The 57047-nt window shown below is 71.9% G+C and carries 48 protein-coding genes (1 of these 48 running past the window's edge); 23 read left to right on the forward strand and 25 right to left on the reverse strand.

The features are described 5' to 3' along the window. The first annotated feature begins 189 nt into the window (after positions 1-189). Entirely contained in the window at positions 190-951 is a 762-nt protein-coding gene (locus ACR9ZG_RS00670) for a hypothetical protein (RefSeq protein WP_481282892.1), read from the forward strand. Positions 952-1104: 153 nt separating this feature from the next. On the opposite strand, the gene ACR9ZG_RS00675 is transcribed toward ACR9ZG_RS00670, so the two are convergent. Both ACR9ZG_RS00675 and ACR9ZG_RS00680 read right to left on the reverse strand, forming a co-directional pair. Then, positions 1105-2871 carry an acetyl/propionyl/methylcrotonyl-CoA carboxylase subunit alpha gene (locus ACR9ZG_RS00675; RefSeq protein ID WP_481282893.1) on the reverse strand — a complete coding sequence of 589 codons (1767 nt, stop codon included), beginning with the start codon at positions 2869-2871 and terminating at the stop codon, positions 1105-1107. Between the two features lie 127 nt (positions 2872-2998). Next, positions 2999-3637 carry a Maf family protein gene (locus ACR9ZG_RS00680; RefSeq protein ID WP_481282954.1) on the reverse strand — a complete coding sequence of 213 codons (639 nt, stop codon included), beginning with the start codon at positions 3635-3637 and terminating at the stop codon, positions 2999-3001. Positions 3638-3661: 24 nt separating this feature from the next. Between ACR9ZG_RS00680 and ACR9ZG_RS00685 the strand changes: the two genes are divergently transcribed. Genes ACR9ZG_RS00685 through ACR9ZG_RS00700 form a run of 4 tightly spaced genes read left to right on the forward strand, consistent with a single transcriptional unit; the run spans position 3662 to position 7956 of the window. Beyond that, a complete protein-coding gene (locus ACR9ZG_RS00685) occupies positions 3662-4990 on the forward strand; it encodes a class I SAM-dependent RNA methyltransferase (protein WP_481282894.1) in 1329 nt (442 codons plus the stop codon). 23 nt (positions 4991-5013) lie between these two features. After that, on the forward strand, positions 5014-5673 hold the full coding sequence (locus tag ACR9ZG_RS00690; RefSeq protein ID WP_481282895.1) for a response regulator transcription factor: 660 nt from the start codon (positions 5014-5016) through the stop codon (positions 5671-5673). After that, a complete protein-coding gene (locus ACR9ZG_RS00695; RefSeq protein ID WP_481282896.1) occupies positions 5660-6937 on the forward strand; it encodes a sensor histidine kinase in 1278 nt (425 codons plus the stop codon). The genes ACR9ZG_RS00690 and ACR9ZG_RS00695 overlap by 14 nt, the downstream gene beginning before the upstream one ends. Beyond that, entirely contained in the window at positions 6934-7956 is a 1023-nt protein-coding gene (locus tag ACR9ZG_RS00700; protein WP_481282897.1) for a hypothetical protein, read from the forward strand. The genes ACR9ZG_RS00695 and ACR9ZG_RS00700 overlap by 4 nt, the downstream gene beginning before the upstream one ends. Before the next feature lie 432 nt (positions 7957-8388). Here ACR9ZG_RS00700 and ACR9ZG_RS00705 read toward each other — a convergent pair whose 3' ends face one another. Both ACR9ZG_RS00705 and ACR9ZG_RS00710 read right to left on the reverse strand, forming a co-directional pair. After that, entirely contained in the window at positions 8389-8619 is a 231-nt protein-coding gene (locus ACR9ZG_RS00705; RefSeq protein WP_481282898.1) for an acyl-CoA carboxylase subunit epsilon, read from the reverse strand. Then, positions 8616-10244: an acyl-CoA carboxylase subunit beta gene (locus ACR9ZG_RS00710; RefSeq protein WP_481282899.1), complete on the reverse strand. Its 1629-nt coding sequence runs from the start codon at positions 10242-10244 to the stop codon at positions 8616-8618. Before ACR9ZG_RS00710 ends, ACR9ZG_RS00705 begins: the two co-directional genes overlap by 4 nt. 62 nt (positions 10245-10306) lie before the next feature. Between ACR9ZG_RS00710 and ACR9ZG_RS00715 the strand changes: the two genes are divergently transcribed. Then, positions 10307-11113 carry a biotin--[acetyl-CoA-carboxylase] ligase gene (locus ACR9ZG_RS00715; protein WP_481282900.1) on the forward strand — a complete coding sequence of 269 codons (807 nt, stop codon included), beginning with the start codon at positions 10307-10309 and terminating at the stop codon, positions 11111-11113. Between the two features lie 6 nt (positions 11114-11119). After that, complete coding sequence (locus tag ACR9ZG_RS00720) at positions 11120-11668, forward strand: PH domain-containing protein (RefSeq protein ID WP_481282901.1); 549 nt, start codon at positions 11120-11122, stop codon at positions 11666-11668. On the opposite strand, the gene ACR9ZG_RS00725 is transcribed toward ACR9ZG_RS00720, so the two are convergent. Then, positions 11630-12172, reverse strand: coding sequence for a GtrA family protein (locus tag ACR9ZG_RS00725; RefSeq protein WP_481282902.1), 543 nt, complete (start codon positions 12170-12172; stop codon positions 11630-11632). The genes ACR9ZG_RS00720 and ACR9ZG_RS00725 overlap by 39 nt on opposite strands. Positions 12173-12293: 121 nt before the next feature. Between ACR9ZG_RS00725 and ACR9ZG_RS00730 the strand changes: the two genes are divergently transcribed. From ACR9ZG_RS00730 to ACR9ZG_RS00750, 5 genes are all read left to right on the forward strand, one after another. Then, positions 12294-13433: a 5-(carboxyamino)imidazole ribonucleotide synthase gene (locus ACR9ZG_RS00730; RefSeq protein WP_481282903.1), complete on the forward strand. Its 1140-nt coding sequence runs from the start codon at positions 12294-12296 to the stop codon at positions 13431-13433. Positions 13434-13550: 117 nt separating this feature from the next. After that, positions 13551-14084, forward strand: a complete 534-nt coding sequence (gene purE / locus ACR9ZG_RS00735) for a 5-(carboxyamino)imidazole ribonucleotide mutase (RefSeq protein ID WP_481282904.1) — start codon at positions 13551-13553, stop codon at positions 14082-14084. Then, positions 14081-15442 (forward strand): LCP family protein, encoded by a 1362-nt coding sequence (locus ACR9ZG_RS00740; protein ID WP_481282905.1) that lies wholly within the window; start codon positions 14081-14083, stop codon positions 15440-15442. The genes purE and ACR9ZG_RS00740 overlap by 4 nt, the downstream gene beginning before the upstream one ends. A gap of 104 nt (positions 15443-15546) precedes the next feature. After that, positions 15547-16791, forward strand: a complete 1245-nt coding sequence (locus ACR9ZG_RS00745) for an acyltransferase family protein (RefSeq protein WP_481282906.1) — start codon at positions 15547-15549, stop codon at positions 16789-16791. Next, positions 16788-17321, forward strand: a complete 534-nt coding sequence (locus ACR9ZG_RS00750) for a DUF488 domain-containing protein (RefSeq protein WP_481282907.1) — start codon at positions 16788-16790, stop codon at positions 17319-17321. Before ACR9ZG_RS00745 ends, ACR9ZG_RS00750 begins: the two co-directional genes overlap by 4 nt. A gap of 38 nt (positions 17322-17359) precedes the next feature. Here ACR9ZG_RS00750 and ACR9ZG_RS00755 read toward each other — a convergent pair whose 3' ends face one another. From ACR9ZG_RS00755 to rfbB, 4 genes are read right to left on the reverse strand one after another with little or no spacing between them, the layout of a single operon-like run. Further along, the gene (locus ACR9ZG_RS00755) at positions 17360-18556 is read right to left on the reverse strand and encodes an acyltransferase family protein (RefSeq protein ID WP_481282908.1); all 1197 of its coding nucleotides are present in this window, start codon (positions 18554-18556) and stop codon (positions 17360-17362) included. Between the two features lie 28 nt (positions 18557-18584). Continuing rightward, on the reverse strand, positions 18585-19736 hold the full coding sequence (locus tag ACR9ZG_RS00760) for a glycosyltransferase family 4 protein (protein ID WP_481282909.1): 1152 nt from the start codon (positions 19734-19736) through the stop codon (positions 18585-18587). After that, positions 19708-20586 (reverse strand): dTDP-4-dehydrorhamnose reductase, encoded by an 879-nt coding sequence (rfbD, locus tag ACR9ZG_RS00765; RefSeq protein ID WP_481282910.1) that lies wholly within the window; start codon positions 20584-20586, stop codon positions 19708-19710. The genes ACR9ZG_RS00760 and rfbD overlap by 29 nt, the downstream gene beginning before the upstream one ends. A 13-nt stretch (positions 20587-20599) precedes the next feature. Next, entirely contained in the window at positions 20600-21589 is a 990-nt protein-coding gene (gene rfbB, locus ACR9ZG_RS00770) for a dTDP-glucose 4,6-dehydratase (RefSeq protein WP_481282911.1), read from the reverse strand. Positions 21590-21662: 73 nt separating this feature from the next. On the opposite strand from rfbB, the gene ACR9ZG_RS00775 reads away from it, so the two are divergent. The 3 genes from ACR9ZG_RS00775 to ACR9ZG_RS00785 are packed head-to-tail and all read left to right on the forward strand — an operon-like array spanning position 21663 to position 25270. Further along, on the forward strand, positions 21663-22268 hold the full coding sequence (locus tag ACR9ZG_RS00775; protein WP_481282912.1) for a dTDP-4-dehydrorhamnose 3,5-epimerase family protein: 606 nt from the start codon (positions 21663-21665) through the stop codon (positions 22266-22268). A gap of 15 nt (positions 22269-22283) precedes the next feature. Beyond that, on the forward strand, positions 22284-23150 hold the full coding sequence (gene rfbA / locus ACR9ZG_RS00780; protein ID WP_481282913.1) for a glucose-1-phosphate thymidylyltransferase RfbA: 867 nt from the start codon (positions 22284-22286) through the stop codon (positions 23148-23150). A 59-nt stretch (positions 23151-23209) separates the two neighbouring features. Further along, the gene (locus ACR9ZG_RS00785) at positions 23210-25270 is read left to right on the forward strand and encodes a cell wall-binding repeat-containing protein (protein ID WP_481282914.1); all 2061 of its coding nucleotides are present in this window, start codon (positions 23210-23212) and stop codon (positions 25268-25270) included. A 110-nt stretch (positions 25271-25380) separates the two neighbouring features. Here the strand turns inward: ACR9ZG_RS00785 and ACR9ZG_RS00790 are convergent, their stop codons facing one another. From ACR9ZG_RS00790 to ACR9ZG_RS00815, 6 genes are all read right to left on the reverse strand, one after another. Next, positions 25381-26211, reverse strand: a complete 831-nt coding sequence (locus tag ACR9ZG_RS00790) for a glycosyltransferase family 2 protein (RefSeq protein ID WP_481282915.1) — start codon at positions 26209-26211, stop codon at positions 25381-25383. Beyond that, complete coding sequence (locus ACR9ZG_RS00795; RefSeq protein ID WP_481282916.1) at positions 26208-27047, reverse strand: glycosyltransferase family 2 protein; 840 nt, start codon at positions 27045-27047, stop codon at positions 26208-26210. Before ACR9ZG_RS00795 ends, ACR9ZG_RS00790 begins: the two co-directional genes overlap by 4 nt. A gap of 17 nt (positions 27048-27064) precedes the next feature. Continuing rightward, positions 27065-28318, reverse strand: a complete 1254-nt coding sequence (locus tag ACR9ZG_RS00800; RefSeq protein ID WP_481282917.1) for an ABC transporter ATP-binding protein — start codon at positions 28316-28318, stop codon at positions 27065-27067. Between the two features lies 1 nt (position 28319). Then, entirely contained in the window at positions 28320-29219 is a 900-nt protein-coding gene (locus ACR9ZG_RS00805) for an ABC transporter permease (protein ID WP_481282918.1), read from the reverse strand. A 32-nt stretch (positions 29220-29251) separates the two neighbouring features. Then, positions 29252-30652: a glycosyltransferase family 4 protein gene (locus ACR9ZG_RS00810; protein WP_481282919.1), complete on the reverse strand. Its 1401-nt coding sequence runs from the start codon at positions 30650-30652 to the stop codon at positions 29252-29254. A 201-nt stretch (positions 30653-30853) separates the two neighbouring features. Then, positions 30854-31942 (reverse strand): glycosyltransferase family 2 protein, encoded by a 1089-nt coding sequence (locus ACR9ZG_RS00815; RefSeq protein ID WP_481282920.1) that lies wholly within the window; start codon positions 31940-31942, stop codon positions 30854-30856. A gap of 65 nt (positions 31943-32007) precedes the next feature. Between ACR9ZG_RS00815 and ACR9ZG_RS00820 the strand changes: the two genes are divergently transcribed. After that, positions 32008-34965, forward strand: a complete 2958-nt coding sequence (locus tag ACR9ZG_RS00820) for a rhamnosyltransferase WsaF family glycosyltransferase (RefSeq protein ID WP_481282921.1) — start codon at positions 32008-32010, stop codon at positions 34963-34965. Here ACR9ZG_RS00820 and ACR9ZG_RS00825 read toward each other — a convergent pair. Both ACR9ZG_RS00825 and ACR9ZG_RS00830 read right to left on the reverse strand, forming a co-directional pair. After that, positions 34896-36485 (reverse strand): DUF2142 domain-containing protein, encoded by a 1590-nt coding sequence (locus ACR9ZG_RS00825; RefSeq protein WP_481282922.1) that lies wholly within the window; start codon positions 36483-36485, stop codon positions 34896-34898. The two genes, ACR9ZG_RS00820 and ACR9ZG_RS00825, sit on opposite strands and share 70 nt — an antisense overlap. Before the next feature lie 13 nt (positions 36486-36498). After that, positions 36499-37866 (reverse strand): hypothetical protein, encoded by a 1368-nt coding sequence (locus ACR9ZG_RS00830; protein WP_481282923.1) that lies wholly within the window; start codon positions 37864-37866, stop codon positions 36499-36501. A gap of 126 nt (positions 37867-37992) precedes the next feature. Here ACR9ZG_RS00830 and ACR9ZG_RS00835 point away from each other — a divergent pair, with 126 nt between their 5' ends. Both ACR9ZG_RS00835 and ACR9ZG_RS00840 read left to right on the forward strand, forming a co-directional pair. Further along, positions 37993-40470 carry a glycosyltransferase gene (locus tag ACR9ZG_RS00835; RefSeq protein WP_481282924.1) on the forward strand — a complete coding sequence of 826 codons (2478 nt, stop codon included), beginning with the start codon at positions 37993-37995 and terminating at the stop codon, positions 40468-40470. After that, complete coding sequence (locus ACR9ZG_RS00840; RefSeq protein ID WP_481282925.1) at positions 40467-41462, forward strand: glycosyltransferase family 2 protein; 996 nt, start codon at positions 40467-40469, stop codon at positions 41460-41462. The genes ACR9ZG_RS00835 and ACR9ZG_RS00840 overlap by 4 nt, the downstream gene beginning before the upstream one ends. Here ACR9ZG_RS00840 and ACR9ZG_RS00845 read toward each other — a convergent pair. The 5 genes from ACR9ZG_RS00845 to ACR9ZG_RS00865 all read right to left on the reverse strand — a co-directional run bounded on the left by ACR9ZG_RS00845 (position 41413) and on the right by ACR9ZG_RS00865 (position 46855). Further along, positions 41413-43068: a DUF2142 domain-containing protein gene (locus ACR9ZG_RS00845; RefSeq protein ID WP_481282926.1), complete on the reverse strand. Its 1656-nt coding sequence runs from the start codon at positions 43066-43068 to the stop codon at positions 41413-41415. The genes ACR9ZG_RS00840 and ACR9ZG_RS00845 overlap by 50 nt on opposite strands. A 119-nt stretch (positions 43069-43187) precedes the next feature. Then, positions 43188-44738 carry a DUF2142 domain-containing protein gene (locus tag ACR9ZG_RS00850; protein ID WP_481282927.1) on the reverse strand — a complete coding sequence of 517 codons (1551 nt, stop codon included), beginning with the start codon at positions 44736-44738 and terminating at the stop codon, positions 43188-43190. 5 nt (positions 44739-44743) lie between these two features. After that, positions 44744-45121, reverse strand: coding sequence for a DUF2304 family protein (locus ACR9ZG_RS00855; RefSeq protein WP_481282928.1), 378 nt, complete (start codon positions 45119-45121; stop codon positions 44744-44746). Continuing rightward, on the reverse strand, positions 45121-45855 hold the full coding sequence (locus ACR9ZG_RS00860; RefSeq protein ID WP_481282929.1) for a glycosyltransferase family 2 protein: 735 nt from the start codon (positions 45853-45855) through the stop codon (positions 45121-45123). The genes ACR9ZG_RS00855 and ACR9ZG_RS00860 overlap by 1 nt, the downstream gene beginning before the upstream one ends. A 112-nt stretch (positions 45856-45967) precedes the next feature. Continuing rightward, entirely contained in the window at positions 45968-46855 is an 888-nt protein-coding gene (locus ACR9ZG_RS00865) for a glycosyltransferase family 2 protein (RefSeq protein WP_481282930.1), read from the reverse strand. 35 nt (positions 46856-46890) lie between these two features. On the opposite strand from ACR9ZG_RS00865, the gene ACR9ZG_RS00870 reads away from it, so the two are divergent. After that, positions 46891-48291 carry a lipopolysaccharide biosynthesis protein gene (locus tag ACR9ZG_RS00870; protein ID WP_481282931.1) on the forward strand — a complete coding sequence of 467 codons (1401 nt, stop codon included), beginning with the start codon at positions 46891-46893 and terminating at the stop codon, positions 48289-48291. On the opposite strand, the gene ACR9ZG_RS00875 is transcribed toward ACR9ZG_RS00870, so the two are convergent. The 3 genes from ACR9ZG_RS00875 to manA are packed head-to-tail and all read right to left on the reverse strand — an operon-like array spanning position 48233 to position 52075. Then, complete coding sequence (locus ACR9ZG_RS00875; protein ID WP_481282932.1) at positions 48233-49522, reverse strand: O-antigen ligase family protein; 1290 nt, start codon at positions 49520-49522, stop codon at positions 48233-48235. The two genes, ACR9ZG_RS00870 and ACR9ZG_RS00875, sit on opposite strands and share 59 nt — an antisense overlap. Before the next feature lie 10 nt (positions 49523-49532). Further along, positions 49533-50864 (reverse strand): O-antigen ligase family protein, encoded by a 1332-nt coding sequence (locus ACR9ZG_RS00880; protein ID WP_481282933.1) that lies wholly within the window; start codon positions 50862-50864, stop codon positions 49533-49535. Beyond that, positions 50861-52075 carry a mannose-6-phosphate isomerase, class I gene (gene manA / locus ACR9ZG_RS00885; protein WP_481282934.1) on the reverse strand — a complete coding sequence of 405 codons (1215 nt, stop codon included), beginning with the start codon at positions 52073-52075 and terminating at the stop codon, positions 50861-50863. The genes ACR9ZG_RS00880 and manA overlap by 4 nt, the downstream gene beginning before the upstream one ends. Before the next feature lie 115 nt (positions 52076-52190). On the opposite strand from manA, the gene ACR9ZG_RS00890 reads away from it, so the two are divergent. The 4 genes from ACR9ZG_RS00890 to ACR9ZG_RS00905 form a co-directional block, all read left to right on the forward strand. Then, the gene (locus tag ACR9ZG_RS00890) at positions 52191-53369 is read left to right on the forward strand and encodes an acyl-CoA dehydrogenase family protein (protein ID WP_481282935.1); all 1179 of its coding nucleotides are present in this window, start codon (positions 52191-52193) and stop codon (positions 53367-53369) included. 60 nt (positions 53370-53429) lie between these two features. Then, positions 53430-54392, forward strand: coding sequence for a UDP-glucose 4-epimerase GalE (gene galE, locus ACR9ZG_RS00895; RefSeq protein ID WP_481282936.1), 963 nt, complete (start codon positions 53430-53432; stop codon positions 54390-54392). A 184-nt stretch (positions 54393-54576) separates the two neighbouring features. After that, positions 54577-54897 (forward strand): WhiB family transcriptional regulator, encoded by a 321-nt coding sequence (locus ACR9ZG_RS00900; RefSeq protein ID WP_481282937.1) that lies wholly within the window; start codon positions 54577-54579, stop codon positions 54895-54897. A gap of 70 nt (positions 54898-54967) precedes the next feature. Next, positions 54968-57047, forward strand: partial view of a glycosyltransferase family 2 protein gene (locus ACR9ZG_RS00905; protein WP_481282938.1) — the 5' portion only. Its footprint extends 1493 nt past the window's final position; only the first 2080 of its 3573 coding nucleotides appear in the window; its start codon is at positions 54968-54970; the stop codon falls past the right edge of the window.

The following is a 57047-nucleotide window of genomic DNA, read 5'->3' on the forward strand; positions in this document are numbered from 1 at the left end:
CAGCCCGCGGTCCCGGCCGCGCCCCTTACACCGGCCTCCGCCGCACCCGCGTCCGTCGCGGGATTACTCCTCCGTTCCCTGCCCGCCAACGGCGTGTCGGCAGTTCCGTCCTCCTTCTTCGCCAGGCCACTTATCCACAGATCTGCCGAAGTCCCTCCTCGTGGGAGGCCCGCCGCCCACGATGGGTCCATGTGGCAGACGGAACTTCGAAGACTCGGCGGCGCGGCGACCCGCCGACAGCTGCTCGCGACGGGGGCGACCGACCGCGCTCTGAGCGCGGCGGTCTCGTCCGGTGCGCTGCTGCGACCCCGCAACGGTCGCTATGCCGCGCCCGGATCGTCCGAGGCGACACTGTCGGCGCTGCGCAGCGGGGCGCGGTTGTCGTGCGTCTCCGCCGCTCGCACCTACGGCCTCTGGGGAGGACAGGACGCGCGGACCCACCTGATCGTCCCTCCCCACGCGGGGCGGTCTCATCCGCCCGAGGGCCACGTCGTCCACTGGCGAAGGTGCGACCCGCATCCGGAGGTCTGGCGCACCTCGCTCGCCGACTGCCTCCGCAGCGTGGTTCGTTGCGCTGATCAGGAGACGGCGGTCGCCGTGCTCGACACGGCTCTGTCGGCGGGACTGGTGACCATGACCTCCCTTCGCCGGATCTGCGCATGGCAGCCCGCGCGTGCGCAACAGGTGGCGGCGCTGGCGCGACCGGGGTCGGACTCAGGGGTGGAGTCGCTGCTGCGTCAGCGCCTGCAGGCCCGCGGGCACGTGGTCGAGCAGCAGCTCGCCGTCGCGGGTGTGGGCAGGGTGGACATGCGGATCGACGGAGTCCTCTATGTGGAGGTGGATGGCTTCCGGTTCCACGCCGACCGCGCCGCGTTCGAGAAGGACCGCGTGCGCGACGCCGCGTTCGCGCTCCGAGGGACCCCTGGTTGCGGGTGGCGGCACGCCACGTGATCGACGACCCCGAGTCGGTGGTGGCGACCGTCGAGGCCGTGTCGAGGACGGAGGTGCGTGGTCGTGCGATCGGGGGGTGACGCACAGAACGGAGGCGAACCGGCCTCGATGAAAGGCCGGATGCCTCCGTTCTGTGACGCGCCGGGCGCGGTGTCAGACGATCGTCAGCAGCAGGTGGCCCGACGAGACCGTCTCGCCCACCGCGGCGTTGACGCCGGAGATGGTGCCGTCCTTGTGGGCGGTGAGCGGCTGCTCCATCTTCATGGCCTCGAGCACGAGCACGAGGTCGCCCTTGACGACCTCGTCGCCGTCGGCGACCGCGACCTTGACGACGGTCGCCTGCATCGGCGCCGTGATCGAGTCCCCCGTGGCGGTGTCGACGTTGTGCGCAGCGCCACGGCGGCGCGGGGCCGGGGCGGCGGAAGTGTCGGCCGCCGAACCGCCCGCGAGGAGCTTCGCGGGCAGCGAGACCTCGATGCGCTTGCCCTCGACCTCGACCACGACGCTGCTGCGGCGCTCGGCCGCCGGCTGGTCGCCCAGTTCGCCGGACCACGGCTGGATCTCGTTGTTCCACTCGGTCTCGATCCAGCGGGTGTACACCGAGAACGGCTCGCCGTCCTGCGGCGCGAACGCCGGGTCGCGCACGATCGCGCGGTGGAACGGCAGCACGGTCGGAAGGCCGGCCACCTCGAACTCGTCCAGCGCGCGGCGGGAGCGCTCCAGCGCCTCCTCGCGGCTGGCGCCGGTCACGATGAGCTTCGCGAGCATGGAGTCGAATGCGCCGCTGACGACGTCGCCGGCCTGGATGCCGGTGTCGACCCGCACGCCGGGGCCGCCGGCGGGCTTGAACACGTGGACGGGGCCGGGGGAGGGGATGAAGTTGCGCCCCGCGTCCTCGCCGTTGATCCGGAACTCGAACGAGTGCGCGCGGGGCGCCGGGTCGTCGTAGTCGAGCTCGCCGCCCTCGGCGAGGCGGAACTGCTCGCGCACGAGGTCGATGCCGGTGACCTCCTCCGAGACCGGGTGCTCGACCTGGAGGCGGGTGTTCACCTCCAGGAACGACACGGTGCCGTCCTTGCCGATGAGGAACTCGCAGGTGCCGGCGCCCTGGTAGCCGACCTCCTTGAGGATGGCCTTCGACGCCGAGTAGAGCTGCTCGGTCTGCTCCGCCGTGAGGAAGGGCGCGGGCGCCTCCTCGACGAGCTTCTGGTGGCGGCGCTGCAGCGAGCAGTCACGGGTCGAGATGACGACCACGTTGCCGTAGGCGTCGGCCAGGCACTGGGTCTCGACGTGACGCGGCTGGTCGAGGTACTTCTCGACGAAGCACTCGCCGCGGCCGAACGCCGCGATGGCCTCGCGGGTCGCCGACTCGAACAGCTCAGCGACCTCCTCGCGCTCTCGGGCGACCTTGAGGCCGCGGCCGCCGCCGCCGAACGCGGCCTTGATGGCGACCGGGAGGCCGTACTGGTCGACGAACTCCAGGACCTCGGAGGCGTCGGCGACGGGATTCAGCGTGCCGGGGGCGAGCGGGGCGCCCACCTTCTCGGCGACGTGCCGCGCGGAGACCTTGTCGCCCAGGCGCTCGATCGCCTCGGGCGATGGGCCGATCCAGGTGAGGCCGGCGCCGATGACGGCGCGGGCGAAGTCCGCGTTCTCGGCCAGGAAGCCGTAGCCGGGGTGCACGGCGTCGGCGCCGGACCGGCGGGCGATGGAGAGGAGCTTGTCGATGACGAGGTACGTCTCGGCGCTCGTGGTGCCCTCGAGGGCGTACGCCTCGTCGGCGAGCCTCACGTGCAGGGCGTCACGGTCCTGGTCGGCATAGACGGCGACGGACCCGATACCGCTGTCCTTGGCTGCTCGGATGACCCGGACGGCGATCTCGCCCCGGTTGGCGATGAGAACCTTGGTGATACGTGGCACAGTCCCCTAGCCTATTGCGCTCCGGGGAGGCCGTTTTGGACGGCCTCCACAAAAATGCATGCACCGACTGTGGGAGGAGGCACAAACCGGCTCGAGCGGCGACCGCCCCCGGGTCGGCGGCCGGGGCTCAGGCGGCGCGATTCCAGAGCGAGGTCCACTCCACCCCGAGCTCGCGGACCAGCTCGCGCAGCGTCGAGAGGGAGAGACCCACCACGGTGCTCGGGTCGCCCTCCACGCGGGTGATGAAGGGGCCGCCGAGGCTGTCGATCGTGAAGGCGCCTGCGACCTCCAGGGGCTCGCCGCTCGCGACGTACGCGTCGATCTCGGCGTCGGTGACGTCGGCGAAGGTGACGGCGGCGACGGCGGTCGCTCCGGCGGCGGCGTTCTCGCGGCCGTCGCGGTGGTCGATCAGCCAGTGGCCGGAGTGGAGGCGGCCGGTGCGTCCGCGCTGGACGCGCCACCGCTCCCGGGCGACCTCGGGCAGGTGCGGCTTGCCGTGGATGGCGTCGTCGATCGCGAAGGCCGAGTCGCCGCCGAGGATGAGGCCGTCGATCGGCTCGCCGTCGAGGGTGCCGCGCACCGCCTCGGCCTTGAGCCGCGCCAGCAGCTGCACCATTGCCCCGGCGTCGAGCGGACCGTGCTCCGCCTCGGCGGCGGCGACGGCCGCAGGCTCGTCCACGTGGGACGGCACGACGATCGGCTCGATGCCGGCGGCGCGCAGCAGCGCGAGGCGCGCGGGGGAGGTGGAGGCGAGGTAGAGGCGCATGGTCACCTGTGGGATGCTCGACGGATGCCCCAGAAGGATGAGGTCGACCTCGACATTACCAACGTCGCCCACGGCGGCGTGTTCGTCGCCCGTCACGAGGGGAGGGTCGTCTTCGTCCCGGACACGATGCCGGGGGAGCGGGTGCGGGTGCGCGTCGCCGACACCAGCCACGAGCGGTTCTGGCGGGCGGAGGCGCTGAAGGTGCTGGAGCCTGCGCCCGAGCGGCAGGAGCACGTGTGGGAGGCGGCGTCCATCCACAACGCACCGGGCCGGCGAGCGGGCGGGGCCGACTTCGGGCACATCCGGCTCGACCACCAGCGCGAGCTCAAGCGGCGGGTGATCGTCGACGCGCTGCAGCGCACCGGCAAGCTCGACGAGGCGACGATCGCGGCGCTGAACCCGGCCGGCGGCCCGGTGACGGTCGAGGCGGTCCCCGGCGAGACCGCGGACGGCACCGGCTGGCGCACGCGGGTGCGGCTGCAGGTCGGCGCCGACGGCGCGATCGGCCCGTACGCGGCGAGGACCCACACCGTGGTGCCCGTGCGCGACCTCCCGCTCGCCACCGGGCTCGTGCAGGCGAACGTGCCGTTCGGCCAGCGGTTCCCCGGGGCCGAGTCGATCGACGTGGTCGCCGTGGGAGGGGCGGACGGCGGCGCAGCGGGTGAGACGGCCGGCGACGGCGTCGCGCACGTGCTCGTCAACGACGCCCCGATCCGGCGCGGGAAGAAGCTGGTGCGTCCGCGCCGGCGGCCCGTCCCCATCCGCGAGCGGGTGGGCCGGCGGGAGTTCCGGCTCGACGCACGCGGCTTCTGGCAGGTGCACCGGCAGGCGGCGGCGACGCTGACCGCGGCCGTGCAGGACGCGGTGGACGAGGCCCTCTTCGACCCGCGCGCGGCCAACCTCGACCTGTACGGCGGCGTTGGCCTGCTCGCCGCGGCGCTCGGCGACCGATTCGGCCCCACCCTCCGCATCACCTCGGTGGAGAGCGACGAGAACGCGACCGACGACGCCGCGGAGAACCTGGCCGACTGGGTCGGCGCATCGGCGGTCACCGACCGGGTGGAGCGGTTCGCCGCGCGCCTCGCGGCCGACGCGACCGCGGCGGAGCGTGCTCGCCTCCGGGCGGCCACCGTGATCCTCGACCCGCCGCGCTCCGGGGCGGGCCGCGCCGTGGTCGACGCCATCGCCTCCGTCCGTCCCGCGCAGATCGTCTACGTCGCCTGCGACCCGGTCGCCCTCGCCCGCGACCTCGCGTTCTTCGCCCAGCACGGCTACCCCGTGCGATCGCTGCGCGCTTTCGACCTCTTCCCCAACACGCACCACGTGGAGGCCGTGGCGACGCTCGCGCCGTGAGCGGCACCACTACGATGGTCAGCATGGTGCGGGTGGCAATCGTCGACGATCACGAGTCCGTGCGGCTGGGCATCAAGGCCGCCTGCCAGGACGCGGGCTACGAGGTGGTCGTCACCGCGCCCACGGTCGACGAGTTCGTCGCCGAGCTCGGCTCGCGCGAGTGCGACGTCGTGGTCCTCGACCTCTCGCTCGGCGACGGGTCCAAGGTGACCGACAACGTCAAGCGGGCGCAGGCCACCGGCGCGGCCGTGCTGGTCCACAGCATCGCGGACCGGGTCGCGAGCGTCCGCGAGGCGCTCGCCGCGGGCGCAGCAGGCGTGATCCCGAAGTCCTCGCCGACGACGACGGTCATGAACGCCATCGCGACGGTCGCCAGGGGCGACGTGCTCAACAACCTCGAGTGGGCGACCGCGATCGACGCCGACAGCGACTTCGCGAAGGCGCAGCTGGGCCGGCGCGAGCGCGACGTGCTCCATCTGTACGCGTCCGGCCTGCCGCTGAAGGCGGTCGCGGCGCAGCTCGGGATCGCCAACTCGACGGCGCGCGAGTACCTGGACCGGATCCGGGTCAAGTACGTGGAGGTCGGCCGGCCGGCGCCGACGAAGGTCGACCTGCTGCGGCGCGCGGTGGAGGACGGCATCCTGCCCGGGCTCGACCCCGACACGGGCAATGAGCGCGTCTAGCGACCTCCGGCCGGCGCCCGAGGCGCCCCGCGAGAGCGCGAAGCCGCGCAACCCGCTCAGCCGCGCGCGCATCGAGCGGATCGCCGACCGGACGGTGTCGGCGTTCGGCCTGGTGTTCGGGCTGCAGACCCTCCCGACGGCGCTGAGCCAGCTGAACGTGCTGCGGGAGCCTGCGGGCATCGTCGTCGCCACCCTGATCTTCGGCGGCATCCTGCTCACGGTGCTGCTGGCCATCATCCAGCGCGGTGTGAAGATCGCGATGGGCGTGCTGGCCGTCGCCTACCTCCTGGCGATCGTGACCTGGCCGCTCCTGGTCGACGACCCGTCGCCGTTCACCGCCGACAAGCCCTGGGTCTGGTTCCTCTGCTCGGTCTTCACGGCCTTCGCCGCGGTCGCGTACCCGCTCTGGCTCGCGCTGGCGTACACCGTGGTGACCCCGATCGCGTACGGCATCGTCCGGGCGCTGCCCGCCGGCGGCGGGGTCGGACCCGAGCTCGCCGGTCTCGACGCGGTGTACGCGATCATCCTCGGCGGTGTCATCCTCGCCATCATCGCGATGATGCGGCAGGCCTCGTCGGCCGTCGACACCGCGCAGAGTCAGGCGCTCGCCCGGTACGCCACCGCGGTGCGGCAGCACGCCACCGAGGTTGAGCGCGTGCAGGTCGACGCGATCGTGCACGACAGCGTGCTCACCACCCTCCTCTCGGCCGCGAGCGCACGAACTCCGGAGGCGAAGGAGCTGGCGGCCACGATGGCGGCCGACGCCATCGGGCACCTCCACGCGGCCGAGGCTTCCGGCCCCGAGGACCAGTCGCTCGTCGGCCTGGAGCAGCTGAGCAGCCGCCTGGCGACCGCCGCCAACGCCTTCGCGTCGCCCTTCGAGGTGGAGGTGCGCGACGTGGAGGTGCACAGCCTCCCCGTGAACGTGGCCGAGGCCGTGTACTCGGCGAGCGTGCAGGCGATGGTCAACAGCACGCAGCACGCCGGCGGCCCGGAGGTGCGGCGCACCATCTCGATCCGCGGCGGCAGCCCGGCGGCGACGGTCCACATCGTCGTGTCGGACGACGGCCGCGGGTTCGACATGGAGGAGGTGCCGGCCGAGCGGCTCGGCCTGCGGGTCAGCATCCGCGAGCGCTTGGCGAAGGTCGGCGGCCGCGCCCAGATCCGCACGGCGCCCGGCGAGGGGACGGTCGTGACCATCCTCTGGCCGTCGTCGGAGCGCGACCGCCCGCTGGTGGAGCGCGAGCAGGAGGGCGTCGCGTGATCACCCTCAACCGCGTCCTCTTCCTCAGCCTCGGTGCCCTGTTCTCGGCGTACCACCTCTTCCTCGGCCTGTCGTCGCTGTCGACGCCCGTGAACCCGTGGCCGCCGCTGGTCGCGATGGCGCTGTATGCGGTCGCGGCCGTGCTGAGCCTGTGGCCGACGAGCCCGACGAAGATGCCGCTCTGGCTCGCCGCCTTCGACCTGGCCGTGTGCGTGGTCGTGCCGATCCTCGTGACGAACCAGCTCGACCCCGCGCGGGACAACGGCTACGCCACCTGGTACGTGGCCGCCGTCGGCACGATCATGACGATCTGCGCCGTCCGCCGGCAGGCGATCATCGCGTGGGTCGGCGTCGGCTTCCTCGCCGTGCAGACGGTGTTCTGGGCCGGGCCCGGCGCCCTCGCCGGGCTGGGCGTGATCGGCTCCGTCGTCTGGGTCGGCGTCGCCGTCGTCATCTCCGGCTCGCTGGCGAAGGCGGGTCGCGACGCCCTGCAGTTCGCCAGGGCCGAGCGGGAGGCGACGGAGTGGCAGGCGGCGCAGGAGGCGCACGTCATGGAGCGCCAGCTGCGGCTGCGTCAGACGTACCGCGTTGCGGCGCCGATGCTGGCCGAGATCGTCCGCCGCAACGGCGACCTGACCGAGGCCGAACGACGCGAGTGCCGCTACCTGGAGGGCGCGATCCGCGACGAGATCCGCGGCCGGCGCCTGCTCAACGACGATGTGCGGCGGGAGGTCATGGACGCGCGCCGTCGCGGCGTCGTGGTCAGCCTCCTGGACGAGGGCGGCATCGACGACCTCGACTCGCGCGGACTGGAGACGGTGCTCGGCAGGCTCGCGGAGGCGATCCGCGGCACGACCACCGACAAGCTGATCGTCCGCACGGTCCCGCGCTCCTCGAAGACCGCGGTCACGGTGGTCGGCCTGCGGATGTCGGACGACGGCGCCGCGAACGCGCTCGGCGCGGATTCGGACGACGACGAGGTCGACCTCTGGCTGGAGATCCCGCGTCCGGTCGCCTGACCCTGGGCTGAGCCGCTTCAGGCGCGCGAGTCGTGAGCAGCTGCGGCTTGCGCCGCCGAGTGGTGACATCTGGTCACGAGCCGGTGCGGGGGTTAAGGCGTGGGGGTTAAAAGGAGAAAGGGGCCGACACCCGAATTGTCGGCCCCTTTTCAAACCCCGAGTCAGGGCGATAACCCGAATATCGCCCTGACTCGCCCCCAAAGCACTCGCCCGCTTACCCTAGTCGGCGAGTGATTGGCGGTGTGACTCACGAGGAGAGACACCTAGCAATAACCATATTGACGGTGCTCCCCAGAAATACATAGTCGTCATTTTGGAGGACACCAGGGGGACACCCTCGCGGCGCCCTCATACGCCGTCTCGCGGAATCCCGCCTGTCCCGCATCCGGGGGACGCCCTGATCGGGGTACAACCCGGTCCGTGGGGGACGGGTCAGGCCGAGAAGGAGCGCCAGGCGCCCGGCCCGGGCGTGAGCGGCTGGCGCAGCTGACGCTGGCTGCGCGCCCAGGCATCGGGGCCGCGCTGCGGGCGGGCGTCGCGAGCGGCAGCGGCGGCCTCGGCGGCCGCCGCCGTCAGCACGGCGGTGACCGCGGCGATCTCCTCCGGGGTCACGCCGCGCGTGAGGAACCGGAGCTGGGAGGGGTCGAGAGGCGCGTCGCTCACAGCGGGATGTTCCCGTGCTTCTTGGGCGGGAGGGAGGCGCGCTTGGTGCGCAGCGCCCGCAGCGCCTTGATGACCGACACGCGCGTCGCGGACGGCTCGATCACGCCGTCGAGCTCGCCGCGCTCGGCCGCGAGGAACGGGCTGGCGACGTTGTACGTGTACTCGTTGGCGAGCTTGGTGCGGACCGCGGCCACGTCCTCCCCGGCCTCCTCCGCGCGCTTGATCTCGCCGCGGTACAGGATGTTGACCGCGCCCTGGCCGCCCATGACCGCGATCTCGGCGGTCGGCCAGGCCAGGTTCATGTCGGCGCCCAGCTGCTTGGAGCCCATGACGATGTACGCGCCGCCGTACGCCTTGCGCGTGATGATGGTGACCAGGGGTACGGTCGCCTCCGCGTAGGCGTAGAGCAGCTTCGCGCCGCGGCGGATGACACCCGTCCACTCCTGGTCGGTGCCCGGCAGGTAGCCCGGCACGTCGACCAGGGTGAGGATCGGGATGCTGAACGCGTCGCAGAAGCGCACGAACCGCGACGCCTTCTCGCCCGCGTCGATGTTGAGGGTGCCGGCCATCGAGCTGGGCTGGTTGGCGACGATGCCGACCGAGCGGCCCTCCACCCGGGCGAAGCCGATGACGATGTTGGGCGCGAAGAGCGGCTGGACCTCGAGGAACTCGCCGTCGTCGACGATGCCCTCGATGATCGTCTTCACGTCGTAGGGCTGGTTGGGGGAGTCGGGGATCACCGTGTCGAGGCGGCGGTCGGCGTCCGTGATCTCGAGCTCGGGCTCCGACTCGTAGGCCGGCAGCTCGGCGAGGTTGTTCTGCGGCAGATAGCTGAGCAGTGCGCGGGCGTAGTCGAGCGCGTCCTCCTCGTCGCTGGCGAGGTAGTGCGAGACGCCGGAGACCTTGTTGTGGGTGAGGGCGCCGCCGAGCTCCTCGAAGCCGACGTCCTCGCCGGTCACCGTCTTGATCACGTCGGGGCCGGTGACGAACATGTGGCTCGACTTGTCGACCATGATGACGAAGTCGGTGAGCGCGGGGGAGTACACCGCGCCTCCCGCCGCCGGGCCCATGACGATCGAGATCTGCGGGATGACCCCGGAGGCGGCCGTGTTGCGGCGGAAGATCTCGCCGTACTTGCCGAGCGCGACCACGCCCTCCTGGATGCGCGCGCCGCCGGAGTCGAGAATGCCGATCATCGGGACGCCCGTCTTGAGCGCGTGGTCCATGACCTTGATGATCTTCTCGCCGGCGACCTCGCCGAGCGAGCCGCCGAAGATGGTGAAGTCCTGGCTGAAGACCGCGACGTTGCGGCCGTGGATCGTTCCGACGCCCGTGACGACCGCGTCCCCGTACGGGCGCTTGTTCTCCATCCCGAAGGCGTGGGTCCGGTGCCGGACGAACTCGTCGAACTCGACGAAGGAGCCCTGGTCGAGCAGCAGCTCGATGCGCTCGCGGGCGGTGAGCTTGCCCTTGGCGTGCTGCTTCTCGATGGCGGCCTGTCCGCTCGCGGTCACGGCCTCGTGGAACCGCTCCCGGAGGTCCGCCAGCTTGCCGGCGGTGGTGGAGAGATCGGGGGTCTGACGTGCTTCGGTGTCGGTCACGCCGTTCACTCTACCGGCCAGCATCAGGGCCGTGTCGTTGAGGAAACCCTACAAATCGGGGCGTCCGCGCTGGCAGACTGGGCCAGGTGAACGACACCACCGCGGCGGACTTCCCGCGCAGCAGAGCCATCGTCCCCGTCCTCGAGGTGCTGGCGGAGGCGGGGTCGACCAATGACGTCCTCTCCGCCCGCGCCGGCGACCTCCCGGACCTCTCCGTCGTGGTCACGCGCAACCAGACCGGAGGCCGCGGACGGCTCGGTCGTGTCTGGGTCTCGCCGCCCGGCAAGGCCATCGCCGTCTCGGTGCTGCTCAAGCCGCACGGGCTGCCCGCCGAGGCGCTCGGCTGGTTCCCGCTCCTCGCCGGGCTGGCGATGAGCCGGGCGCTCGGGTCGCTGGTGGAGGGGGAGGGCGACCGCCGGGTGGCGGTGAAGTGGCCCAACGACGTCCACATCGACGGGAGGAAGGTGTGCGGCATCCTCACCGAGCTCCTCCCGTCCGCAGCGTCTCCGGGAGTGGACGGGATCGTCGTCGGGGCAGGGGTCAACCTGACGCTCGACAGCGACGAGCTGCCGACCCCGACCTCCACCTCGCTCGCACTGGAGGGAGCGACGACCTCCGACCCGGACGCCGTGCTGAGCGCCTACCTGGTCGAGCTGACCACGCTGTACCGGGAGTTCGGCGCGGCCGGCGGCGACCCCGAGCGCAGCGCGCTGCGCGACCAGGTGGCGGAGGCGTGCGAGACGATCGGCCGCCCCGTCCGGGTCGAGCTGCCCGGCGGCGACGTCCTGCTCGGCACCGCGACGGGCCTCGACGGCGACGGCCGGCTCGAGGTGGAGTCGGATGCGGGGCGCACCGCCGTCGCAGCCGGCGACGTGACCCACCTGCGGTATTAATGGGTCATGAGCAACACGCCGGAGGGTGCGCCCGCCCAGCCCCCGGAGAAGGTCGTCGCGCGGCTGCGGGCCCACGCCCGCCGGCTGTTCTGGCCGAGCCTCGCGCTCATCGTGGCGAGCGGCGCCGTCGGCTACTTCGCCGGCCGGCTCGACGAGGTGTGGGAGATCGTGCTGCTCTGGTCGGCTGCGGCCGCCGTCCTGCTCCTGCTCTTCCTGCTCCCGCTCGCGGCCTGGCTCAGCCGCCGCTACACGATCACGACGCGGCGGATCATCATCCGGCACGGCTTCTTCGTACGTGTGCGGCAGGAGCTGCTGCACAGCCGCAGCTATGACGTGGCCGTGCGGCGCACCTGGCTGCAGAGCATCTTCCGGTCGGGGGATGTGCGCATCAACTCCGCGCTGGAGCATCCCGTGGTCCTGAAGGACGTGCCCAAGGCCGATCAGGTGCAGCGCGCGCTGAACGAGCTCATGGATCACGGCCAGAACGTGGTCGGCTTCCGGCGGCAGCAGTCGGAGTCAGTCTCCGACGAGACCACCGTCTGGGGCGCCCGCTAGCTGGGCCGTCCGTTCGGCAGGGGCCTGCCCGGCCCGTGCCGGGCGTGCGCGGTGCGCGCGGGCCGGCGAGAACACCCACCAGCGGTAGAACGCGAACCGGAACAGCGTCCCGAGCGCCAGCCCGACGACGTTGTTGGCGATGTTGTCGGCCAGCAGCGACGTGAAGCCGAGCAGGTAGTGCGACACCCAGACGCAGACCAGCGGGATCACCATCCCGGCCAGGCTGACCGCGAAGAACTCGACGCCTTCGCGCACGGTGTCGTCCTGCCGCTGGGCCGAGAACGCCCAGTACCGGTTGCCCACCCAGTTGGTGGCGATCGCGACGACCGTCGCGATCCCGGTCGCCCACAGGCTCTTGTGCGGAACGTGCGCGAGCACGGTGATCATCAGCGCGTTGAAGACCACGAGGTTGACGACGAACCCCAGAGCCCCCACCGCGCCGAACTTCATCAGCTGCGGGAGGAGCCGCGACGTGCGCGTGCGGGCGGGACTCTCTGTCGACATGCTCCAGCCAGTGGAATGAGGAAAGATGGGTGGTGCGCTCGCCACACTACGCGAGCGGGGTATCCGGTGGCTGGGAGTTGCCCACGCACACCATGAAGAGTATCGAGGAGACGATCGGCGGATGGCGCGGACGACTGTGGGAGTGATCGGCGGCGGACAGCTGGCCAGGATGATGATCCCCCCGGCCATCGAGCTCGGCATCGACATCAAGGTGCTCGAGGAGGCAGAGGGCATGAGCGCCGAGATCGCGGCCACCGGCGTCGGCGACTACCGCGACCTCGACACCGTGCTCGCGTTCGCCGACACCGTCGACGTCGTCACCTTCGACCACGAGCACGTGCCGCCGGCGATCCTGCGCGAGCTGGTCGCCCGGGGCGTGGCGGTCCACCCGGGGCCGGACGCGCTGCTCTACGCGCAGGACAAGCTGCAGATGCGGGCCAAGCTGAGCGAGCTCGGCCTCCCCGTCCCCGCCTGGGCGGCCGTGGAGGACGCCGACCAGCTGGCCGCCTTCCTCGCCGACCACGGCGGCCGCGCCGTCGTGAAGACCGCGCGCGGCGGCTACGACGGCAAGGGCGTCCGCGTGGTCTCCGAGGCCGCGGAGGCCGACGACTGGTTCCTGGCGCTCGCCGAGGACGGCCGCGGCGGCGCCCTCCTGGTGGAGGAGCTGGTGCCGTTCCGCCGCGAGCTCGCGCAGCTCGTGGCCCGCCGCCCGTCCGGCGAGATCGCGGCATGGCCGGTGGTCGAGACGATCCAGCGCGGCGGCGTCTGCGCCGAGGTCGTCGCCCCGGCGCCCGGCTCGGCCGGCGCGGTCGCCGAGACCGCCGCCGACATCGCCCGCCGCGTGGCGGAGGGCCTCGACGTCACCGGCGTGCTTGCGGTGGAGCTGTTCGAGACCGAGGACGGCCGCGTGCTCGTCAACGAGCTGGCGATGCGCCCCCACAACAGCGGCCACTGGTCGATCGAGGGAGCCGTCACCAGCCAGTTCGAGCAGCACCTGCGCGCGGTCCTCGACCTCCCGCTGGGTTCCACCGACCCGCGCGCCGACTGGTCCGTCATGGTCAACGTGCTCGGTGGCCCGGCCGAGGGGACGCTCCAGGACCGCTACCCGGCCGCACTCGCTGCGCATCCCGAGGCCAAGTTCCACGGCTACGGCAAGGCCCCGCGCCCCGGCCGCAAGGTCGGCCACGTCACCGTCGCGGGCGCCGACCTCGACGACGTCGTGTCCCGGGCCCGAGCGGCGGCGGCGTTCTTCGAGGGGTGAGGGAGCGGCCTTCCCTGCACCGGGCGCCGCAGGCGGCCTTAGTCCTGCCGTCGTCGGAGGCGGGTACCGGGCGTGCCTTCCCCGCCCGCGGCGTGCCGCGCCCCTAGCATGGTGCACATGCCCGCCAGCACCGCCTCCGACAGCACAGCCATCGACAGCGCAGCAGTCCTCGTCTCCGTCGTGATGGGGTCGGACTCCGACTGGTCCGTGATGCAGGAGGCGTCGCGCGTGCTGACCGAGTTCGGCGTCGCCCACGAGGTGGAGGTCGTCTCCGCGCACCGCACGCCCGAGAAGATGATCGCCTTCGGCAAGGAGGCCGCCGGTCGCGGCGTCCGCGTCATCATCGCGGGTGCGGGCGGCGCCGCCCACCTGCCCGGCATGCTCGCCGCCGTCACGACGCTCCCGGTCATCGGCGTGCCCGTGCCGCTCGCCCGGCTCGACGGGCTGGACTCGCTGCTGTCGATCGTGCAGATGCCGGCCGGGGTGCCTGTCGCGACCGTGTCGATCGGCGGGGCGCGCAACGCCGGCCTGCTCGCCACCAAGATCCTCGCCACCTCCGACCCCGCCCTCTCCGCCGCCCTCGAGCGCTTCGCGGCCGACCTGGCCGCCAGCGTCGAGGAGAAGAACCGGGCCCTGCACGACAAGCTATGACCACCGCCGCCACACCGCTCCGCCACCCCGACGCGTCCTCCGCCCCGCTGATGACCCGGCGCGGGTGGTGGCTCGTCGCGCTCAACATCCTGCTGCCGGGGTCGGCGCAGATCGTGGCCGGCAACCGCACGCTCGGCCGCGTCGGACTGATCGCGACCCTTCTGCTGTGGGTGCTCGCGATCGTGGCGCTGTTCACCTACCTGGTGGCGCCGTCCGCGATCTACACGTTCTTCACCCAGTCCGGCAGCCTCACCGCGATGCAGGTGCTGCTGACGCTGTACGTGCTGCTCTGGATCGTGCTCACCCTCGACACGCTGCGGCTCGTCCGCCTGGTGAAGGCCCGCCCCAACGCGCGCGGCTGGATCGCCGCGTTCGCGGTGCTCGTGCTCGTCGGGCTGACCGGCACCGCCGGCTACGCCTCGGTGGTCGCCGGCTCGGCGCGCGGCGCGCTCGGCGACATCTTCTCGGCGGGGCCGTCGGAGCCTCCCGTCGACGGCCACTACAACATCATGCTGCTCGGCGGCGACGCCGGCCCCGACCGCGAGGGCCTGCGCCCGGACAGCATGTCGGTCGTGAGCATCGACGCCACCACCGGCAAGGCGGTCACGATCGGCCTCCCGCGCGACCTCGACCCGGTGCCGTTCAGCGCGAAGTCGCCGATGCACGAGCTGTACCCAGACGGCTACGGCTACGAGGACCGCTGCGACGTCGACGTCTGCCAGCTCAACTCCATCTACACGGAGGTGCAGCTCTACAAGGCCGACCTCTACCCGAACGCCGCGAAGCAGGGCAGCGAGCCGGGCATCGAGGCGATGCGGGATGCGCTGGAGGGCGCGACCGGCCTGACGATCCAGTACTACGTGCTCATCGACATGCAGGGCTTCGCCGACCTGATCGACGCGCTCGGCGGTGTCGACGTGACGGTCTCCGACCGCATCCCGATCGGCGGGGACGAGAACCTCAACGGCGTCGTGGAGTGGATCGAGCCCGGCCAGCGCCACCTCGACGGCTACCACGCCCAGTGGTACGCCAGGGCCAGGCACGGCTCCAGCGACTACGACCGGATGGCGCGCCAGCGGCAGCTGCAGGACGCGATCCTCAAGCAGGTCAACCCGGTCAACGTCGTGAGCAAGTTCCAGGACATCGCCAAGGCCGGCACGCAGGTCGTGAAGACCGACATCCCGCAGTCGATGCTCGGCTACTTCGTCGATCTCGGCATGAAGACGCGCAAGCTGCCCGTCGGACAGCTGGAGCTGGTGCCGCCGACCATCGATCCCACCGATCCCGACTACACGCAGATCCACCAGCTGGTGCAGCAGGCACTGGCGCCCGCGACGCCGACGCCGACCGGGAAATAGCGTTCCTGCACCTCCCGGCGCCCAGACGACCCCTCAATAGGTCACAGGAACCCCGGAGGTCAACCCCGTATCGTGCCGGACCTATGACGGGTACTGGTGGAAGCGTGGCAGAGAAGACGAGTACTCGACCCGGCACCCGCCTGGCGGCGCTCGACGGTCTCCGCGGGCTCGCCGCGGTGGTCGTCCTGTTCCACCACGCCCTGTACACGAACCCGGCGTTCCCCGGTGCGCCCGGCGGCGGAGACGCCCCGGTCGGCTCGGCGATGTGGTGGATCAGCTACACCCCGCTGAAGCTCGCGACCGCCGGTGTGGAGTCGGTGATCGTCTTCTTCGTGCTCTCGGGCCTCGTCGTGACCCTGCCGGTGATCCGGCACCGCGGCTTCGACTGGGTCGCCTACTTCCCGCGCCGGGTGGTGCGGCTGATGGTCCCGGTGATCGCGTCCGTGCTGCTCGCCGCGGTGTGGGTCGCCGCCATCCCGCAGCGGTCGCCGCAGCCCGACGGAACCTGGCTGAGCAGCTCCTCCACGCCGAACTTCGGCTGGGAGAAGATCGTCACGGCCATCGACCTGCTCGGCGGCGACGGCCAGATCAACAACCCGCTGTGGTCGCTGCGGTGGGAGCTTGTGTTCTCGCTCCTGCTCCCGGTCTTCGCGGTGGCCGCCCTGGCGGTCCGGAAGTGGTGGGTCGGCGGCATCCTGGCGGCCTGCGCGATCACGTGGCTGGGCGCTCGCACCGGTTCGGGCGAGCTGGAGTACCTGCCCGCGTTCTTCGTCGGCGCCGTGATCGCCGTCCGCCTGGAGGCGGTGCGCAATGTGGCCGAGCGGATCAACGCCCGCTGGTACCGCCATCTGGTCTGGGGCGTCGTCGCGCTCGGCAGCGCGATGCTCCTCATCGCCCCGTGGCTCGTGGGCCCCGGCATCGCGGACATGACCGAGCTGCACTTCGCGCTCAAGGGCCTGGTGCCGCTGGCCGCGGGCGGACTCGTGCTGTCGGCGCTCGGATGGCGGCCGCTGAGCTGGGTCCTCGAGACCCGGCCCGTGCAGTTCACCGGCACGATCTCGTTCAGCCTGTACCTCGTGCACGTGCCGATCCTGATCTTCAGCACCTACCTGTTCGCGGACCAGCCGTGGATCGTGGGCGTCCTGTTCGGGATGGCGCTGGCGGTCGTGGTCGCGGTCGGCTTCACCTGGCTGATCGAGAAGCGCAGCCACGGCTGGTCGAAGTCGGTCGGCGCCTGGGCCTCGAAGCGCTACGCCACCTGGTTCGGCCCCAAGGAGGAGGCGGCTGCGCGCGACGACGCCGAGCGTCCCGCTCCGCGCCGTGAGGAGCAGCCGGCCGCGCAGCGGTGACGACCCTCCACACGATCGGGCACTCGACCCGCAGCGTGGCCGAGGTCGCCGGCCTGCTGCGCGAGAACGGGGTCGGGCTGCTCGTGGACGTGCGGCGCTTCCCCGGCTCGCGGCGACTTCCGGAGTGGGGGAGGGAGGCGGTGGAGGCCGCCCTCCCGGCCGACATCGAGTACCGCTGGCTGCCGGAGCTGGGCGGTCGCCGGCACACGCCGGCGGGCACGCCGACGGTCAACCACGGCTGGCGCGTGAAGGCGTTCCGCGACTACGCGGACTACATGGCGACGGACGCCTTCCGCGACGGGATGGACGAGCTCTGGCGGCTCGCCGCGGAGCGCCCGTCGGCGATCATGTGCAGCGAGGCGCTCCCGTGGCGGTGCCATCGCCGGCTGATCACCGACGCGCTGATCGTGCGCGGGGCCGATGTCGTCGACATCCTGGGTCCGCACTCCACCCGGCCCGCCGAGCTGACGCCGTTCGCGCGGCTGGAGGGGGACACCCTGACCTACCCGGCGGCCGCCGCTCAGCTCTGACGCAGCTCAGCCCTGAGGCCGGTCAGCCCTGATGCCGCTCAGCCCTGGCGGTCGAGCACGCCCTCGCCCGCGCCCGTGCGCGCGGCGAACGTCCGCGAGACGAGGTCGCCGACCCGCTTCGAGAGCGTGTGCGCCCGCTTCTCCACCAGCACGTAGAAGAGCGGCGCGACGAGCAGCGAGACGACGACGGCCACCACGGCGACGACCGGCAGCGGCATCCCGTGCAGCAGATAGCTCATGGTGAGGATGATCGGCACGTGGACGAGGTACAGGCTGAACGACACCTGCCCCGCCCACCGGAAGGGCTGCCGGGACAGCAGCGACGACAGCGGCCGCCACTGCAGGCACACGAGCACGATCCCGAGCGCGGCGACCGGCTGGCAGCCCGCCAGCACCACCCGGAACGGCTGGTACGCGTCGGGCAGCAGCCACGGCCCGATGAGGAGCAGGAGGGACGCCACCAGGGCGCCCAGCCAGACCAGCCAGCCGGCGCGCCAGCCGTTGATGCGTTCGCCGAGGCCGTCGATGCGCGCGAGCAGCACCGCGGCCAGCGCTCCGACGAAGAAGGCGGGGAGGTAGTGGAAGCCGCCCGCGACCTCGTTGATGCCGATCGCGACGGCCGCGACCGCCGCCGCGAGGCCGAGCGGCCACCAGCGCTTCAGCAGCAGGGCCAGGCCGATGAAGAGCGGCAGCGTCACCGAGAAGATCATCTCGTAGTAGAGCGACCACAGCGGGTTGTTCAGGCCGAAGTCGAAGACGGTCGGGTCGAGGACGGTCATGAATCGCTCGAGCGTCACCGGATGCACGCTGGTGGAGGCGACCCAGGCGCTCACCGCGAGCCGCGGAACCTGCGGCACCAGCAGGGCGAGCGCGGTGGCGAAGAGGATGGAGGCGACCACCGGCAGGCCGATGCGGACGAGCCGCCGCGGGAAGTACGCCATCCAGTCGAACGCGCGCGGCTTCAGCACGGGCAGCGTGAGCACCAGTCCGCTCAGCACGAAGAACACCATGACGGCCTCCGGGCCGGCGGTGAACAGCTTCAGCGGCGTGTAGCTGAGCCACCACGAGATCGAGCCGGAGTGCGGAGTCTCCCCGCTGCCCCAGATGTACGTGGCCGCGAACGGGCCGTAAAGCAGCGAGACGTGATGCGCGACCACGACGAGGGCGGCGACGCCGCGCAGGCCGTCGAGCGAGGTCAGCCGGCCGGCCGGGCGCGGAAGGGCGGGAGAGGTCATCAGGAGGAAGGGGTCGGGGGTCGGCGGATCAGAGGTCGGCGTGCAGCTGCCAGACGCGCTCGGCGGAGTCGCGCCACGAGAACGCGCGGGCGCGGTCGGCGGCCAGCACGCTGAGGCGGGAGCGCAGCTCGGCGTCGTCGAGCACGCGGCCGATCGCCGCGGCCAGGCGCTCGGTGTAGCCGGGGTCGTCGGCCGGCTCGTCGCCGGTGGGCCGCGGCACGACCAGCGAGGCGCCGGCGGCGACCTCCACCAGGGCGGGGTCGTCGGAGTGGATGACGGGGAGGCCGAACTTGAACGCCTCCACGATCGGCAGCCCGAAACCTTCGACCAGGCTCGGGAACACGAACAGGGTCGCGCGGTCGAGCACGACGGCGAGGTCCGGGTCGTCGAGCCGGTCGAGCGCCCGCACGCGGTCCTCGGGAAGGCCCGCAGCAGCCGCGACGCCGGTCGCGCTGGACTCGCCGTAGCGGTCGGGACCGGCGATGAGCAGGGGGAGGTCGTGCACCTCGGGGCGGGCCATGGCCCGGATCAGCGGGGTCAGTCCCTTCCTGGGCATGATGGACCCGAGCGTGAGCACGTACGTCTCGGGCAGCCCCAGCCGCTCGGCGCGTTCGTCGGCGTCGGCCGGCAGGCGCAGGGTGGTCGCCGGAGCCCCGCCGATGACGCGGATGCGGTCGCCGAAGTCGAGCAGCTCGGAGAGCCGGTCCGCGACGGCGTGGGTCGGGACGACCACCGCATCGGCGTGCTTGCGGGCCCGCTTGGCCATCGCCTTGGTCCAGAGCGCCGCCGGCGTGCCGAGGCTGTCCGGGTGGCTCCAGGCGATGGTGTCGTGGATGGTGACGGCGTACTGGTCGCCCTCGCTGCGATCGTGTCGGCGCAGCGGGGCGAGCAGCGTCGGGGAGTGGACCATGCCGCGGAGGCCGCCGAGCGCCAGGCCGGACTGCCAGGCGACCATGAGTTCGCGCCGGGCCACCGGGAGGCGATGCAGCGCGGCGAGTCCGGGCAGGCGGCCGTGCAGCTCCTCGAGCTGGTCGTCGGGGACGTTGGAGACGAAGCCCTGGACGTCGCAGCCCGGGGGAGCGGTCGCGATCAGCTGACGGGTGAGCTCCTCGGTGTAGCGACGATGGCCGCCGGGAGCGTCGCCGATCAGCTCATCGACCACCACTCTGAGCGTTGTCATCCGTCTCCAATACTCCGTGTCGCGCCGCGTCGGCCAGTGCGTCCTGCCACGCCCGCATGGGCTCGAGCCCGGCCGTCGCCCAGGCGTCGTGACCGAGCACCGAGTACGAGGGCCGCTTGGCGGGCCGGACGAACGTCGAGCTGTCGGTCGGCGTGACCCTATCAGGGTCTAATCCGGCCTGGCTGAAGACCGCCTTCGCGAACTCGAACCAGCTGGCCTGGCCGGAGTTGGTGCCGTGGTAGATGCCGGCGGGGGCATCGGCGTCGAGCAGCTTCACCAGCTGCGCGGCGAGGTCGCCGGTCCAGGTCGGCTGACCGAGCTGGTCGTCGACGACGCTGACGGTCTCGTGGCTGGCGGCGAGCTTCACCATCGTGCGGGGGAAGTTCGCTCCTCCTGCCCCGTACAGCCACGCCGTCCGCACGATGTACGTGCCGTCGGGATGGGCGGCCAGGGCGAGCTCCTCGCCCGCGGCCTTGGTACGGCCGTAGGCGTTCAGCGGATCGCGCGGGGTGTCCTCGGCGTACGGCTCGGTGGCCTCGCCGTCGAAGACGTAGTCGGTGGAGATCGTCACGAACCGGGCGCCGTGCTGCGCGGCGGCGACGGCGAGGTTCTCGGTGCCCAGCGCGTTGATCGCGTAGGCCTGGTCCTCGTGCGTCTCGGCGTCGTCCACCTTCGTATAGGCGGAGGCGTTGATCACCACGTCGTGCCCCGCGACCGCGGCGATCACGGCGTCGCGGTCGGTCACGTCCAGCTCGGTGCGCGAGAGGGCGGTCACGTCACGGCCGGCCAGGGCCTTCTGCAGGTCCTGGCCCAGCATGCCGGCCGCGCCGGCGATGAGGTAGCGCGTCATGGTCGCGGCCGGCTCAGTTGTCGAGCGCGGCGCGGGCCTTCAGCGGCTCCCACCAGTCGCGGTTGTCGCGGTACCACTGCACCACGTCGGCCAGGCCCTGCTGGAACGGCACCTGCGGCTCGTAGCCGAGCTCGCTCTGGATCTTGGAGATGTCGACCGAGTAGCGCAGGTCGTGGCCGAGCCGGTCGGCGACGCGGTCGACGTACGACCAGTCCTTGCCGGTGGCGTCGAGCAGCAGCTGGGTGAGCTCCTTGTTGGTCAGCTCGGTGCCGCCGCCGATGTTGTAGACCTCGCCGGCGCGGCCGTTCACGAGGACCATCGCGATGCCGCGGGTGTGGTCGTCGACGTGCAGCCAGTCGCGGATGTTGTTGCCCTCGCCATAGAGCGGCACGTGCTTGTCGTCGATGAGGTTCGTGACGAACAGCGGGATGACCTTCTCGGGGAAGTGGTACGGGCCGTAGTTGTTCGAGCAGCGCGTGATCGACAGGTCGAGGCCGTGGGTGCGGAAGTAGCTGCGGGCGAGGAGGTCGCTGCCGGCCTTCGACGCGGAGTACGGGGAGTTCGGCTCCAGCGGGCGGTCCTCGGCCCACGAGCCCTCGGCGATCGAGCCGTACACCTCGTCGGTCGAGACGTGCACGAAGCGCTTGATGTCGTTGCGCAGCGCCGCGTCGAGCAGCTGCTGCGTGCCGAGCACGTTGGTCTCGACGAAGATCGAGGCGTCGCGCACCGAGCGGTCGACGTGCGACTCGGCCGCGAAGTGGACCACCGCGTCGATGCTCGGGAACAGCTCGTCGAGCAGGCCGCCGTCGCGGATGTCGCCCTTCACGAACGTGTAGCGCGGGGAGTCGGCGACCGGCGCGAGGTTGGCGAGGTTGCCCGAGTAGGTCAGCGCGTCGAGCACGACGACCTCGGCGCCCTCGAGACCGGGGTACGCGTCCTGCAGGGTGCGGCGGACGAAGTTGGAGCCGATGAACCCGGCGCCGCCGGTGACGAGAATCTTCATGGAGATATGGGTGCTTTCTGTCGGTGGACCGGCGACGAGTCTACCGTGAAGGCCTCATTGGTAGACTCCCGGGGTGCAGATCCGAGAACTTTCGATCCCCGACGCCTACGAGGTCACGCCCAAGCAGCACGCGGACGACCGCGGCCTGTTCACCGAGTGGTACCGCTTCGACCGGCTCGAGGAGGCGGTCGGTCACCGGCTCGACCTCCGTCAGGGCAACCTCTCGGTGTCGCGGCGCGGCTCGGTGCGCGGCATCCACTTCGCCGACATCCCGCCGAGCCAGGCCAAGTACGTCATGGCGCCGCACGGCGCCGTGCTCGACTTCGTGATCGACATCCGCGTCGGCTCGCCGACCTTCGGCCAGTGGGACAGCGTGCTCCTCGACGACAAGGACCGCCGCGCGATCTACGTCGCCGAAGGCCTCGGCCACTGCTTCGTCGCGCTCACCGACGACGCGACGGTGAGCTACCTGGTGACGGACACCTACAACCCGACCCGCGAGCACGGCATCAACCCGCTCGACGCCGAGATCGCGCTGGAGTTCCCCGTGCCGGCCGACGAGCTGCTGCTCTCGCCGAAGGACACGGACGCCCCCGGCCTCTCGCAGGCGCGCGAGGAGGGCCTCCTGCCGACCTGGGAGGCGGCGCGCGCCTTCTACGCCTCGCTCGACGACAAGTAAGGAACGACTCTCCCCATGCGCGGAATCATCCTGGCCGGCGGATCCGGCACCCGGCTGTGGCCCATCACCAAGGGCATCTCGAAGCAGCTCATGCCGATCTACGACAAGCCGATGGTCTACTACCCGCTGTCGACGCTGATGATGGCCGGGATCAACGAGATCCTCATCATCACGACGCCGGAGTACAACGACCAGTTCCGCGCGCTGCTGGGCGACGGGTCGCACCTCGGCATCCGGCTGGAGTACGCCGTGCAGCCGTCGCCGGACGGGCTCGCCCAGGCGTTCATCATCGGCGAGGAGTTCATCGGCGACGAGTCGGTGGCGCTGGTCCTCGGCGACAACATCTTCCACGGCACCGGGCTGGGCTCGTCGCTGCGCACGCACACCGACGTGGACGGCGCCGTGATCTTCGCCTACCAGGTGAGCAACCCGACCGCCTACGGCGTCGTCGAGTTCGACGACGACTTCAAGGCCATCTCCATCGAGGAGAAGCCGGCGCAGCCCAAGAGCAAGTACGCCGTGCCCGGTCTCTACTTCTACGACAACGACGTGGTGGAGATCGCCAAGACCATCGAGCCGAGCGCCCGTGGCGAGCTGGAGATCTCGACGGTCAACGAGCGCTACCTGGAGGCGGGGACGCTGCAGGTGCAGGTGCTCGACCGCGGCACCGCCTGGCTCGACACCGGGACGTTCGAGTCGATGATGCAGGCGTCGGAGTACGTGCGCGTCATCGAGGACCGGCAGGGCTTCAAGGTCGGCTGCATCGAGGAGATCGCCTGGCGCGCCGGCTGGATCGACGACGCGCAGCTGGCCGAGCTCGCCGCTCCGCTGGTGAAGAGCGGCTACGGCACCTACCTCAACCAGCTGCTCGACCAGGAGTGATCGACCGGGCCGGGGCCAAATACCTGTAATGCATGTATCGGCTCAGTAGGCTCGATCGTGTGTTGACGCTCCGGACCCGTTCGCGCCTCGGCGCCGCACTCATGACGATCGTCGCCGTGGTGCTCGCCGGCGGTCTCGCCGTGAAGCCCGAACCCGCCGGGGCGGCGTCGGCGGCGGACTTCGAGCCCGGATACATCGTCAGCGACGCGAACTTCTACAACGGCTCGGCGCTGTCGGCCGCCTCCATCCAGTCGTTCCTCAACGCCAAGGTGCCGGTGTGCGAGGTCGGCTACACCTGCCTGAAGGACTACCGGCAGACGACGACCTCCCGCGCCGCCGACGCCATGTGCTCGGCGTACACCGGCGCCGCGAACGAGACGGCGGCCACCATCATCGCGAAGGTGGGCGCGGCCTGCGGGATCAGCCAGAAGGCGCTGCTCGTGCTGCTCGAGAAGGAGCAGAGCCTCGTCACCGACGACTGGCCGACCGCCGGGCAGTACCAGAAGGCCACGGGCTTCGCGTGCCCGGACACCGCAGCGTGCGACCCCTCCACCCTCGGGTTCTACAACCAGGTGTACAAGGCGGCCTGGCAGTTCAAGAGGTACGGCAACCCGCCCGGCACCTCCCAGAGCTTTACGTGGATCCCGGTCGGCAAGGTCAGCGCCATCCGGTACAACCCCAAGGCCGAATGCGGCGCCTCCAACGTGCTGGTGCAGAACAAGGCCACGGCCGCGCTGTACTACTACACGCCCTACCAGCCCAACGCCGCGGCCCTCGCCAACCTGTACGGGACCGGAGACGGCTGCTCCGCCTACGGAAACCGCAACTTCTGGCGCCTCTACTCCGACTGGTTCGGGTCGCCGACGAGCAACTCCGCCCCGTTCGGCAACTACGAGTCGGCCACGCTCAGCGCGTCCGCCTTCACCGTCTCCGGCTGGACCATCGACCCGAGCCTGGTCAGCGCCTCCATCTCCGTCCAGATCAGCTGGAACACCCCGTCGGGGACCTCGACCACGACGGTCGCGGCCAACCGGAGCCGCCCCGACGTGGGCAACGCGTACCCGAACGCCGGGGCCGCGCACGGGTTCAGCGCGAGCGTGCCGTTGAAGGGCGACGGGCAGTACTCGGCCTGCGTCACCGCGATCGCCCTCGCAGGCAACCCGTCGGGCAACACCGCGCTCGGCTGCAAGACGGTGCTGCACTCGTCGGCGCTGAACGGGTCGCCGACGAGCAGCCGGGTGCAGGGCGCCGACCGGTTCGACACGTCGGTGGCCGTCTCGAAGGCCGCCTACCCGACGGCCGGAGTGCCGGTGGTCTACATCGCCTCCGGCGTCGTGTTCGCCGACGCGATCGCCGCCGGCCCGGCGGCCGCCGTGCAGAAGGGGCCGCTGCTGCTCACGATGCCCACCGGCATCCCGGCGAGCGTGACGGCCGAGATCAAACGGCTCAAGCCGCAGAAGATCGTCATCGTCGGCGGGACCAGCGCCGTCGCCGCGAACGTGCAGAAGACGCTCGCCGGCATCCAGAAGAACGTCGTCCGCATCGCCGGGACCGACCGGTTCGACACGTCACGGAAGCTGGCCCGCTACGCGTTCCCGACGGCGGTCAGCGCCTCCTTCGCCTCGGGGCTGAGCTTCCCGGACGCTCTGTCGGCCGCGTCGGCATCCGGTGTGAAGGGGCGGCCCGTCGTCCTCGTGACAGGGTGGGGCGCCCCGGATGCGGCCACGGCGTCGTTCATCCGCACGGCGAAGCTGAGCGCGGCGCTGGTGGTCGGTGGCTCCTCCGCGATCGCGCTGTCGTTCGATGCGTCGCTCAAGGGATCCGGCATCGCGGTCACGCGTATCGGCGGCTCCGACCGGTTCGAGACCGGCCACCTCGTCAATTCGAACCAGTTCACGACGGCCTCGACCGCCTACGTGGCCTCGGGCATCGACTTCCCCGATGCGCTCTCCGGCTCGGTGCTGGCCGCGAAGAACAAGGCGCCGCTGTTCGTCGCGCCGTCGTGGTGCCTGCCGCGTTCGGTCGGCAACGACATCACCCGGATGAAGGTGTCGAAGGTCGTCCTCATCGGCGGCCCGGCGTCGCTCACGCCCGACGTGGCGGCCTTCCGGCCCTGCTGACGCCCGCGCGGCCCCTGGAGCGAGATTTGCGCCGAATGTCGGTCATGACGGGCTCATAACCACGATTTGCGCCAAATCTGCGGTGCGCGGTGCGCGGGCGCGGGCGCGGGTCAGGCGGCGTCGTCGAGCTGCAGGTAGCGGTAGAACTCCGCCTTGCGCTCGGCGAGGGTGTGGTGCTGGTTGGTCTCGTCGAGGACGAACTCGATCGGGGTGTCGACCTTGCGCAGCACCCAGCCGCGCTTGCGGGCGTAGCCGCACATCCAGATGTCCTCGAGGAAGGCGAAGTACCGCGGCAGCTCGGTGAAGAACGCGGGGTCGGCAACGATGTCGATGTCGCACGCGCAGCCTCCCGTGCCCACGTAGCTCACCCGGTCGCCCGGCTCGGCGGGGGTGCGCGCCCAGTAGTCGCCCTGCATCGTCCACGCCCAGTAGCCGGCGATCGTCCGCGGGCCGGAGGCGGCGAGCAGGTCGGTCAGCAGATGGTCGCTGACGTCCTGGTCGTCGTCGAGCATGACGAACGGGCCGCGGTAGCCGCTCAGCCACAGCCTCCTGGCCACGAAGAAGCGCCCGAGGCCGCCGACGTTGACGCCGCTGCTGACGAGCGACACCTCGGCCAGTGCGCCGTGCGCCCGGTAGGCGGCGATCCGCTCGCGGTAGTACGCGTCGTCGGAGGGACGGTTGTTCCACAGGAACAGCCGGACGCGCGGGCCGTCCTGCGCGTCGAGCTGGGTGAGCACGGCGTCGATGCGCTCGCGCCGGTTCCACAGGCACATGACGACCGCGAGCTCGCCCTGCTCGCCGTGCCGGAGCAGGGTGCGGGCCGAGAAGCGGCCGGCGCGGTAGCGGCGCATGGCCAGGCGCCAGCGCACGGCCGAGACGGCACGGCGGGCGAACGCGACCGGGCCGGTGGAGGTGGAGGTGGAGGTGCCGGGTGTGCTCATCGCGACACCCACCACAGCCGGCCCCACAGCCCGAGCTGGATGGCGAGCCGCAGCGGCGCGAAGTACCAGGCGGAGTACCGCCGCGAGAGGTAGCGGTAGGCGCTGTCGTGGTGCGCCTTCTCCATCGCGCGGCGGGCGCGGGAGGTGGAGTGCGCCCCGGTGTGGGTCACCACGGCCTCCGGCACGTAGACATTGCGCCAGCCGGCCTTGCCGAGCCGGTCGCCCAGGTCGACGTCCTCGAAGTACATGAAGTAGCCCGTGTCGAACCCGTCGACGTCGCGGTACGCGGTCGCGCGCAGCAGCAGGCACGCGCCGGAGAGCCAGCCGGCGTCGCGTCGCGTCTCGGTCTCCCGCTCGGCACGGTACTTCACGGTCCAGGGGTTGCCGGGCCAGATGCGACCGAACAGGGCGTGCGCGACGCCCGTCCGGAGCGAGGGGAGGCGACGGGCCGACGGGTAGATGCGGCCGTCGGCCTCCAGGATCTTCGGCCCGAGCGAGCCGGCCCGGGGCTCCTGCTCGCCCGCGGCGACGAGGGCGTCGAGGGCGCCCGGCGCGAACACCACGTCCGGGTTCGCGACGAGGATGTAGTCCGGAGTCGTCTCCGCGGCCTCGACCGCCGCGCGCACGCCGCCGCCGTACCCGGCGTTGTGGTCGAGCTCGACGAACCGGTGGCCGGCCGCGCGGACCAGCTCGCCGACCTCCTCCGCCTCGGCCGACGCGTTGTCGACGGCGATGACCTCGTCGGCGCTGCCCGCCTCCGCGAGGGATTCGAGGAACGGCCGGATGGTGTCCGCCGAGTTGTAGGTGACCGTGACGACGAGGACGGAGGGGCTCATGCGCGCGTCCACCCGGCTCAGGCCGACGCCTCGACGACCTCGGGGACCGCGTGCACCATCCCGACGGCGAGCGGGTAGTACGGCACGTCGAACGAGCACGCCTGCGGCATGTCGGAGAGGTGGCGTCCGGCCCGGTCCATCAGGGAGGCGTTGACGAAGTACTTGCCGGCGCCGAACCGGGCGTCGCGCAGCAGGAACGTGACCGTGCGGCGCTCGCGCAGCCGGCCGAGGTCGGAGCCGATGCGCGCGGTCGTCGTGCCGTAGACGGGCTGGCCGAGGGTGTTGTCGATCTGGATGGCGCACATCCAGTCGTCGATGCCCTCGTCGTGCTCGAGCGTGACCTCGACGCGCAGGTCGTCGCCCGGCTGCACCGGCTCGCCGGGCTCGCGGCCGTCTGCCCACGCGCGCGCCTCGATGACGCGGCCGTGCTCGATGACGGGGTCGCCGCCCTTCGCGGCGTGGACGGCGGCCTCGGCCTCCGCCTCGACGACCCGGCGGCCCTCGAGGATGTTGCGGAACTCGGTGACCGCGTCGCCCGGCTCGCCGTCGAAGACGACCTCGCCGCGGTTGAGCAGGATCGCCCGGTCGGCCAGCTCGGTGACCTGGCTGAGGTTGTGCGTCACGAGGATGATCGTGCGCCCCTCCTGCTGGAACGAGCGGATCTTGTCGAGGCACTTGCGCTGGAAGGCCTCGTCGCCGACCGCGAGGACCTCGTCGACGAGCAGGAGGTCGGGGTCCGTGTGCACGGCGACGGCGAACGCGAGCCGCACGTACATGCCGGAGGAGTAGAACTTCACCTGCGTGTCGATGAAGTCGCCGATGCCGGAGAAGCTGAGGATCTCGTCGAACCGCTCCTCGGTCTCCTCCCGGCTGAGGCCGAGGATGGAGGCGTTGAGGTAGACGTTCTCGCGGCCGGTGAGGTCGGGGTGGAAGCCGGCGCCGAGCTCCAGCAGCGCGGCGATGCGGCCGCGGCGCGCGACGCTGCCCTTCGTCGGCTCGATGATGCCGCCGATGACCTTCAGCAGCGTGCTCTTGCCCGAGCCGTTGTGGCCGATGAGGGCGACGGTGTGGCCGGCCTGGATGCTGAGGTCGACGTGGTCGAGTGCCCAGAACTCCTCGCGGTGCTGGCGGCCGCGGCCGAACGCCACCAGGCGCTCCTTGAGCGAGTTGTCCTTGCGGATGACGAAGCGCTTGGAGACGTCGCTGACCCGGACGATCTCGGGAGCCTCGTCGGCCGTGCGCGCGAGGGAGTCGGTCGTTGTCGAAGTCATGTCACACCACCTGAGCGAAGTTGCCCTGCAGGCGCGCGAACACCCGCTGGAAGCCGAGCAGCAGCACGATCCCGACGACGAAGGCGATCCCCATGCGCAGCAGGAGCTGGTCGGGGTACACGGCCGTGTCCTGGCCGCCGACCCACATCGCCTTCTGGAAGCCGAGCACCGCCAGGGTCACCGGGTTGTCGGTGTAGATGTCGAGCGCCAGGCCGTGACCGAGCGCGTCGCGGACCATCTTCCAGGAGTAGACGATCGGGGAGGCCCACAGCAGGAGCAGGAGCACGACCTCCACGAGGTACTGCACATCGCGGAGGTAGACGTTGACCGCCGAGAGCAGCAGCCCGAACGCGGTGCCGTACACCAGCAGCAGGAGCACAGACGGGATGAGGTACCAGGTCTCCTCGTGCAGCGGCGGCTTGCCGATCACGATCGTCGCGATGAGCAGGATGGCGAACTGGATGAGGAAGTTGAAGCCGGCCGAGCCGACGCTCGCGAGCGGGAAGATCTCGCGCGGCAGGTAGATCTTCTTGATCAGGCCGGCGTTGTTGAGGATCGATGCGGTCGTTCCGCTGATGATCTCGCTGAACAGTCCGTAGGCGGTGAGGCCGGTGAACACGTAGATCGCGAAGTCCGGGATGCCCTTCTCGGCGCCCAGCACCTTGCCGATCACGATCGCGTAGATCAGCAGCTGGGTGAGCGGGCGGACCAGCGTCCAGACGAAGCCCAGCACGCTGTCCTTGTAACGCGACTTGAGGTCGCGGCGGACCAGGAGCGAGAGCAGCTCGCGGTGCCCGAAGATGTCGCGCAGCGCTGCCCACGAGCCGTTGGACTTGTCGTCGCCGCCGACCGTCACCATGCGTTCTGCGGACAGCGCACGGTATCGATCCTGTGCAGTCATTCAGTCGTCAATCTTGTCGGGGGCTCGATGGATTATAGCTTGCGGCCTCGCGCGGCCACCCATTCGGAGACCGCGCGGAGCGGCCGGGTGAGGCGCCAGGAGGAGCTGGATTCGAGCCCGGTGACCCGCTTGAGCAGGTCGTTCGTGATGCGGGTGCGCTCGGACACGATGCCCGCGACCCGGTCGGGGGCGGGGGAGGGGTCCTTGCAGAAGTCGACCAGCTCGCGCAGCGTGTGCTCCCACGTGTGCTCGCGCGCGTAGGCGGCGACGTTCGCGGAGATGCGGTCGCGGGCCTCCTGGTCGTAGAGCAGCTCTTCGATCGCCGTGGCCAGCGCCTGCACGTCCTCCGGGGGGACGACGCGGCCGAGGTCGTTGGCGCGGATGATGTCGGCGAAGGTGTCGCCGTCGGTGCTGATGATCGGCAGCGACGCCCACAGGTAGTCGAGGATGCGCGTGCGGAAGCTGAACGCGGTCTCGAGGTGCTCGTAGTGCGTGCTCACGCCGAGGTCGGCGTCGAGCAGGAAGTCGGCGCGGTCGGCATACGGCACCCAGGACTCGTTGAAGAACACGGCCTCGCCGGTGAGGCCGAGCTCCTCGGCCCTGTTCCGCGCCTCCACCGCCATCGCCATCGCGGGGATGTCGGGGTTGGGGTGCGCGGCGCCCATGAAGAACAGCCGCAGGTCGGGGTGCGCGCGGCGCGCGACGGCGACCGCCTCGATGAGGGTCAGCGGGTCGAACCAGTTGTAGATGCCGCCGCCCCAGATGATCACCTTGTCGTCGGGGCCGATGCCGGGCACGACGCCCTTGATGCCGTGGCTCTTCTGCACCGGCGGCTCGTTCTGCACGCCGAACGGGGCGATGCCGAGCAGCGAGCGCAGGCTCGGGTCGCGGTCGTAGGTCGCCGGGTTGATGCGGGCGAGGCCGGCCAGCTGGCCGAGCCAGAAGTCGCGCTGCTTCTCGGAGGCGCACACCATGAAGTCGGCGCGCTCCAGCTGGTCGTTCAGCACCTCGACGGTGTCGACGGCCACGGCGACACGGGTCTCCGGGTCGAAGTCCTTGCCCTGCTCCAGCTGCTCGAGGTGCATGGGGTCGTAGATGTCGGCGACGATGATCGTGTCCGTCTGCTTGATCCACGGGTGGCTGCGGAGGGTGTGGCCCTGGAAGACGAGCACCTCGGCCCAGTCGACGTGCGTGCGGAGGCGCTGGTCGTCGGCGAACGCGACGTGGAAGCGCTCGCTGCTGACGCCCTCCGCCTTGTTCGTCGAGATCAGGCGGACGTCGGCGAACTCCGAGAGCGCGGTCGCGATCTCCCACGAGCGGATCGCGGGCCCGGCCATGCGGACCCCGAGCGTGTCCGGGGTCACGACCAGGATGCGGCGGCGCGCCCGGCCGGCGGTCGGGTCGGCTTCGGGGGTGGGGTCGGTGGACGGCACGGGGCTCCTCTGTCTGATCGTGCGACGGATCGAGGCTGATCGAAGCGGCGGCAGGGCGTTCTGCCATCACGGACGGTACTCTCGGCCGCGTCCGGAAAAGCGCAGAGCACGAAAGCCGCTCGGCAGGCTACCACCGCAACCGGCGAGGCGGCTGTACGCGCGCGGGCCTGCGTGAGCGCGGCCTCAGCGGGGGCCTCGGGGTCAGCGCCCGCGCCGCAGCAGACGGGCGGCGCCATCCGCGGCGCGGACGACGCGCCGCGACAGCACGCGGTCGAGCTGGGCGTGCACGGCGCGCAGCTCCTCGGTCGTGCGGCCGAGCTCGGCGCGGGTGGCGGCGGCCTCCGCCTCGGCGCGCGCGGCGCGGTCGTCGGCGAGGGAGAGCCGGCGGTCGAGGTCCGCGATGGCGAGGCCGACAGCGCGTTCGGCCGGCTCCGTCGCAAGGTCGATCGGTTCGTCGGCGACCGGTGAGGGCACGGCGTCGGCGATGCGGCGGTCGAGCACGTACTCGCCGGAGGCGATACCCGCGGCGAGCTCGTCCTCGCCGGGGTGCCGGCAGAGATAGAGGGGGAACAGCACGCCGTCCTTCAGCCGGCGGTAGTCGCGCATGCCGTGGTGGTTCGGGCTCGGCGTGAGGTCGGAGTTCTCGTAGGCGGAGCCGGCGTTGCGCACCTTGCGGCTGTACTGCGACCACGACCGCCACGGGAAGTGGAGTACCTCCACCTCGGACCCGGCGGGGACGGGGCCGCGGTTCTCCAGGCTCACGAAGTGGTTGCCCTGCACGACCTCGACCTCGGGGTCGCCGATGTGCACGGCGTCGTGCGTGGCGTGCGCCTTCAGGCCCACCCGCTGCAGCGCCTCCACGGTCCGGAGGTCGCGGTACAGCAGCCGCTGCAGGCCCGTGCCGGCGAGGGCGGCCGGGCCGATCATGTCGTGCACGGGGACGTCGAACGCCTGGATGCTCTTCGGGATGCCGGAGAACGCCTCCTTCAGCGTCATGCCGGCGGAGCGCGGGAGCCAGAACTCGTCGGCGTCCGCGTTGATCACCCAGTCGGCGCCGTGCTCGGTCGCCGCCTCGCGCGCCATCCGCGTCACGGTCGGCGCCTGCTGCTTGCGGTGCTCCGGGTCGTGGTGCAGGACCAGGAGGCCGCGGGCCGCGTAATCCTCGAGCAGCTCGCGCGTGCCGTCGACCGATCCGTTGTCCGTGACGATCAGCGTGTCGACGCCCTGGGCCAGATGATGGTCGATCATGGCGCCGACGATGTCGGCCTCGTCGCGCACCATCAGGGTCATCGCAAGTCTCACGTGCCGCCTCCCGCAGGACAGTCTAAGCAGACCGCCTGATTAGACTGGGCCGGATGAACGCCTGGATGAGCGGCCCCCGGCGTGCGCTCGGCCGCCTGCTCCCGACCGGATCGGCTCCGAGGAAGGCGCTGCACGCGGGCAAGGAAGCCGCGAAGACCTTCCGCGCCGAGCTGCAGCCGCCGGCCCCCGAGATCGTCCGCGAGGGCCCCGGCCTCACCGACTACGCCGAGTGGCGCGCACAGCAGCCGCCGCTGGAGCCGCTGCCAGAGGGCGCGCAGCGCACGAGCTTCCTGGTCATCGTCGAGCGGGCGCCGGAGCTCGACGACGAGACCCTGCTCGCCGTGGCGGCCACGGTGGAGAGCGTCAACGCGCAGTCCTCGATCGTGGCGCGGACGCTGGTCGCCCCCATCGGCACGCCGCTGCGCGACCTGCTGCCGGGCGCCGAGGAGGACTTCACCCTGTTCCTCCGCGCCGGCTCGCTGCTCGACCCGAATGCGCTGGAGCAGATCGCGAAGGAGCACCGGGTCGACCCCGTGCGCCGCGTCATCGCGTTCGACGCCGACCGGATCGGTGCAGAGGGCGAGCGGGTGTCGCCGCGGTTCCGGCCCTCCTGGTCGCCGGAGACCATGCTGGGCGCCAACTATCTCGGTCGCGCCTTCGCCATCCGGACCGCCGACGCGCAGCGCAGGAACGGGCTCGCGCTCGACGACCACGGCGTCTGGCGGCTGCTGCTCGGCGCCGAGCTGTCGGAGGCGACCGTCGGCCGCCTGCCCCGGGTGCTGCTGAGCGAGCCGGAGGGGCCGGGCGGGCAGGGCGAACCGCGCGCCGCCTCCCACCACGACGCCGCGATGGTCGCCGCCGCGCTGCGCGACCGGGGCGAGGAGGCGCAGGCCAGGGTCGTCGACGGCGTGGTGCGGGTGCAGTTCGTGCCGTCGGTGTGGCCGACGGTGTCGATCGTCGTCCCGACCAGGCACTCCCGCGACAACCTGGAGCGCCTGCTTCCGAGCCTGGCGACGACCGACTATCCCGCGTTCGACGTCACGGTTGTCGACAACGGCGGCGAGACGGAGGAGCGCGAGGCCTGGTACGCCGGGCTCGACCTCGGCTTCCCGCTGCACCATGTCTGGTGGACGGAGGAGCCGTTCAACTACTCGCGGGTCAACAACGTCACCGCGCGCGGGACCGACGGCGAGGTGCTCGTCTTCCTCAACGACGACACCGAGATCGTCGACGCAGGCTGGCTGCGCGAGCTCGTCGGGATGCTGTCCCGGGAGGGCGTCGGCACGGTCGGCTTCCAGCTGCGGACCGGCGACGGCCTCGTCCAGCACGGCGGCGTGACGCTCGGCCCCGGCGGGTTCGCGGCCAACCTCTTCGCCGGGATGGCGCCGGAGGACGACAGCCTGCTCGGCCCGGTGCGCTGGTACCGCGACTCGCTCGCCGTGACCGCCGCCTGCGTCGGCATCCGGCGCGACCTGTTCGAGGAGGTGGGCGGCTTCGACGAGCGCTTCCAGCTGACCGGGAGCGACGTCGTGCTCGGGCTCGACCAGGTGATCCGCGGGCGCCGCAACGTCGTCATCCCGTTCGACGCCGTGCGCCACTTCGAGTCGCTGACCCGCGGGGCGCACGCGCCGCGCGCCGACTCGTTCGCGAGCTACTGGCGGTACCAGCCGTGGCTCGCCGGGGGAGACCCGTACAGCTCGCCCAACCTGTGCCGGCTCACCGAGATCCCGCGGTTCGCCGCCGCCGACGACCCCAGCCCGCTGGAGCTCGCGATGGCGGGGCTCGGGCGCCCCTTCCGCTCCTCCGCGCAGCAGTCGACGATCTCCGAGGACGCGACCGCGCTGCTCCCGATCGCCAGCATCACCGCGGAGGAGGTGGATGCGGTGGTCGCGTCACACCGGGCCACAACCGGCCGCCGCGAGGTGCGCACCATCAACTGGCTGCTGCCCGGCTTCGACCTGCCGTTCTTCGGCGGCGTCAACACGACCCTGCGCCTGGCCGACAAGCTCGCGCGCGACCACGGCGTGCACAACCGCTTCCTCATCAACGGCGACCCGGCGAACGAGTTCTACGAGTCGGCCATCGTCGCCGCGTTCCCCGGCCTCGCCGGCTCGGAGGTCGGCAACTACTACGGCACCGACGAGGGGCTCGCCGAGGTGCCGCCCGCCGACGCCGCGATCGCGACCTTCTGGCTCACCGCCCGCGACGTGGCGAAGACGCCGGGGACGCCGCGCAAGTTCTACCTCATCCAGGACTACGAGCCGTCGTTCTACCCGGCGAGCACGATGTTCGCGATGACCGAGCAGACGTACCGGCTGGGGCTGTACGGCATCTGCAACACCCGCAGCATGCACGACATCTATGCGGGAGGGTACGGCGGCACGGCCACGTGGTTCTCACCCGCGGTCGACCGCGCGCTGTTCCATCCGGACGGACGCCGCGCGCCCGCCGAGGGCGAGCCGGTCACCATCTTCGCCTACGCGCGCGACCACTTCCGCAACTGCTGGGAGCTGGTCTTCGCGGCGCTCAGCGAGATCAAGCACCGCTACGGCGACGGCGTGCGGATCGTCGCGGCGGGCGCCAAGTACCTCCCGCCGAGCGCCGACTTCATCGACCTGGGGCTGCTCGACTACCGGGCGACCGGCCGGCTGTACCGGGAGACCGACATCGGCATCACCCTGCAGATCTCGCGCCACCCGTCGTACCTGCCGCTCGAGCTGATGGCGAGCGGCGTCGGGATGGTCGTGCCCGACTCGCCGTGGTTCCGCTGGCTGTTCCGGCCGGGCGAGAACGCGCGCACCACGATGATGACCTACGAGGAGGTCGTGGCCGGCCTCGACGAGCTGGTGCGGGACGCGGCGACGCGCGAGCGCATCCAGCGGGCGGGTCTGGCGACGATCGACGAGGCGCACTCCGACTGGGACGCCGCCCTCGACGGGATCTACGACTTCCTGTGCGACCCGGAGTCGAACGCGCTGCCGACCGAGGCGCCGCCCTGGGTGGCGCCCTGATCCGACGGCGCGCCGGACGGCCCGCCGGGCGGCCAGGACGGCCCGTCGAGCAGCGCCGGGAGTGACCGCCACACCGCGACGACGGCGCAGACGAGCACGAGCACCACGACGGCCGTGAGCCCGACGGTGCCCGCCGGGGGCTGCCACTGCGGGTGGAGCAGGAAGTCGACCCACGAGCTGTTCGTCACGGCGTAGCGCCGCAGCGTGTACACGAACGCCGCCAGGTGGCCGACCGCCACCAGCACCAGGAGGGTGCGCAGCACGGCGACCACGCCGGAGGAGGTCGCCGGCGCACCGGAGCGGGGGCGCGCGTCGAGCGCCAGCCCTCCCGCGATGGCGGTCAGCAGCAGCACGGCCAGCATGTAGCGGCCCTGCCAGACGTCGCCGACCGCGCGCCACAGCGCGACCTGGACGATCACGGGGACGACGACCCAGACCGCGGTGAATCCTGCGGCCACCCAGCGCTCGCGGCCGCGGCCCAGCACGAGCGGAAGGACGACGAGCGCGAGGAACAGGGCGGTCCACAACGTCTGCACTCCCTCCGGCGCCGGGACGTCCATCGTGCCGAACTGGCCGGTCAGCTGGCGCAGGTAGCCGAACGTGTTCTCGAGCATGTTCTGCGCGACGGTGAGCCGGCTCCCCGCTGTCGGGTGCGGCTGAGGCTGCACGCCGTTGCCCGGCCGGGTGAACCAGAACAGCTGTGCGCCGCACACCACGGCGAGCAGGCCCAGCACGACCCAGGTGGAGGTGCGGCGCACGAGCGCCCGCCAGTCGGCGCGGCGCAGCAGCACGATCACCCCCAGGGCGGCGACGACCACCCACAGCATCCCGAGGCTGCGCCCTCCGGTCACGAAGGCGGCGGCCGCCACGGCCGTCGTCGCGGCGAAGCCGAGCAGCCAGCCGGACGGGCGCGCCCGCGCGAGGGCGAGGAGGGCCGCGAACAGCGCGCCCGCCGACGCGGCCTCGACGGCGTTCGGGTTGATGGCGCCGCCCAGGAACACGAGTTCAGGGGTGACGGCCGCGATCGGCACGAGCAGACCCCAGCGCGCCCGGAGCCCGTGGAGGAGGACGGCGGCCGCGGCGAGGAGCACGGCGACGAGCGCGGCCGAGAACAGCCGCATCCCGACGATGGCCGCCTCGCCGCTCAGCACCAGCGACGGCAGGCCGGTCCAGAGGTAGTACACCGGACTGTTGGTGCCGGCGGTGCTGAAGGTCCTGCGCAGCTCGCCGTCGTAGGGCGACGCGCCCACGCACGACGGCGTCTGGTCGGGGCGGCCGGCGAAGCAGGCTCCGGCGCCGGGGATGTAGAGGTAGCCGGGCGCCTCGAAGAAGTAGCCGTCGCCGACGAGTTGTCCGCGGACCGCCGCGGTCGCGCGGACCGTGTGCGAGGCCTCGTCGGGTACGGCGTAGATCGGGGTGGCGACCGACCACGCCCCGATGAGCAGGAAGAGGGCGGCGAACACCCCGGCGAACAGCCGCCAGGGGAACCGGCGGCGCGTGGGCGCGATGTCGTCCGTCATCTGCGCCGCCGTCTCAGCCCTGCGGCATGAAGAGGGAGGCGATGAAGACGAACGCGCCGAGCCCGCCGATGATCCAGCGCGGCCATGGCCGCTTCGCCAGCAGCAGCGCGGCGCAGGCGAGGAAGAACGGCACCATCGAGATGCCGTAGCGCGCGGGCGGCGGGTCGACGTAGGTGCCGAGGGTCACGTAGGTGACCACGGAGAGCACCGGGGCCGACACGACGGCCGCCACGAAGGTCGCGACCGCGAGCGCGTTGCGGCGGGTGCCCCAGCGCGCGACCATGAGCAGCCCGATCGCACCGGCGACGGCGACGAACGAGACGGCGTAGTTGGAGATGAGCCCCGGCCCGCGCAGGAAGGTGGTGATGTCGCCGACGCCCTTCGTCGCGCCGTCGAGGAACAGACCGGACTGCAGGATGATCTGCGTCAGCCCGAGCGGCCGGACCTTCACGCCCATGTCGGGTGCCGGGCCGATCGCGATCGCGCTGGAGATGGCGAGCCAGACCAGCTGGCCGGCGAAGGCGGCCGCGAGCGCGACGATCGAGGTGATCACCCGGCGGTCGGCGAACGTCCGGCCGATCCAGCCCGACCGGGAGGACCGGGTGCGGTACGCGAGCACGGCCGCGCGCAGCACGAGGAAGAGGATGGCGGCGGCGACCGCGGCGAGGTTCTGCACCTTGAGCAGGGTGACGAACGCCGCCCCGAGGACGAACCACAGCCTCCCGCGCCCATCGTCCACCCGTGCGGCCAGGTAGAGCATGAGGGCGCCGGCGAACAACGCCGTCGCGTCGGTGGAGATGTACGTGTTGGACCAGTAGGCCGGCAGCGAGCCGACCATCAGCAGCCCGATGCCCGTCGCCGCGACCGGGTGCACCTTGAACCGGCGCAGCGCCAGGTAGAGCAGCAGGGCGGCGGCGGCCAGCCAGAGCGCGCCGACGGCCCGGCCGGCGTCGACCAGGCCGACCCCCGCCCAGATCAGCGGCTGCGCCAGCACGCGGGTGATGCCGAAGTAGAGCGGGGTGTAGATGTAGGCCGAGCTCGCGCCGTCGAAGGGGAACAGCGAGTCGTTCTCGGCGTTCGTCAGCTCGCAGCGTGCGTCGGGGGCGGGCTGGAGCAGCCGGAGGCCGCGGCAGCCGAGCTCCTGCCTGGCGGTGATGCCGGTCTCCTCGCCGCGGTGCACGACCAGCTGGCTCGAGACCTTGGCGAAGTAGTCGATGTAGACGTACTCGTCGACGGGGGAGACGCCCTTGTGGCCCGGCACGTGCACGATCCCCACCAGCAGGGAGGCGATGATCAGGATGACGGGACCGATCGAGGCCCGCGAGAACAGCCGGGCCGCGAGTCCTCGGCGCTCGGCCGGGGCGGCGGTCTCTGTCTCCATGCGGTACCTCGGTGCTCTGTTGGGGTGGGGGACTGCGCCAGCTTAGCAATCGCCTCCTGACGATCCGGGCCCTCCACAGCAGCCGGTTGGTAGGCTGACCTGCTGACACGCCCGCGAAAGGACCGCATGCCCACCACGCGCCCCGGAGTCGTCTCTGTCGTCCTCGTGAACTTCCGCGGGACCGACGACACGCTGACGGCCATCGACCACCTCGGCCGGCTCGACTGGCCCGCCGACCGGCTGGAGATCGTCGTCGTCGAGAACGCCTCCGGCGACGACAGTGCGGAGCGCCTGCGCCGGGAGGCGCCGCACGTCGTCCTGGTGGAGTCGAAGGAGAACCTCGGCTTCGCGGGCGGCTGCAACCTGGGCGTGCGCAACGCGTCCGGCGAGTACATCGCGTTCCTCAACAACGACGCCAAGCCCGACGCGGCCTGGGTCTCGGCCGCCGTCGCCCGGTTCGAGTCGAGCGACCGCGTCGGTGCGGTCGCCAGCCGGGTGCTCGACTGGGACGGCGAGAAGGTGGACTACATCGGGTCGGCGATGACCTGGTTCGGCCAGGGCTACAAGCCGCTGACGGCGCAGCCGGTGCCGACCACCCCCGACGTGCCGAAGGACGTGCTGTTCGGAACGGGCTCCGCCATGTTCGTCCGCCGCTCGGTGTACGAGCAGCTGGGCGGCTTCGACGAGCGCTACTTCATGTTCTTCGAGGACGTCGACCTCGGCTGGCGCCTCAACCTGCTCGGCCACCGCTACGTGTACGAGCCCGCGTCGCTTGCGTACCACAAGCACCACGCCTCCATGTCGTCGTTCGGCTCCTTCAAGGAGAGCTACCTCCTCGAGCGCAACGCCCTCTTCACCCAGTACAAGAACCTGGGGGAGGAGGCGCTCGCCGTCGCCCTGCCCGCCACCCTCGCCCTCACCGTGCGCCGCGGCGTCGCGAAGGGCGGTCTCGACTCCACCGAGTACGACCTGCGGAAGGGCGCCTCCAACGACCCCACCGCCGAGATCTCGAAGGAGACGGTCGCCGCGGTCTACGCGATCGACCAGTTCGTCGAGAACCTGCCCGGCCTCGTCGAGGAGCGCGAACGCATCCAGTCGACCCGCGTCGTGACCGACGCCCGCATCTGGTCCCTGTTCGGCGAGACGGACGCCCCCTCGTACACCGACGAGCACTACCTCGAGGGCTACGACAAGCTCGCCACCGCGTTCCCGGTCACGGAGAGCCCCGCCGTGACCCGCGTGCTCATCGTCACCGGCGACCCGATCGGCGCCAAGATGGCCGGGCCCGCGATCCGCGCCTGGAGCATGGCGGAGGCGCTCGCCGAGGACAACCTCGTCACCCTCGTCTCGCTCGCGGGCGTCGAGCCGGTCTCCGCCCCGTTCGACGTCGTGCACGTGCGTCCCGGCGACGACCGCGCCATGCGGCCGTACGAGCGCGAGGCCGACGTGATCGTGTTCCAGGGCCTCGCGATGGCGCTGTTCGACAGCCTCCGCACGACCTCCAAGATCATCGTCGCCGACGTCTACGACCCGATGCACCTGGAGCAGCTCGAGCAGGGCAGGGAGCTCGGCCGCGAGCAGTGGAACAAGCAGGTGGGCGACGCCACCGACGTGCTCAACGAGCAGCTGGAGCGGGGCGACTTCTTCCTGTGCGCCTCCGAGCGGCAGCGGCACTTCTACCTCGGCCAGCTGGCCGCGCTCGGCAGGATCAACCCGGCCAACTACGCCGACGACCCCGACCTCGACCGGCTGATCGACGTCGTGCCGTTCGGCCTGTCCGAGACCCCGCCCGCGCACGAGCGCGCGGTGCTCAAGGGCGTGCTGCCCGGGATCGCGGAGACCGACAAGCTGCTGCTGTGGAGCGGCGGCCTCTACAACTGGTTCGACCCGAAGTCGCTGATCGAGGCCGTCGCCCGGCTGTCGGAGACGCACGACGACGTCCGGCTGTTCTTCCAGGGCACGAAGCACCCGCACCCCGGCGTGCCCGAGATGGGGATCGTCGCGGAGTCGCGGCAGCTCGCGCGCGACCTGGGCGTGCTGGACCGCTCGGTGTTCTTCAACAGCTCGTGGGTCGACTACGCCGACCGGCAGAACTACCTCACCGAGGCCGACGCCGGCGTCTCCACGCACTTCTCGCATGTCGAGACCACGTTCTCGTTCCGCACCCGCATCCTCGACTACCTCTGGGCCGGGCTGCCGATGGTGGTCACCGAGGGCGACCACTTCGCCCAGCTGGTCGAGGAGGAGAAGCTCGGTGTCGTGGTCCCGTCCGGCGACGTTGCGGCGCTCACGGCGGCGCTCGAGAAGGTGCTCTACGACGAGAAGTTCATCGCGGCGGCCAAGCGCAACGTCGCCCGGGTGCGGCAGCGCTACTTCTGGAGCGTCGTGCTGCGCCCGCTGGTCGACTTCGTCGCCGACCCACGGCACGCGGCCGACCTCGTCGCCCGCGGCGTCGTCGGCACCGGCCAGCCCGTGAGGCGCGCGACGACCCGGCGCAAGAAGCACGGCCTCCGGCACGATGTCGGCCTGTTCTTCCACTACATGCGCAACGGCGGCCCGGCCGTCGTCGCCAAGAAGGTGCGGAGCAGGCTGGGGCGGCGGTGACCGCCCTCCCGGCGATCTCGGTCGCCCTCTGCACCTACAACGGCGCCCGGTTCGTGCGGCGCCAGCTCGCGAGCATCCTGGCCCAGACGCTGCCGGCGACGCAGCTCGTCGTCTCGGACGACGGCTCGACCGACGCCACCCTGTCGATCGTCGAGGAGGAGGTGCGGGCGCACCGCGCGAGCGGCGCCCCGACGCCCGAGCTGGTCGTGCTGCGCAACGCCGAGCCGCTCGGCGTGACCCGCAACTTCGAGCAGGCGCTGCTCGCGTGCACCGGCGACCTCATCGCGCTGAGCGACCAGGACGACGAGTGGGAGGCCGACAAGCTCGAGCGCTTCGCCGCCTTCTTCGCCTCCCGCCCGGGCCTGGCCCTGCTGCACACCGACGCCGTGCTCATCGACGACGCCGGGATGCCGGTGGGAGGGACGCTGTTCGGCGTCCTGGAGGTCAGCGACGCCGAGCGCGCCGCGGTGCACTCGGGCCGGGCGTTCGAGGCGTTCGTCCGCCGCAACCTGGTGACCGGCGCGACGGCGATGATCGATCGCGGGCTGCTGGAGATCGCCCTCCCGCTCCCGCCGGAGTGGGTGCACGACGAGTGGCTGGCGGTCCAGGCGGCGGCGCGCGAGCGCCTCGACCTCAGCGAGCGGCCGCTCACCCGCTACCGGCGGCACGACGAGAACCAGATCGGCGCCGGCGACCCGACGCTGCGGCACAAGGTGTCGCGCGTGCTCGGCCGCCGCGGCGACCGCAACCGGCAGCTGGCCGTGCGGTCGCGGCTGCTGGCGGAGCGGCTGGCGACGGCCGACGACGTGCCGACCGAGTACCGCGCCCTCGCCGAGCGCAAGGCGGCCTTCGAGGAGGCACGGGCCGCGCTGCCGCAGAACCGGCTGCGCCGCGCCGTCCCGGTGCTCCGGCTGGCGCTCGCGGGCGAGTACCCGCTGCTGGCTAGCCGGGGATGGCTCGACGTGCTGCGCGACCTGCTGCAGCCGGTGTGACCGGGGCGGTGATGACCACCGCATCCGCCTCCCGGCCCGTCGCGCGCAGTAACAGCACCGCGGCGATCGCGAGCGTCGCAGCGGTCAGGACCAGGACCGCCAGCACGCCGCCCACGGGCGCCCAGGCGGGGTCGCCGAACAGGAACGTCCGCAGCGAGCCGGCCGAGCCGACCGCGTAGCGGCGCAGCGCCGCGGCGAAGGCCCACAGCTGCCCGGCCGCGGCGCCGGCGAGCACGAGCACCCGCAGCCGCTGCCACGCGGTGCCGGCGGCGAACGGGTGCTCGGCCAGCAGCGCCGCCAGGCCGATGACCAGGCACAGGAAGAGCGGGAGGGCGTAGCGGCCCTGCCAGATCATCCCGCCGCCGTGGATGTACGCGGCCTGCACGAGCGGCGGCAGCAGCAGGAACGCGGCGATGAGCGCGATCGCGACGGCGAGGCGCCGGCCGCGGAGCACGAGCAGCGCGCCGACGGCGAGGGCGCCGACCGCGATGCCCCAGCCGTAGAGCACGATGCTGGGTGCGGGCGTGTCGAGCCAGCCGAACAGGCCGATCAGACCGTGCCCGTAGTCGACGGTGTCGACGAGCACGTTCGAGAAGCCCGTGAGCGGCGGGGAGCCGACACCCGGGAACGCCTGCGCCTCCTCCGGATGCGCGATGGCGTTGGCGAGCGAGTTGGTGGCGAGGGTCCAGGCGACCGCCGCGAGCGTCCCCGCGCCGACGATGGCGGCCGTGACGAGCACGGCCGGGCGCCGGAACAGTGCCAGCAGCGTGCGGCGGGACGCCAGCAGCAGCGGCACGGCGAGGGCAACCAGCACCCAGAGCGGGGACAGGCCGCGGGCGTTGACGGCGACCACCGCCGCCACGGCGACGATGGCCGCGCGACCGGCAAGCCGGGACGGGTCGGGGGAGAGGACGATCGCGAGCATCCCGCAGAACACCGCGAGGGTGGCGGTCGACTCGACGGCGTTCGGGTTCACGGCGCCGGAGAGGAAGAGCAGCATCGGGGTCACGGCGACCGCGAACGCGAGCAGCGGCAGCCGGCGCGAGCGCATGGTCCACACGACGGCGAACGCAAGCGCGGCGAACAGCGACGACAGCAGCGCGCTCACCAGGCGCATCCCGACGATCCCGGAGGCGTCGTGCGCGATCAGCGTGGGCCAGCCGACGAGCGCGTAGTACAGCGGGTTGTAGAGCCCGGCCGTCGTGGGCGCGAGCACCGTCTCGTCGGGGGTGCCGCCGGGCAGCGGGCAGCCGGCGGGGAGCTCGGGATGGAAGGCGGAACAGGTGAGGCGGTGCGCATCCGCGACATAGCGCGGGACGGCGACGATGTGGCCGTCCTTGGACGGCTCGCCGAACAGCTCGCCGCGGACCACGCTCGCGGCGCGGACGATGTGCGCGGGCTCGTCCGGAACGGCGGAGGGCGGCGTGGCCCACGCCCAGAGCGCGGAGAGCAGCGCGAGCACGGCCCACGCGGCGAGGAAGGCACGCAGCGGGCGGCGCGGGCGCGGCACGAGCGCGACGGCCCGGCGCGGCCCGGCGGCGGGCGCGGGGACGCCGGAGGAGACGGGGGCGGCCAGCGGGGTCGCCAGCTCGTCGGCGGCGGTCACCGGAGGGGCCGTGGGGAGGCGGGCGTCAGGGAGCTCGTCCCGCGCTCACAGCGGGCACAAACGTCGTGCATAGCCGCAACCCTAGTGGGCCGTGGAGAAAATGCTTGTGATTCGCGTGTTCAGGCGCCGATTGTGTCGGCGCTCACCGCCGGGCCATCGCCCAGTGCTGGCTCCTCGGCCGTCTCCGTCCGCAGCGCCCGGATCGCCAGCCACGCGCCCGCGGCGGCGGTCGCCGCGGCGAGCAGGAGCCACAGGAGGGTGCCGCCCGGCGGGCTCCACGGCGGCGAGCCGAGGAGGAACACCTTGAGCGAGCCGTCCTCGCCGACGGCGTACCGGCGCAGCGTGTTCTCGAACGCATAGAACTGCGATGCGGCGATGGCGACGACCACGACGACGGTCAGCCGCCGCCACCACGACGCCGTGACCTCGGGCCGGAGCGCTTCGCCGAGCACCACCGTGAGCCCGACGATCAGGCACAGGAACAGCGGCATGGCATAGCGGCCCTGCCAGATGATGCCGCCACCGGTGATGTACGCGGCCTGCAGCACGGGCGGGAGGACGACGAACAGCCCCAGCAGCACGCCGGCGAACACGAGGCGCCGGCCGCGCAGAACCGTGAACGCCACGAGCAGCAGAGCGCCGACCAGCGCGGCCCACACGAAGAACACCTCGGGCGGGGCGGGCGTGTCGAGCCAGCCGAACAGGCCGACGACGCCGTGCGCGTACTCGACGGTGCGCACCAGCGTCACCCAGAAGCCGCTCAACGGGTTCGTGCCGGTGCCGGGGTAGCTCTGCGGCGTCGACTCCGGGTTCTCGACGGAGTTGAGGAGGGAGTTGCTGCCCAGCGTCCAGCCCACGGCGGCGATCGTCGCGAGCACGACGACGCCGGCGGCGATCCAGGTGCTGCGGCGGCGGAACAGAGCGGCGAGCCGTTCGCGGCCGGCGAGGAGGAGCGGGAGCGCGATGGCGAGCAGCACCCACAGCGGCGACAGGCCGCGCGTGTTGACCGCGACGGCTCCGGCGACCGCGACCAGGGCCGCACGCGCGGGCAGGCGACGGGGGTCGGGATCGAGCACCGCGGCGAGCATCGCGGCGAAGACGGCGAGCGTGGCGGTCGCCTCCAGGCCGTTGGGGTTGACCGATCCGCCCAGGAACAGGAGGGCCGGCGTCGTCGCGACGGCGAAGCCGAGGACGGTCGCGGAACGCTGGGGCAGCCTCCACAGCACCGCGAAGGCCAGCGCCGCGAACAGCGAGGTCAGCAGCGCGCCGACCACGCGCATGGCGTAGATGCCGGCATCGTCGTGGAGGAGGAGCGACGGCCAGCCCACCGCGAGGTAGAACACGGGGTTGTAGAGCCCGGCGGTGGTCGCGGCCGTCGTCGTGTCGTCGTCGCGCGGCGCGCCCGCGGCGGCCGGGCAGTCGGCGGTCAGCTCGGGGTGGAAGGCGAAGCAGGTCGTCTGCTGCGTGCGGGCGACGTAGCCGGGCACGTCGACGAGATGACCGTCGGGGGAGGGCGTGCCCACCCACTCGCCGCGCGCCACGCTGGCCGCGCGCACCAGGTGGGCGGGCTCGTCGGGGGAGGCGCTGATCGGGGTCGCGAACGCCCAGCAGACGGAGAGCACCGCCAGCAGCGCCCACACCGTGAGGAAGGGGCGCACGGCCCCTGGCACGCGGACTACTCCTTCTCGCGGGTGAGCTGCGCCACCCGCTCCTCGAGCTGCGAGATGCGCAGGTCCTGCAGGGCGCTGCGCTCGGCGAGGGTGCGCGACTTGCTCTCGAGGGTCGTCAGCTCGGAGCTGTGCTGGATGCAGACCAGGAACAGCACGGCGATGCTGACGAAGAACACGAGGTTGACCGGGGCGCCGACGCCGATCAGGCCGGCGAGCCAGTCGAGGATCACGGGGAAGACGCCGACCAGGAGGGCCAGCGATCCGGCGACGATCCACCAGATCGCGTGCCGCTCGCGCATGCGGCCGCGGCGGAGCATCTCGATGACGACGCCGAGCGTGAGCAGTGCGGCGAGGATGCCGAAGATGTAGCTGGTGATGGACATCAGGCGGTCGCCGTCTCCTTGAGGGCCGTCCGGGGCCGCATCAGCGCCACGAGCAGGGCGACGAAGGCCCTGGCGAGGTACACGGCGGCCTTGATCGGGTTGTGCGAGGGCTGACCGGCCGCGCGCGGGCGCATCGTCACCGGCACCTGGGTGACCGTCAGGCCGGCGCGTGCGGCGATCACGAGCGCCTCCACGGTGTCGCCGAGGTACTCGGCGGGGAACGAATGGGCGAACAGAGCGACCGCCTTCGGCCCGTTGGCCTTGAAGCCGCTGGTCGTGTCCTTGAGCGGCGACTGCACGACCCGGCTGAGCACGCGCGACAGCACGGCCATCGCCCAGCGGCGCGGGCCCTTCACCTCGTAGTCGCCCTGGCCAGAGAAGCGCGCGCCGATCACGAGGTCGGCCTCGTCGAGGGCGGCGAGGAGGCTCGGGACGCCGTCGGGGTCGTGCTGGCCGTCCGCGTCGATCTGCACGACGACGGGGAAGCCGTTCTCCTTCGCGTACTGGAAGCCCAGTCGCATCGCCCCGCCGACGCCCATGTTGAACGGCATGGAGGCGACCTGTGCACCGGCCGCCCTGGCGACCTCGGCCGTGCGGTCGAGCGAGCCGTCGTCGACGACGAGCACGGTGATGCCGGGCAGCTTCGCCTCGACCTCCGCCACGACGGCGGCGACCGACTCCTCCTCGTTGAAGGCCGGCATCACGACGAGCGTGTCGGAGAGAGAGAAGGGCATGGCAGTCACGGTACTAGATCGGGGGCGGCGGGCGGGGGGACGGGCTCCGTCGGTCGACCATTCTCGCACGGCCCCCTGAACGGAGGGCGCGCCGGGCCCGTCCGCGACGCGCTCACCAGCCGCGGAACAGATGCCGGGTGAGCGCCCGGGTGCCGGCGCCGTCGCGCTTCGCGAGCGCCCCGGGGAGCTTGGTGGCGGCGTTGAGCCGCGACGACCAGTGCGCGCCGGCGACCCTGGCCGCCCGGCGCCAGCCGCGCTGCCGCAGCCGCTGCTTCACGGCGAGGAAGAAGGCGCGCTCCTCGTCGAAGCGCGTGCCGTCGCTCGCCGTGAACGACGAGACGCTGGCCGCGTGCCTGCGGTAGCGGAACAGCCGCTCCGGCAGGACGACGAGCGTGCCGCCGTCGAGCGCGATGTCGAGCTGCAGCGCGAGGTCGAGCACCACGTCGAAGTCCGGGTCGAAGCCGTGCCGGCGGACCGCCTCCGTCGTCCAGCAGATCGACGGGAAGTAGGTCCAGTTGCCGCGCAGCAGGCTGACCGCGAGCCGCTCCCCGGTCAGCTCGACCGGGGCGTGGACGGTCGGCGCGTACCAGCCCTTGACCCGGTCGGCGAGCGGGAGGGACGGCGTGCCGTCGTCGGCGATCACCGTCACCCCCGGCTGCAGGTACGAGGCGTGCGGGTGCTGCGCGATCGCCGCGCGCACCGCCTCCACGTAGCCGGGTTCGAGCAGGTCGTCGCAGCCCATCAGCACGAAGTGCTCGGAGCGGACGAGGTCGACCGCTTTGGAGAAGTTGCCGCTCACGCCGAGGTTGACCTCGTTGCGCACGTACTCGATCCGGTCGTCGCCGAGCCCGGAGACCCAGCGGCCGGGCTCGGTGTCGGGGTAGACGTCGTCGATGACGACGAGCCGCCAGTCGGGGTCGGTCTGCGCCAGCACGCTCTCCACGGCGTCGCGGAACAGCCGCGGGTCGCCGTAGAACGGCATCATGATGTCGATCGTCACTGCGCTGACCTTCGTGCTCGGACTTTCGTCATAGGGTGGGGCTGCCGTGCGGTCGCCCGGCGTCGTCCATCCTTCCATGCGCCCCTCGGAGGCCCCCCATCACCGCGTACGAGCCGCTCAACGAGCCGACCCCCGACGTCGAGACGGCGGCGGAGGGGCCGCGATCGGCCCGCAACTCCGTGGTGCTGATCCTCGGCGCGACGGTGATCGCCGGACTCGCCGGCTACGTCGTGACGTGGCGGGTCTACACCGAGGTCGGCGCGGCCGGGTACGGCGTGTTCTCGGTGTTCTGGTCGGCGCTGTTCCTCGTGGTCGGCATCCTGTTCGGCCTGCAGCAGGAGGCGACGCGCGCGACGGCGGCGACCCAGGTGGCCGCCGCTGAGGGCAGGGGCGAGCGCGTGCGCACCTCCCTGCTCGGTTTCGCCACGCTCCTGGCCGTGGCCGTGGTCGTCGTCGTGATGCTCACCAGCCTGCTCTGGGCGGCGCCGAGCCTGGGGGAGGCCAACCAGGGCCTGTCGTGGTTCGTCGCGGTCGGCTCCGCGTTCAACTGCCTGGTCGCGGCGGCCTCCGGCGTCTTCGCCGGCTCCGGGATGTGGCGGCAGCTCGCCGGGATCGTCGCGCTCGACGGCATCCTGCGCGTCGTGGGCGTGGTCGGCGTGCTGACGTTCTCGCACGACCTCGTGCTGCTGGCGACCGCCGTCATCCTCCCGTTCCCGCTGGCCCTCGTCGTGGTGTTCCTCAGCGCGCCGCGCCGCATCCTGCAGAACGCACGCGTGGCCTTCGGCGTCGGCGCGCTGCTGGCCAACACCGGTCGCACCATGCTGGCCGCGTCGGCAACCGCGGTGCTGATCAACGGCTTCCCGCTGGTGCTCTCGTTCTTCTCCGGCCCGCAGAATCACGCCGAGCTCGGCTCCCTGGTGCTGGCGGTCACGCTCACCAGGGCGCCTATCCTCGTGCCGCTGACGGCCCTGTCCAGCTTCCTGGTGAGCCGCTTCGCCCACCACCCGGCACAGGTCGCCCGCACGGTCACGCTGCTGCTCGGCGGGATCGCCGCCGTCATCGTGGTGCTGTGCGCGGCCGCGCTGCTGTGGGGCGAGCCGGTGATGCGGTTCGTCTTCGGCGACCAGTTCGACCTCAGCGCGGGCGTGCTCGCGGCGCTGATCGCGTCGTCCGGGCTGATCGGCGCACTGTTCGTCAGCGGTTCGGCCGTCCTGGCGCGGGACGCCCACGGCCTCTACGCGGCGGGCTGGGTCGTCGCGTCCGCGATCACGCTCGCGGTGCTGTTCGTGCCGCTGGAGCTGCCCGTGCGCGCGGCGGTCGCGCTCGCCGCCGGCCCGGCCGTCGGCCTGGTCGTGCACCTGCTCGGGCTGCGGACGCTCAGACCGTCTCGCGATGCGGCAGCCGGAGCCGCCAGCTCATCCCCTGCGACGCCTTGACCGTGCAGATCACGAGCAGCATCCACCCGGACTCCACCAGGATCGAGCTCTCGAAGACGCTCGTCACGAGCAGCGCGACGAGCACCAGCGGCGCCCACGCGTAGACCACGCTGCGGCGGTTGGAGGCGAGCAGCCACGACCGGCTGAACGCCAGCGCGATCAGCGCGACGAACAGCAGCACGCCGATGATGCCGGTCTGCAGGTACACGTCGAGGTAGGCGTTGAGCCCGTTCGGGTGGAAGACGCCCGTCGCGGCCTGGATCGCGGTGAACGGGTAGAGCTCGGTCGGCCAGGCGCCCACCCAGCCCCAGCCGACGGTCTGATTGACCGGGATCAGCTCCCAGATCTGGATCCAGAGCTTGTAGCGCACCTGGAAGTCGGCGCGCGCGTTGAGCAGGTCGATGACGCGCGTGCGGTAGATGTACGCGATCACCAGCACGGCGACCGTGAGCGTCGCGAGCCCCCACTGCCAGTACGTGCGCTGGTGCGCAGGCACCTTGCGCAGCAGATAGAGGGCGAGCGTCGCGAGGCCGACCACCACCGACACGGCCGCGATGACGGGGGAGTGGGCGAGCAGGATGCAGAGCGCGGCGAGCGTGATCGAGAAGGCGGCCACGGGCGGCCGCACGGACCGGGTGCGCAGCTCGACCAGGAAGGTGACGAACGCGATCAGCGCGACGATGCTGAGCTGGTTGCGGCTGCCGAACAGACCCTGGATCGGGCCGCCCAGCGCGATGTTGCCCTGGATGCCGAGGAAGCGGATCGGGAGGTCGAGCAGCAGCCCGCTCAGCACCTCCAGCCCCAGCGACACCGTGAGCAGGAACCGCAGCGCGTCGCCGACGACCCGCACGATCTGGATCGCGTCGCGCACGAGTGCGATGTAGACGGCGAGGAAGGCGAAGATCAGCTGGTAGATGACCCCGGCGAGCGTCGCCCACTGGTACTGGCTCCAGAGCAGGGTCAGCGCGCACCAGCCGACGAAGAGGAGGGCCGAGATCGGCAGCAGGCCGTGCCACTCGATCAGCTTCCACTGCGCGGCGAACGAGAAGGCGGCGAGCACGACGAGCACGGCGAGGGCGCCGATCAGGCCCGGCCAGCCGACGAGCGCACGGATGGCGTGGGTCGAGAAGCCGACGCCGACGGCGACGAGGGCGAGGGCCGAGTTGAACCGGGCCGATCCGAGGAACTCGGTCACCGCGGCGGGGACCATGGTTCGGCGGGACGACTCCATACCTGGAATCCTACGGGGCTGCCTGCTTGGTCTTGACGGCGAGCAGCACGAGCAGCGCCCACCCGCCCTCGAGCAGCAGCCGGCTCTCGGCGAAGCTCTGCGCGAGCAGGGCGGCGAGCACGAGCAGCGGCAGCAGTGTCAGCGCGGTGTACGGCTGGTCGTCGGCCGCGGTGAGCCGTGGCCGGTCGACCGCGGTGAACCACGACCGCCACAGGGTGCCGAGCACGAGCAGCACGAAGACGACGAGCCCGATCCAGCCGAGCTGCAGCCAGACGTCGAGCCAGGCGTTGTGCGCCTGCAGGTATTCGACGCCGTTGCGGACGGCGAGGCCGTCGAAGGGAGGCGTCCACGGCACCCAGTAGCTGATCCAGCCCCAGCCCGCCACGGGCCGCTGCTGCGCGAGCCCGATCACGTTCTCCCAGATGTCGAGCCGTCCGGTGAGATCCTCACTCTTGCCGAACAGGGCGGGGATGCGGGAGGCGAAGACCGAGACGAGCACGATCGCGGCGACCAGCAGGGCCGCCGCCGTGAGGTACACCGGCCGCCGGCGGTCGGGGCCGATCCGCCTGGTCCAGAGCGCGAAGCCGAGCGCGACGGCGGTGACCAGCCCGGCGACGATGACCGTGGAGGAGCGGGTGAGCGCGAGGGTCAGCACGGCGACGACCAGCCAGCCGATGCCGGCGCCGCGCCCGACGGTGCGATCGGCGGCCTGCACGGCGAAGACGATGAGCGCGAGCAGCGCGATCATGGCGAGCAGGTTGCTGTTGCCGACGATGCCCTGGATCGGGCCGCCGTGGAAGAGCAGGTCGCGGCTCCAGTAGAACGCCTGCGGCAGCCTCCCGGACGGGATGGGCTGCGGCGGCGTCAGCGGCAGCACCGGCTGCCGCACGAACAGGGCGACGATCAGCTCGAAGAGCAGGGACAGCCCGAGGATCCAGCGGAAGGCGCCGCCGAGCGCACGCAGCAGCCCCTCCCAGGTCAGGCACAGTGCGAGGAACACCGCGCCCGCGGTCGTGGCCAGCTGCGCCAGCACGCCGAGCGCGCTCCAGCCCGGGTACGCGGACCACGCGATGGAGACCAGCGCCAGCGCCAGGAACGCCACGAGGGTCTTCGGGGTGCGCCGCCAGCGGAACGACGGGCTGGTGCGCACGAGCAGCACGACGCTCGCGACGGCCAGGAGGCCCGCGAGGACGAAGTACCCCGGCCAGCTGATCAGGTCGCGCCAGAACTCGCCGGCGAACAGGGTGAACAGCAGCAGCGTGGCGAAGGCGGTCAGCGCGGTCCCGCCGGAGTCCCGGACGGCGCGCACCCGCTCGGAGAGCGCGGTCGTCGGGGTGGTCACCTCGGCAGGATATCCGACGGGGTCGCGCCCGGCCCGCGCCGGTTGGGGGTCGCGACGAACACCGTGCCGGCGCCGGAGACGGTGAGCGCGCCCTCGTCCTCGGTCACGACCGCCGCCTCGCCGCGGGCGAGCCGCACGGAGCCGCCGGCCCCGGTCAGCTCGACCTCGCCGTCGGTGCAGAGCGCGATCGCGGTGCCGGCCAGGGCGAGCGGGGCCGATGCGACCTCGCCGCCGACCATCGCCTGGGTGAGGGCGAAGTCGGGGACGTCGGGCCGGAACACCTGCACCCCGGGCGCGGGGACCTCCGGCTGCAGCGGCGTGGCGCGGATGGGGGCGAAGTCGAGCACGCTCACCAGCTCGGGCACGTCGATGCGCTTGGGCGTGAGGCCGCCGCGCAGCACGTTGTCCGAGGCCGCCATCAGCTCGATGCCGAGTCCGCGCAGGTAGGCGTGGATGTTGCCGGCCGGCAGGTAGAGCACCTGGCCGGGGCGGAGGGTCGCGCGGTTCAGGAGCAGGGCGAGCACGATGCCGGGGTCGCCGGGGAAGGCGGCCGACAGCATGCGGACGGTGTCGGCGTCGCGGTCCTCCGGCCCGGAGGCGGTCGCGGCGGCGACCACGGCGGAGACCAGCGGAGGAACGTCCTCGCCTCCGCCGAGCAGCCGCTCGGTCGCCGCGCGCAGTACGGCGCCGGGCTCGCCGGCGAGCGTGGCCGCGAAGGCCGTGATGCGGTCGCGGTGGTCGCCGGTCACGGCCTCGGCCAGGCCCTCGAACGCCGCACGGCTCTCGAGCGGGTCGCGGAACCCGCACAGCGCCTCGAACGGGTCGGAGAGCGCGAAGATCAGCTCCGGCTTGTGGAACGGGTCCTTGTAGTTGCGCTCCGGCGCGTCGGGCGCGAGCCCCGCGGCGTTCTCGCGCTCGAAGCCGGCGCGCGCCTGCTCGGGGGAGGGATGGGCCTGCAGCGAGAGGGGGCCCGCAGCGGCCAGGACCTTCAGCAGGTAGGGCAGCGAGCCTCCCGTGACCTCCCACTCGGCCAGATGCTCGGCGCCGCCGGCCTGCGCGGGATCGAGGATGCGCGCCGGGGAGCCCGGGTGCGCGCCCAGCCAGAGCTCCGCCTCCGGCCCGCCGCTCGGCTCGGTCCCCAGCAGTCCCGCGATCGCGGTGGTGGACCCCCAGGCGTAGTCCCGCGGCGTGTTGCCGATGCGCACAAACATCTCTCGCTGTCCCTTTCGTCCGGTTGGACCAAACTACCAACGGCCTTGGCCCCGGCCGTGCGGCATCCCTAGGCTGGCGATCCCGTCCTCATTCCCTGAATGCACTGGAGCAGACATGGCCTTCGAGACCCTCGCCAGCGACTTCTACGGCTTCGCGTCGAAGCTGACGGACCGCGAGAAGGAGTTCCTCGCCTCGCTCCGGGCGTCGATCGAGACCGAGATCCAGCCGATCGTCAACAAGTACTGGGAGCGCGGGGAGTTCCCGCACCAGATCGTCGACGTGCTGCACCGCGCCGGAGCCATCGGCCTCGGCTTCCCCGAGACCGCGCCGTTCGAGAACTCGGCCGTCTTCCGCGGCTGGGTGGCGCTGGAGCTCGCGCGGGTCGACGCGTCGGTGAGCACCTACGTCGGCGTGCAGAACGGCCTGGCGCTCGGCGCCATCGGCGTCTGCGGCTCGCCGGAGCAGCGGGCCGAGTGGCTGCCCAAGCTCGCGAGCGGCGAGGTGATCGGCGCGTTCGGCCTCACCGAGCCGCTGTCGGGCTCCGACTCCGCCCAGGGCCTGCGCACCGTCGCGACGCGCGACGGGGACGAGTGGGTGCTCAACGGCTCCAAGCGGTGGATCGGCAACGCCACCTTCAGCGACATCACGGTCATCTGGGCCAGGAACGCCGAGGACGGCCAGGTCCTCGGCTTCATCGTGCCGACCTCCACCCCCGGCTACACGGCCACGAAGATCGAGGGCAAGCAGTCGCTGCGCATGGTGCAGAACGCCGACATCACCCTGGAGGACGTGCGCGTGCCCGAGGCGCTGCGGCTGCGGAACGCGAACAGCTTCCGCGACACCGCCGCCGTGCTCCGCCTCACCCGCGCCGAGGTGGCGTGGGCGGCCGTCGGCGTCGCCATCGGCGCGTACGAGGCCGCGCTGCGCTACGCGAAGGAGCGCGTGCAGTTCGGCAAGCCGATCGCCAAGCACCAGCTGGTGCAGGATCTGCTGGTGAAGTCGCTCGGCGACATCACCGCGTCCATCGCCCTCTGCACCCGCGTCTCCGAGATGCTCGACGCGGGCGAGCAGCGCGACGAGCACTCGGCCCTCGCCAAGGCGTTCGCCACGGCGCGGATGCGTGAGACGGTCGCCCGCTGCCGCGAGGTCCTCGGCGGCAACGGCATCGTCATCGAGTACGACGTCGCCCGCTTCTTCGCCGATGCGGAGGCCCTCTACTCGTACGAGGGCACGCGCGAGATGAACACGCTGATCGTCGGCCGCGCGATCACGGGCGAGGCCGCCTTCGTCTGATCCGCCCGATAGGGTTTCCGTGGCCGCACGGCAGCGGCCCCGAACGGAGGAGGACCCGGCGTGGCGTGGTTGGTGACCGGAGGAGCAGGCTACATCGGCTCGCACGTGGTGCGCGCCTTCCGCGAGGAGGGCATCGACGTCGTCGTCGTGGACGACCTGTCGAGCGGCCACGAGGAGTTCGTCCCGGCGGGCGTGCCGTTCTACCGCGGCACCATCCTCGACGGACCGCTCCTGGAGCGGATCTTCGCCGAGAATCCGATCAGCGGCGTCGTCCACGTCGCGGGCTTCAAGTACGCGGGCGTCTCGGTGCAGCGGCCGCTGCACACGTACGAGCAGAACGTCACCGCGACCGCCGTTCTCCTGGCGGCGATGCAGGAGGCGGGCGTCGACGCGATCGTGTTCTCCTCCTCGGCCGCGGTGTACGGGACGCCCGACGTCGACATCGTCACCGAGTCGACGCCGAAGAGCCCGGAGTCGCCGTACGGCGAGTCCAAGCTGATCGGGGAGTGGCTGCTGCGCGACCAGGGGATCGCCGCCGGCCTGCGCCACACCTCCCTCCGCTACTTCAACGTCGTCGGCTCGGGAGACCCGAGCCTGCGCGACACCAGCCCGCACAACCTGTTCCCGCTCGTCTTCGACGCGCTCGCCGACGGCCGCACGCCGCGCATCAACGGCACGGACTACCCGACGCCGGACGGCACCTGCGTGCGCGACTACATCCACGTCGCCGACCTGGCCGTCTCGCACGTCGCGGCGGCCAAGCGGCTCGACGCGCGGGAGCCGATCGAGCCGGTCTACAACCTCGGCAGCGGCGACGGCGTGAGCGTCGGCGAGATCATGGCGACGGTCGCCGAGGTGACCGGGATCGCCTTCACCCCAGAAGTGGGGCCTCGACGCGCGGGCGACCCGGCGAGGATCGTGGCATCGGGAGAGCTCGCAGCCCGCGACCTCGACTGGAAGATGCGCCACACCCTCCAGCAGATGGTCGCCAGCGCCTGGGAGGCACGCCAGGCGGCGTCCTGACACCGCTGTCACGGGGGTAGAACGGCCGGGCGTGTCGCGATTGTTGCCGACCCTCGGCGCGTCGCAAACTCTCGACCGGCGCTTAAGCCTTTACGATTCGCGACTTGACTCACGCGAATGACAACGGTGTAATTATTGCGACACGTTCTAGCGTGTCGGCAGTCGATGGGTGGGGAGAACCGATATGAGCGTTCCTGAATATCGTTCCGGGGTACCCGACGACTGGTTCATCGACCCGGTGCGGCTGGGGGTGCCAGGGGTCCGGTCCGGTGTCGACGACGACAACCCGCTCGCCTGGCAGACCGACGCCCTGTGCGCACAGACGGATCCGGAGGCGTTCTTCCCCGAGAAGGGCGGCTCCACCCGCGACGCCAAGCGGATCTGCACCTCGTGCGAGGTGCGCTCCCAGTGCCTGGAGTACGCGCTCGCCAACGACGAGCGGTTCGGCATCTGGGGCGGCCTCTCCGAGCGGGAGCGCCGCAAGCTCCGCAAGCGCGCCGGCTGAACCGGCCGATTGCGCGCCGCGCCCGGACCAAGACCCGGATCGGCGCGACCCCGACTTAGGCTGACTCGCGATGTATCCGAGAGTCACCGCCATCGTCGTCGCCCACAGCGGCGGCCCCCGCCTCCAGCGCACTCTCGACGCCATCGCAGCGCAGACCCGGAGACCGGATGCCGTGATCGCCGTCGACTGCGCGACGAGCGACGACGCCGCGCGCCTGCTGGCCGACGCGAACCCGACCCAGCTGCTCTCGGTCGCCGAGAAGCTGCCCTTCGGAGCGGCCGTCGCGACCGCCGTCCGCATCCTGCCGCCGGCGGGCCCCGCTCCGGCCGGTTCGGTCGGCGCCGCGCCCGGTTCCCCCGCACCCGGTCAGGCCGTGCCCGGCTCCGAGCAGCTGCTCTGGCTGCTCGCCCACGACACGTCCCCCGAGCCGGAGGCCCTGGAGGCCCTGCTCGCGGCGCTCGAGGTCTCACCCTCCGTCGCCGTGGTCGGCCCCAAGCTGGTCGACGCCGACGAGCCCACGTTCATCCGCGAGTTCGGCGAGACGATGACGCCGTTCGGCGCGTCCGTGCCGCTGGTCGAGAATGAGCTCGACCAGGCCCAGCACGACGGCCTGAGCGACGTGCTCGCCGTCTCGAGCGCCGGAATGCTCGTGCGGCAGTCGCTGTGGGAGGAGCTCGACGGCTTCGACCCCGCCCTGCCGACCGCCGACGACGGTCTCGACTTCTGCACCCGCGCCCGGCTCGCCGGGTACCGCGTGACCCTGGTCGCCCAGGCGCGCGTCGCGCTCGGCGGCGACGGCGTCGCCGGGCCCAACCTGTCGCGCAAGTGGTCGGTCCGGCGCCGGCTCGCCAAGGAGCGCCGCGCCGCGCAGCTGCACCGGCGGCTCGCGTACGCGCCGGGCTGGGCGGTGCCGTTCCACTGGCTGAGCCTGGTTCCGCTCGGCATCCTGCGCGCGCTGCTGCGCCTCCTGCGCAAGGAGCCCGGCTCGATGGGAGGCGAGCTGCTCGCCGCCTTCCGGGTCGCGTTCTCCGGCATGGCGGTCGGCAACGCGCGCCGGCGCCTCGCCCGGGCCAGGACCGTCGGCTGGGCGGCCGTCGCCCCGCTGCGCATCCCGTTCTCCGAGGTGCGGCGCTCGCGGGCGCTCAAGCGCGAGGCCGCGATGGTGAGCCAGCAGGGCGAGCGCCAGGACCTCGACTTCTTCGGCGCGGGCGGCGGCTGGACCGTGCTCGCGGCGCTCGTGATCGGCGCCGTGATGTTCTACCCGCTGCTGACCTCGCCGGCGCTGAGCGGCGGTGGGATGCTGCCGCTCGACACCTCGGTCGGCCAGCTCTGGGCGAACCTCGGCTACGGCTGGCGCGATGCGAGCCTCGGCTTCGTCGGCGCCGCCGACCCGTTCTCCGCCGTGCTCGCGGTGCTCGGGACCGTGACCTTCTGGCAGCCGTCGCTGTCGCTCGTGCTGCTGACCGTGCTCGCCATCCCGCTCGCCGCCCTCGGCGCCTGGCTCGCGGCCGCGCGACTGACCGTCCGGCCGATGCTGCGTGCGTTCGGCGCTCTCGCCTACGCCCTCGCGCCGACCCTGCTCGTCGCGCTGCAGGGCGGGCGGCCCTCCGCCGTCCTGGCACACGTGCTGCTGCCGTGGCTGTTCTTCGCCGGGCTGACCGCGAGGAGGTCGTGGACCGCCAGCGCGGTCACCGCCCTGCTGGCAGCCGCCACGGTCGCGTGCGCGCCCATCCTCATCCCCGCGCTCGTCGTCGCCTGGATCGCGACGATCGCGTTCGCCGGACGCCGCGCGGCGCGCATCGCCTTCATCCCGGTCCCGGCCGTGGTGCTGTTCGCGCCGCTCGTCTGGCAGCAGGCGCAGCGCGGGGCGTGGCTGTCCGTGCTCGCCGACCCCGGCCTCCCTGTCGCCGCTCGCGACACCTCGGGCTGGCAGCTCGCGCTCGGCTTCCCCGACGGCGCCCTGGGCGGCTGGCAGCCGCTGGCCGATGCGCTCGGCATCCCGGCGCTCGCGCCGACGATCGCCGTGCCGCTGCTGCTCGCGCCGCTCGGCGTCCTCGCGCTGCTCGCCCTCTTCCTGCGCGGCACCGTCCGCGCGATCGTGGCGCTCGTCGTCGCGCTCACCGGCTTCGTCACCGCGGTGGCCGCCCTGC

This window comes from Leifsonia sp. KNZ12-8B, from assembly GCF_056755495.1.

Bases quoted from the DNA above. Each gene is read 5' to 3' on its own strand.
- ACR9ZG_RS00670 (WP_481282892.1), top strand. From the start codon at position 190: ATGTGGCAGACGGAACTTCGAAGACTCGGCGGCGCGGCGACCCGCCGA.
- ACR9ZG_RS00680 (WP_481282954.1), bottom strand. From the start codon at position 3,637: ATGCGCCTCTACCTCGCCTCCACCTCCCCCGCGCGCCTCGCGCTGCTG.
- ACR9ZG_RS00685 (WP_481282894.1), top strand. From the start codon at position 3,662: ATGCCCCAGAAGGATGAGGTCGACCTCGACATTACCAACGTCGCCCAC.
- ACR9ZG_RS00690 (WP_481282895.1), top strand. From the start codon at position 5,014: ATGGTGCGGGTGGCAATCGTCGACGATCACGAGTCCGTGCGGCTGGGC.
- ACR9ZG_RS00695 (WP_481282896.1), top strand. From the start codon at position 5,660: ATGAGCGCGTCTAGCGACCTCCGGCCGGCGCCCGAGGCGCCCCGCGAG.
- ACR9ZG_RS00710 (WP_481282899.1), bottom strand. From the start codon at position 10,244: ATGCTGGCCGGTAGAGTGAACGGCGTGACCGACACCGAAGCACGTCAG.
- ACR9ZG_RS00720 (WP_481282901.1), top strand. From the start codon at position 11,120: ATGAGCAACACGCCGGAGGGTGCGCCCGCCCAGCCCCCGGAGAAGGTC.
- ACR9ZG_RS00725 (WP_481282902.1), bottom strand. From the start codon at position 12,172: ATGTCGACAGAGAGTCCCGCCCGCACGCGCACGTCGCGGCTCCTCCCG.
- ACR9ZG_RS00730 (WP_481282903.1), top strand. From the start codon at position 12,294: ATGGCGCGGACGACTGTGGGAGTGATCGGCGGCGGACAGCTGGCCAGG.
- purE (WP_481282904.1), top strand. From the start codon at position 13,551: ATGCCCGCCAGCACCGCCTCCGACAGCACAGCCATCGACAGCGCAGCA.
- ACR9ZG_RS00740 (WP_481282905.1), top strand. From the start codon at position 14,081: ATGACCACCGCCGCCACACCGCTCCGCCACCCCGACGCGTCCTCCGCC.
- ACR9ZG_RS00755 (WP_481282908.1), bottom strand. From the start codon at position 18,556: ATGACCTCTCCCGCCCTTCCGCGCCCGGCCGGCCGGCTGACCTCGCTC.
- ACR9ZG_RS00760 (WP_481282909.1), bottom strand. From the start codon at position 19,736: ATGACAACGCTCAGAGTGGTGGTCGATGAGCTGATCGGCGACGCTCCC.
- rfbD (WP_481282910.1), bottom strand. From the start codon at position 20,586: ATGACGCGCTACCTCATCGCCGGCGCGGCCGGCATGCTGGGCCAGGAC.
- rfbB (WP_481282911.1), bottom strand. From the start codon at position 21,589: ATGAAGATTCTCGTCACCGGCGGCGCCGGGTTCATCGGCTCCAACTTC.
- rfbA (WP_481282913.1), top strand. From the start codon at position 22,284: ATGCGCGGAATCATCCTGGCCGGCGGATCCGGCACCCGGCTGTGGCCC.
- ACR9ZG_RS00790 (WP_481282915.1), bottom strand. From the start codon at position 26,211: ATGAGCACACCCGGCACCTCCACCTCCACCTCCACCGGCCCGGTCGCG.
- ACR9ZG_RS00795 (WP_481282916.1), bottom strand. From the start codon at position 27,047: ATGAGCCCCTCCGTCCTCGTCGTCACGGTCACCTACAACTCGGCGGAC.
- ACR9ZG_RS00800 (WP_481282917.1), bottom strand. From the start codon at position 28,318: ATGACTTCGACAACGACCGACTCCCTCGCGCGCACGGCCGACGAGGCT.
- ACR9ZG_RS00805 (WP_481282918.1), bottom strand. From the start codon at position 29,219: ATGACTGCACAGGATCGATACCGTGCGCTGTCCGCAGAACGCATGGTG.
- ACR9ZG_RS00815 (WP_481282920.1), bottom strand. From the start codon at position 31,942: ATGACCCTGATGGTGCGCGACGAGGCCGACATCGTCGGCGCCATGATC.
- ACR9ZG_RS00820 (WP_481282921.1), top strand. From the start codon at position 32,008: ATGAACGCCTGGATGAGCGGCCCCCGGCGTGCGCTCGGCCGCCTGCTC.
- ACR9ZG_RS00825 (WP_481282922.1), bottom strand. From the start codon at position 36,485: ATGACGGACGACATCGCGCCCACGCGCCGCCGGTTCCCCTGGCGGCTG.
- ACR9ZG_RS00830 (WP_481282923.1), bottom strand. From the start codon at position 37,866: ATGGAGACAGAGACCGCCGCCCCGGCCGAGCGCCGAGGACTCGCGGCC.
- ACR9ZG_RS00835 (WP_481282924.1), top strand. From the start codon at position 37,993: ATGCCCACCACGCGCCCCGGAGTCGTCTCTGTCGTCCTCGTGAACTTC.
- ACR9ZG_RS00855 (WP_481282928.1), bottom strand. From the start codon at position 45,121: ATGTCCATCACCAGCTACATCTTCGGCATCCTCGCCGCACTGCTCACG.
- ACR9ZG_RS00860 (WP_481282929.1), bottom strand. From the start codon at position 45,855: ATGCCCTTCTCTCTCTCCGACACGCTCGTCGTGATGCCGGCCTTCAAC.
- ACR9ZG_RS00875 (WP_481282932.1), bottom strand. From the start codon at position 49,522: ATGGAGTCGTCCCGCCGAACCATGGTCCCCGCCGCGGTGACCGAGTTC.
- manA (WP_481282934.1), bottom strand. From the start codon at position 52,075: ATGTTTGTGCGCATCGGCAACACGCCGCGGGACTACGCCTGGGGGTCC.
- ACR9ZG_RS00890 (WP_481282935.1), top strand. From the start codon at position 52,191: ATGGCCTTCGAGACCCTCGCCAGCGACTTCTACGGCTTCGCGTCGAAG.
- ACR9ZG_RS00900 (WP_481282937.1), top strand. From the start codon at position 54,577: ATGAGCGTTCCTGAATATCGTTCCGGGGTACCCGACGACTGGTTCATC.